The sequence below is a fragment of the Micromonospora sp. WMMC241 genome, assembly GCF_027460165.1.
In the GTDB taxonomy this organism is placed as follows: Bacteria; Actinomycetota; Actinomycetes; order Mycobacteriales; family Micromonosporaceae; genus Micromonospora; species Micromonospora humi.
This window is the reverse complement of record NZ_JAPZBF010000001.1, coordinates 6,260,813-6,316,468: the sequence shown is the minus strand read 5'-3', so window position 1 is coordinate 6,316,468 and position 55,656 is coordinate 6,260,813. Positions and strand designations below refer to the sequence as shown.

The following is a 55,656-nucleotide window of genomic DNA, read 5'->3' as shown; positions in this document are numbered from 1 at the left end:
GGACCAGTTGAGCTGGTCGCGGGCCGCCTTCTCGGCGGCCTTCCGGCCGTCGGCGCCGGTCCGGGCGAGCGAGGCGGCCCGGGCGGCGTCGTGCGCGGCCGACTCCACCGCCTCGTCGGCGACGGCGGTCCGGCCGGCCACCCCGGCGAGCACCATCAGCGCGATGAAGGCGGGGGCGAGCACCGCCACCTCGATCGAGACGGAACCCCGGTCCCGTGGCACCGGCCTCACCCCGTGGTCCAGCGTTCGGCGGGGCCGTGCGCGGTCTGCACGACCTCGAAGTCGACACCCGGGATGACCGAGAGGGAGCGGCCGCGCACCGTGCAGGTGACGTCGGTGGCGGTCTCCACGCAGGTCGGCCCGGTACGGTCCCAGCCGACCAGCCAGTCCCCGGAGCGGCGCAGGAAGCTGGTCGCCCGGTCCCGGCCGGCGTCGGGACCGGCGTCGAACGTGCGTTGCGCGTTCACCCCGGTCTGCGCCGCGTTCAACGCGGTGGACCGGGCCACGAACCAGACGCCGACCTGGATCGAGCCGAAGAGCAGCACCAGGATCACCGGCATCATCACGGCCAGTTCGACCGGGTTGGCGCCCCGTTCGCGCCCGCCCGCGTCGAGGCGGACGCGAACGGCGGCGGCGATCCGCCCCGGACCGCGCGGACCGGCGGGCCGGCCGGCGGGCACCGACCGGCTCCGGGCCGTACGGGCGGGGCCGGGCATCACGGAGCCTTCGGCGCCGTGTTGTTCGGGATGGCGTTCATCCAGTTGTTGGCCCGGGCCAGGGCCAGGCCGGTGACCGCCATGGCCACCGCGACCAGGCCGAAGATGATCACCGCGGTCGGCACCGGGCTGTCGCCGCGCTCGCCGTCGCGGCGCAGCTCGGCGAGGCGGTTGCTCACCGCCGCGTACAGGTAGGTGTAGAGGTACATGGTCGTCTCCTTCTCGGGGGTGGGTGTCACAGGCGGGCGATGAACGGGTAGACGGCGAAGCCGAGCAGGACGAAGACCAGCAGCGAGCCGGGGATGTCCAACTTGCTGGTCACCCCCTCGGCCCGGGCCAGGTTGTCGGTGCGGATCTGGTCGCGCAGCGAGTCGGCACGGGACCGCAACGTCTCGTGCACCTGGGCGCCCTCGCTGCCGGAGGACCGCATGATGGCGCCCACGTCGCCCAGCTCCGGGATGCCGATCCGGTCGGCCAGCTCCTGCAACTCGTCCCACGGCGAGTGCATCTGGAGTTGGGCGAGCCGCAACGCCTCCCGGATCCGGTCGAAGACCCAGCCGTCGCAGACCGCCGCCGCGCGTTCCAGCGACTGCACCGGGCCGTGCGCGGCGGAGAGCTGCAAGGCCACCAGGTCGAGGTAGGTGCAGACCGCCGCCCGGAACTCGTCCCGGGCGGCGTCCGCCTTGGCCAGCACCGACCGGTGCGCCACCAGGCCGGCGACCAGCGCCAGACCCAGGCTGGCCAGCACCGGCGCGACCACCGGCATGGCCACCCCGCCGACGAAGAGCACGGCCGAGGCGACCGCCGGGGTGGCGAAGCCGATCAGCGCGGAGAGCAGCACCGACAGGGCGTACTGCTCGGGGGTGCGGTCGAGCAGGGCGAGCTGCCGGGTCGGCGGGCGCAGCCAGCGGGCGAAGCCGCCGAGCCAGTCCGGACCGGCGCCGGCCACCGGGGTCTGGCCGGGCGGCTGGTGCAGCCGGCGCAGGGCCGGGCCGAGCGCCGGGGTGGCCGGCAGCGCCTCCCGCACCACCAGGAAGAGGCCCAGCCCGATGGCCGATCCGCCCAGCACGGCGATGACGAGCTGCCAATTGATGATCATCAGGCGATCGCCTCCTCCGGGTCGGGGGCCGGCAGGAAGCGCGCCGGGCGGGGCGGCTGGCTCATCGACCGCACCCAGACCAGCAGCCCGATGAACGCCGCACCGAGCATCGCCATCACGAGCTGCCCGGTCACCGTCCCGTAGGGACGGATGTAGTCACTGTTCACCAGCCCGTACGCGAGCGTCGCCAGGGTCATGCCGGTGAGGAACCGGACCGCGAAGCGGGGCTGCGTCCGCTTCGCCTCGACCTCGCGCCGGGTGGCCACCTCGGCCGAGGCGGCGCCGGCGATCGAGCCGAGCACGTCGCCGAGGCGCTCGCCGCGGTCGGTGAGGTGCAGGATCAGCGCGGCCACCACCTGATCGGCGACCGGGTCGGCGATCTCGTCGGCGAAGGCGAGCAGCGCCGACCTGGCCAGCCAGCCGGCCTGGAGGCGGGCGGCCAGCGTGCGTACCTCCTCCTGGATCTCCTCCGGCGCGGTGGCGATGGTGCCGACGATGGCCTGCTGGAGCCCCTGCCCGGTGGCGGAGATGTCCTTGAGCCGCCGGGTCCACTCGCCGACCGCCTCGACCCGGGCGATGGCCCGCTGCTCGGCCCGGCCGACCGCGAACAGCCACGGCACGCCGGGCACCGCGAGCGCCACCAGCAGGCCCACCACCGGCAGCCCGGTGAGCAGGAACGCCAGCGCCCCGACGACCACCGCGGCGACCAGCAGGATCTGGTGCCGCCGCTGGTCGGCGCGGCTGGCGCCGGAGCCGGTCCAGAGCCGGCCCAGGCCAGGCCCGGCGTCGCCCGGCGTCGACCTCGGCGGCCGGCGGGTGCCGACCAGCGCGACCACGGTCAGCACCAGCCCGGCCACGCAGGCCGCGCCGGAGACCAGGGCGATCAGTTCGATCTGCGTCATGCCCGCCCCCCGCTCGGCCGCCGCCCGAGGCGGGTGTGCCGGGGACGCCGCCAGGCGCCCACCCCGGCCTCCACGAACCGGGTGAGCAGCCGGGCGTCGTAGCCGACCCGTAGCAGCTGGTCGCGGATCCGCTCGGGCAGGTGGCGGGGGACCGCCCGGCCGTCCGGCCCCGGCCCGAAGACCGTGGTGGTGGTGATCCGGTTGCCCTCGCCGACGCCGATGACCTCCTCGACGTGCGAGACGAAGCGGTGCTTGCGGCCGCCGATCGCGGTCTCGTCCTCGACCGTGACGTAGACGATCAGGTCGAGCGCGTTGCCGGCCATCCGGCGGGCCTGGTCGACGGTCATCTCCCGGCCGTGGGAGAGCGCCAGCTCGATGATCCGTTCGCTCACCCCCGCCGGGGTACGGGCGTGGATGGTGCACATCGACCCGCGGCTGGTGGTCATCGCCTGGAGCATCGGCACGATCTCCCGGGACCGCACCTCGCCGACGATGATCCGCAGCACACCCATCCGCAGCGACACCGGGATCAGGTCGGCGATGCTCACCTCGCCGGCGGGTCGACCGTCCGCGCCGCGCTCACCGTGCCCCTCCCGGGACTCGAAGCTCATCACCGCCCGGTGCTTCTGGCCGCGCCGCGCCGGCAGCAACTCCCGGCTCTCCTCCAGCAGCACGTACGGCTCGTCGGCCGGGATGTCGTCCATCAGCGCCCGGATGACAGTGGTCTTCCCGGCCCCGGCCAGCCCGGCCACCATGATGTTCAGCCCGGCCCGCATGGACGCGCGGAGGAAGTCGCGCAGCAGCGGGTCGATCATCTCGTCCAGGTCGGGCCGGCCGCCGGCGATGTCCTCCAGGCTCACATCGAGCGTGTTGTGCTTCCGGATCACCGCGTAGGGGCGGTGGCTGACCAGGAAGACCGCGGCGAGCCGGCTGCCGTCGGGCAGTTGCAGGTCGAGCGTGGGCTTGCTGGTGGAGAGCGACCGCTCGGTGGCGCCGGCGCGGCGGGCGGCGGCCTGGAGGATCTCCACCAGCTCGTCGTCGGTCTCGGCGATCGGCTCGGCCCAGTCGACGCCGCCGCCGTGCCGGGTGATGCGCACCTGGTCGCAGCCGAGGATGTGCACCTCCTCGATGGTCTCGTCGACCAGCAGCGTCTGGAGGCGGCCCAGCCCGACCAGCTCGGCGGTGACCTGGTCGAGCAGCAGCCGCTCCTCGTCGGCGGGCATCGGCGTGCCGCCCCGGCGCACCGAGTCGGCGTACGCGGAGACCACCGCGACCGCCAGCCGGGCCCGCTCGACCTCCTCGGCGTCGGCGTCGAACTCCCGGCCGCGCTGCCAGTGGGTGAGCCGCTCGCTGAGTTCCCGGCGCAGCTCGCGGACCACCGCGAAGTCGACCCGGGGGCGGGGTGGTGCGGCCGGCGGCGCGGCGGGCAGCGCCGGGCCGGCGACGTGGTGCCGCCCGTTCGGCGGGGCCAGCGGCGGGACCGTGGAGACGACGCCGGGCTGCTGGGCGCGCGGGTCGTGCGAGACCGGTTCAAACCGCACCGGACACCCCCGGCGCGGTCGGCGCGCTCACCGGTCGGGCCGGCGTCGCCCCCGGCCAGGCCAGCCGGGCCCGCCGACGGTCCAGCAGCGCCCGGACCGGCACCTCCAGCGCGCCGGCCGCGCGCATGAGCGGCCGGTTGGCCCGCACGGTGCCGCCGTGGGCGAGCACCTCGGCGGTACGCGGGTCGTGCGGCAGCCGGGCGATCACGGGCAGCCGCAGCACCTTGCTGATCTCGCTGGTGCCGTGACCGTCGCCGACCACCAGCAGGCGCAGGTTGCCCGGGGGGACGCGGTGTTCGGTGAGGTCCCGCTCGACGGCCCGGACCGTGGCCCGGGTGGCGGAGAGGTCGGGCAGGTGCGCCCGGGTGACCAGCAGCACCACCGCGGCGGCGCGCAGCAGCGGCCACGGTGGACCACCCACCGCCAGCCGCCCGCAGTCGACGAGCACGTCGTACGGGGGCACGCCCCGCTCCAGGCCGGTGAAGTAGTCGGCGAAGCGTTGCCAGAGCGGGACCAGGCTGCCGGCCTGGGCCGGGTCGACCACACCGGGCAGCAGCAGCCGTTCGCGGCGGGGCGCGTCCAGGTCGACCAGCTGCGACCAGAACGTGCTCTCCAGGCTGCCGTCGCGCAGCTCGCCGACGGCCAGCTCGCCGATGCCGCGCGGGCCGTCGAGCGCCCCGCCCAGGTAGCCGGCGAGGATGGAGCCGCCCGCCGGGTCGCACTCGGCCAGCACGAGCCGGCGGTGCCAGCTCAGCGCGGCGGCCAGCGCGGTGGTGGTGACGCCCGGCGAACCCTTCGCCGAGACCAGGGCGATGATCGCCATCAGGCGGCCTCGGTGAGCACGAGCGCGATCCGGTCGTCGGCGGCCAGCACCACCACCGCCGGCACGTCCCGGACGGCGAGCGCCAGGTAGACCACCACGTCGTCGTTCTCCGGCGTGGCGGTGTCGATCACGGTGGCCTCGAACCGGGTGCCGCCGCCACGCGTCGCCTCGGTGCCGTTGGCGCCGCTGTCCGGCGTGCTGACCAGCAGCACCTTGTCGCCGGGGTGCAGTTCGCGGGCCGGCACCCGGGCGGACTCCAGCCCCAGCGCGATCTGCTGCTGGCCGGGGCCGAGCAGCGGGGCGTCGGTGAGCTGGGTCGGGGTGAGCAGCGTGCCGGGGGTGAGCCGGACGGCGGCGCGCAGGCCGAGCAGCTCCTTCATCCGATTCGCCGGGACCGGCCGCAGCTCGCGTCCGCCGGAGACGCGTACCGGCACCAGGTCGTCGGCGGTGATCTGCTGGCCCACCTCGACCGGCCGGGCCACCGCCAGGTAGCTGCCGGTGGATCGCACCGAGGTGACCGCGAACGCCGCCCCGAGCCCGCCGAGCGCGATCAGCAGGACCGCCAGGCCGAGCAGGCCGGGTCGGATCCGTCGCTGCCGGACCACCTTGGGCGGCGCGACGGGCGCCTCCACCGGGGTCCCGTTCCGGGCTGCCACCACACTCATCGGGTCACCACCTGAAGCTCGTTGATCTGCACCGGGACCACACCGCTGACCCGGCTCTGGGCGATCTCGCCGCTCTCCCCGCCGCTGGACGTCCACTCGACGGTCCAGAACGTGGTGGCGTGGACCTGGTAGGTGCCCGCCGTGGCGTAGCCGTGGGGGAGGCCGCAGTCCGGCGAGGGGGACCCGGCGTACGGCCCGTCCGCCTGGTAGGGGGTGCCCGGTCCGGTGCAGGTGACGTCGAGGCCGGGGGCCATGTGCCAGACGATCCGGGTCACCGTCGCGGTGATGGTGACCCTCAGCCCACGGTCCTCGGCCGAGGCGGACAGCGGCCCGAAGTACGAGGCGCCGGGGCTGGCCCACATCCACACCGGCAGGCCGACCAGCCCGGGGCCCTTGCTGCGCCGGGGCGCGACCGCGGCCCGGGGGCGCAGCAGCGAGATCGAGGCCAGCGCGCGCCGGGCCAGCTCCTCCGGGTCGGGCGGCGTCCCGTAGCCGGGCGGCGGGGCGGCGCGCAGCTCCTGCCGCAGGCTCCCCAGGTCGCCACCGTTGCAGGCGAGCTGGTACCACTGCTGCCCGGGCGGCGCCTCCTTCTGCGGGACCGCGAGCTTGTAGTAGCAGCCGTCGCCGTTGTTGAACCAGCCGAGGTCCGGGTCGTAGCAGGGGATGACCCGGCCGTTCCACTGGCACTTCGCGGTGCCGCCGCCGTTGCCGCCTCCGTTGTCTCCACCGCCGCCCGGCCCGCCGGGGTCGCCCGGGATGGGCGGGTCGTCGTCCCAGACGTCGCAGTCGGTCTGTTCCGGCGGGCAGGAGCCACCCGGGTCGGCGGCCCGCGCGGGTGCGCCGGTCAGCACGAGCAGCGTGGCCAGGCCGACGGCGAACCAGCGCCGGCGGGGCGTCCCGGCCCTGCTGCGGCGGGCCGGGACGCTCCCTCCTCCCCAGGTCAGCACGGCTGGTCCTGGTGCGCGTCGCCGGTGGTGATCAACCACCGGCCGTCCGGGTAGCGGGCCGCGGTCGCGGTGGCGAGGTAGCGCCCGCCACGGGTGCCGGGCACGGTCTTGCGGTCCTTGGCGTAGACCAGCCGGTAGCCGCGCGCGTCCAGGCAGTCCTGGATCTCGACGGTGGGCGGGTCGGCGGTCAGGTCGACCGAGACGACGGTGGGGTCGGAAACCAGTTTTCCGGTACGCATCGCGCCGTGCTCCTTCGCGTCACGAATTGCCACTCGCACCCGGGTCAGCAGTGGATCGGCCAGAAAGCGGTTCAGTGCCGGATGGTCGGGATCGCTGCGTACGCTCGCCGTCCGGGAGGCAGCGAGATATCCGGAATAGGCGGCGAGTGCCGCCTTTTCGGCGGCGCTCTCCTCGGCCGGGGAATGGGCGGCGGGTGCGGCGGCGCGCCCGGCCAGCGGGCCGGCGGCCACCTCGGACCCGCTGCCGCAGCCGGCGACGCCGACCGTCAGTGCGAGGCTGAGCAGGCAGATTTCCCATCGGCGGGATTGCCATACGCGCAACGCCGAGCCCTCCTCGGTGCCGGCCCGGTGCGGTCGTGTCGACCCGCTCCGGGCATGCGGAAGCGCGCCCGGATCTGTCCGACCGGGCCTCGACCGCCACCGCTTGCATTTACCTGTGCTGATCTTTGTCGAATGTGGAGCTGATGTCCTCGGTCGGCCTCCGACGCCATATTGATCGGGGGTTGCGTCGTACCCAAGGGGCGAGCATAGGCTGACGTCCGCCGATGCAACAGAGGCAATTCACGTGAACACGGTGAGTGAAGAAGGGTGGTGAGGGCGGGTGCGTGTCCGGACCGTGACCAGCGGGTGCACCACGGGCGACCCGGCGGCAGGCGTGCGCCCACCCGCACCCCGCCACCCGCCCTCGGTGACCCGCCTCCACGGCAGCAATATGGGCGGGGACCACCCAAGTCGTCCGATCCGTCCCACCGGCCGCCCGCAGCGCGCCCGCGCCGGCCGAGCCGGTGCCGCCGACGCCCCACCGGACGCCGCTTTCCGCGCCATCCGTCACACGCCGATCGAAGATCTGTCACTCTGCGTGCTCCGAAGTGGAGGGCGTGACGGCCGGACGGGGGAGCCGGCGTGACCACCGAACGGGCCCGCCACCCCCACCCACCGGCGCTGACGCGTCGCCCGGTCGTCCGACTGCTGGCCACCCTCGCGGTCGTGCCACCGGTACGACTGGCGGTGGCCCGCTACGCCGTACCGTCGGACCGGCCGGACCGGACCGGCTGCGACGCCTGCGGCACCCCGATCGGGCTGGACCGGCCGCTGCCGGCGCTCGGTCCGGCGGCCCGCTGCCCCGGTTGCCGGGCGCGCGTCGGCGCGCCGCCCGCGATGGCGGAGGTGGCGCTGCTGGTCGCCGCGGCCGTGCTGATGCTGTCCGGCGGGCCGCCCGGCGTCCGCCTGGCGCTGGCCTGGTGGCTCGCCTGGGCGGTGCCGATGGCCCTGGTGGACGCCGCGTCGCACCGGCTGCCCGACCGGCTGACCTGGCCGGCGGCGGCCGGCACCGGGGCGCTGCTCGGTGCGGCCGCGCTGGCCGGGCCCGGCCCGGCACCCTGGCTGCGGGCGGTCGTGGCCGGGTTGGCCCTCGCCGCCGGCTTCGCGGCCACCACGCTGCTGTTCGGGCGGCGCGGGTTCGGCCTCGGCGACGCCAAGCTGGCGCTGGGCGCCGGTGCGCTGCTCGGCTGGCACGGCTGGCCGGTGCTCCTCGCCGGGCTGGTGCTCGCGCTCACCCTCGCCGGGGTGGCCGGCCTGGCGTTGCTCGCCGGCCGCCGGCTCCGTTGGTCGAGCGACCTGCCCTTCGGCCCCTTCCTCATCCTGGGCACCGCCGCCACGCTCGTGCTCACCACCTGAACGTGTGCTCGGCCACCCTCGGGTGCCGCTCCCCGCGCTCGGGACACCGGAATCCCAGCCATCTCCCAGCCGGGTCTGGTTCGGTGGCCGTCCAGGCACCGGGACTCGGGAGGGCACGTGGCGCACGGCGACGACGGTTGGCGGATCCGGCGCACCACGGCGGACGTGGACCGGCTCGACGAGACCGAATCGATCTTCGCGTTGTCCAACGGGTGGGTCGGCTGGCGCGGCACCCTCGACGAGGGCACGCCGTGCGGCATGCCGGGCAGCTACCTCAACGGGTTCCACGAGCAGCACGAGCTGACCTACCCCGAGGGCGGGTACGCCTTCCCGGAGCGCAGCGACACCGTGATCAGCGCCCCGAACGCGGCGCTGGTCCGGCTCTGGGTCGACGGCGAGCCGCTGGACCTGCGTACCGGCACCACCCGCCACCACCACCGGGAACTCGACCTGCGCGCCGGGGCGGTCCGCCGGGAGACCGAATGGGTGTCGCCGGCCGGCCGGGGCGTCCGGATCCGCAGCACCCGGCTGGTCTCGCTGCCCCGCCGGCCGGTCGCCGCCGTCGACTGGGAGGTCGAGCCGCTGGACGGTCCGGTGCGGGTGCGGGTCTGCGCCGACCTGCTCGCCAACGAGCGGGTGCCGGAACGCGTCGACGACCCCCGGGCCGCCTCGATCATCCACGACCCGCTCACCGCCGAGACCGGGCGGCAGGACGGCGTCGACGGCGTGCTGGTGCACCGGACCGGGCGCAGCGGCCAGCGGGTCGCCGTCGCGGTGGCGCACCGGAGCGAGGCGCCCGACGAGGCGGTCACCGACACCGAACTGACCGACGACCGGTTCCGGCTCGCGCTCACCGGGGCACTGCGCCCCGGCGAGCGGATCCGGGTCACCACGTTCGCCGCGTACGAGTGCGCGCCCGTGGACGGCACCCCGGCCGGGGAGTTGGCCGACGTGGTCGTCGCGGCGGCGGAGGCGGCCCGGGCGGACGGGTTCGACGCCCTGCTCGACGCGCAGCGCGCCGCGCTGGACGCGGCGTGGGCCACCGCCGACGTCGAACTGGACGGCGACCCGGAACTCGAACAGGCCGTGCGGTTCGCGGTGTTCCACCTGCTCCAGGCCGGCCGGGCGGACGCCGACCACACCATCCCGGCGAAGGGGTTGACCGGCAACGGCTACGACGGGCACGTGCTCTGGGACACCGAGGGCTACGTGCTGCCGGTGCTCACCTACCTGGCGCCGGAACTGGCCCGGTCCGCGCTGCGCTGGCGGCACGCCCACCTGCCCGAGGCCCGGGAACGCGCGACCGAGCTGCGGCTGACCGGCGCGACGTTCCCCTGGCGGACGCTCGGCGGCCGGGAGTGCTCCGGCTACTGGCCGGCCGGCAGCGCCGGCCTGCACGTCAACGCGGACATCGCGGACGCGGTGCTGCGGTACGTGGCGGCCACCGGGGACACCGGGTTCCGCGCCGAGTGCGGCGCGGAACTGCTGATCGAGACCGCCCGGCTGTGGCACGGCCACGGCCACTGGGACGACCGCGCCGCGTTCCACCTGACCGGCGTCACCGGGCCGGACGAGTACTCGGCGCTCGTCGACGACAACGTCTTCACCAACCTGATGGCCCGGCGCAACCTGCGCGGCGCGGCCGACGCGGCGGAGTCCTGCCCGGAGGTCGCCGACCGGCTCGGCGTCCAGCCGTCCGAAGTGGCCGGTTGGCGCGCCGCCGCCGACGCGGTCCACATCCCGTACGACCACAAGCGCGGGGTGCACGAGCAGTCGGCCGGCTTCACCGAGCAGCCGGAGTGGGACTTCGCCGCCACCGGCGAGGACGACTACCCGCTGCTGCTGCACTTCCCCTACCAGGAGCTGTACCGCAAGCAGGTGGTCAAGCAGGCCGACCTGGTGCTGGCCATGCTGCGCTGCCCGGGTGACTTCACCGCCGACGAGAAGGCACGCAACGTCGCCTACTACGAGGCCCGTACCGTCCGGGACTCGTCGCTGTCGGCGTCCGCGCAGGCGATCCTCGCCGCCGAGGTCGGCCACCTCGACCTGGCGTACGACCTGTTCGCCGAGACGGCGTTCCAGGACCTCGCCGACCTGGGCGACAAGACGGCCGACGGGCTGCACCTGGCGTCCCTGGCCGGCGCGTGGCTGGTGGTGGCGCAGGGCTTCGGCGGGCTGCGCGACGACCGCGGCGTGCTCTCGTTCGAGCCGCGACTGCCGCGCCGCCTCAGCCGGCTCGCGTTCCACCTGCGCTGGCGCGGGCAGCGGCTGCGGGTGACGCTCACCCCGGACACGGCCCGCTACGAGCTGTCCGACGCCGGCGCCGGCGACACGGTCGAGCTGTGGCACCACGGCGACCAACTCCACCTCACCGGCACCACGCCGGTGAGCCGGCCGATGCCGCCGGTGCCCACACCGGGCCCCACCCCCACCTCCCCGCGGGGCCGCCGCCCCGCCCGGAGGTAAGGCCGGGCCCCCTGTTAACGCCTGCGGTATAGCAGGGGCCCCCTGCTAACAGACCGGCGAAGCGCTCGCGCCACGGCGGGTCAGCGGGGGGTCGCGCAGGGTGCTAGACATCAGGGCGTGACGGACGCTGAGACGCGACCCAACGTCGCCCGCATGTACGACTACTACCTGGGCGGCTGCCACAACTTCGCCGCCGACCGGGCCGCCGCCGAGGAGATCCTGAAGATCTTCCCGGACACGTCGGTGGCGGCCCAGACCAACCGCGCCTTCCTGCGCCGCGCCGTGCGCTGGGCCGCCGAGCGGGGCGTACGCCAGTTCCTCGACGTCGGCGCCGGGCTGCCCACCCAGGGCAACGTGCACGAGGTGGTCCGCGCGGTCGACCCCGACGCCCGGGTGGTCTACGTCGACCACGACGAGGTGGCCGTCGCGTACGCCCGGCGGTTGCTGCCCACCGACGGCCGCACCGTGGTCCTCCGGGGTGACCTGCGGCGGCCCGACGAGTGGCTGGCCGACCCGACGCTGCGGGCCACGATCGACCTGGCCGAGCCGGTGGCGCTGCTGCTGGTCGCGGTGCTGCACTTCGTGCCCGACGCGGACGACCCGTGGGCGGCGGTGGCCCGGTTGCGCGACGCCACCGCCCCGGGCAGCCTGCTCGCGCTCTCCCACCTGACCCTGGACGGCGCGCCGCCGCTGCCGGCCCGGGCGGGCACCGAGGTCTACCGGCGCAGCAGCGCGCCGTTGGTGCCCCGCACCCACGCCGAGGTGGCCCGCTTCCTCGACGGCTACGACCTGGTCGAGCCCGACCTGGTGCGGCTGGCCGACTGGCGGCCCGACGGCGAGCCGCGGGCGGCGGTGTCGCACGGCTACGGCGGGGTGGGTGTGCGCCGCTGACCTTCCGACGCTATCCAAGTTAGCAACTATCGGGCATCTGCGGTATCGGTCAACGAACCGATCGAACCCGGTGGGAAATCCCCGCTAGATTCGCCGAGCTGATCTGACGGGGAGGTCGCCGGTGTCCACTGTGCCCATCATCGACGAGAAGAAAGTGCCGTCGCCGCTTGTGCGGCGAGGGCTCGTTCCCCGGACGCGTTCCCAGCGCGTTCTCGCGCTCGCGACGTTCGTCAACATGATCGGCAGCGGCGTCTTCATGGTCACCGCCGCGCTCTTCTTCACCCGCGTGGTCGGTCTGCCACTGGCCCAGGTCGGTCTCGGGATGGGCGTGGCCGCCGGCGCCGGCCTGCTCGCGGGCGTACCGGTCGGGCATCTCGCCGATCGGCGCGGGCCGCGGGAGGTCTATCTCTGGATGCTCGTGGCCCAGGGGGCGGCGATGGGCGCCCTCCTGGTCGTCCGCGACTTCTGGCTGGTCCTGGTGGTGCTCTGCGCGAGCGAGCTGGCCCGGTCCGCGGGCGGCGCGGCACGCGGTCCACTCGTGCGCGGAATCGGCGGCGCCGACCTGGCCAGATATCGCGCCTACCTGCGTTCGGTGGCCAATCTGGCCGGCAGTTGCGCCGCGATCGCGACCGGCTTCGCCGTGCAGTTCGACAGCCGGCCGGCCTACCTGGCGCTGGTCCTGGCGAACGCGCTCAGCTTCGTGGCGAGCGCCGTCGTGGTCGCGGCGCTGCCGAAGATGCCGCCCCTGCCCGCGCCGCCGCGCGCCGGTCGCTGGGCGGTGACGCGCGACCGGGGATACCTCGCCGTCACCGTGCTCGACGGCGTCATGTCGATCCACCACCAGGTGCTGCTCTTCGCGCTGCCCCTGTGGATCGTCGGGTACACCGACGCGCCGCGCTGGCTGGTCGGCGCCACGGCCCTGGTCAACACCGCGCTGGTGGTGCTTCTTCAGGTCCCGGCGAGCCGGGGGGTGGACAGCAGCGCCGCGGCCGGCCGGGCCGTACGCCGGGCCGGTGTCGCGTTCCTCGCCGGCATGGCCGTCGTCGCCGCGGCGGCCGGTCTGCCCACCTGGCTCGCCGTCGCCGGCATCGGGGTCGGCATCTGCGTGCACACCGTGGGCGAACTGTGGCACACCGCCGGCTCGATGGAGTTGCGTTTCAGCCTCGCCCCGGAGCACGCCCAGGGCCAGTACATGGGCATGTTCGGGTTCGGCGCGGGCCTGGCGAACGTGGTGGCGCCGACCGTGCTGGCATTGTGCTGCCTCACCTGGGGCGTGCCGGGCTGGCTGCTCCTCGGCGGGGTGTTCCTGGCGGTGGGGCTGGTGACGCCGCACGTGGTGCGCTGGGCGGAGCGGAACCGCCCGGCGTGAGGCTCAGCCGAGGCCGCGGTGGGCGGCCCAGAGCGCGCCGGCCCGGTCGGCCGCCGCCGCCACCAGCGCGGCCAGCTCCGGCCGGTCGGGCACCCGGAACGACACGTACGCGCCGCGGCCACCCGCGGTGGGCCGACCGTACGCCTTGGCGGCGAGTCGCCCGTCCGGCAGCAGCCGGACGTTGAGCGTGGTCAGGGTGAACTCCTCGCCGCGCCGGGTGTCGGTCCAGCGCAACGCCTCCGGCACGGTCACGTTGACGGCGAGGGCGGTGACGTCGGGCGAGGCGTCGGTGCTCATCCCGGCATCGTCGCACGGCGGCTCAGCGTCGTCTGCCGGCTCATGCGGGACAGCTTCTCCGGGTTGCGCACCGCGTAGAGCCCGCTGATCCGGCCGTCGTCGAGGCGTACCGCCACGACCGTGTCCAGCTCGCCGTCGAGCCGCACGACAAGCGCCGGATAGCCGTTGACCTGCGCCGGTTCCATCGACGCCAGCCCGGCGACGCGCCCCCACCCGCCGGCCAGCAGCCGGGCCACCTTGTCGGCGCCGGCGATCGGGCGCGGGACGGCCTGCTTGATCCCGCCGCCGTCGCCGACCAGCACGACGTCCGCGGCGAGCACGGCGAGCAGCGACCGGAGGTCGCCCGTCTCCACCGCCCGCCGGAACGCGTCCAGCGCGTCGCGGGTCTCGGCCGCCGAGACGGTACGACGGGGCCGGCGCGCCGCCACGTGGGCCCGGGCCCGGTGCGCGATCTGGCGTACCGTGGTCGGGCTCTTGTCGACCGTCTCGGCGATCTCCTCGTAGTCGACGTCGAACACCTCGCGCAGCACGAACACGGCCCGCTCGGTCGGCGCGAGCGTCTCCAGCACCAGCAGCATGGCCATCGAGACGCTGTCGGCCAGCGCCACGTCGTCGGCCACGTCGGGCGCGGTGAGCAGCGGCTCGGGCAGCCACGACCCGACGTACGACTCCTTGCGCCGGCCGAGGGTGCGCAGCCGGGTCAGGGCCTGGCGGGTGGTGATGCGCACCAGGTAGGCGCGCCGGTCGCGGACCTCGTCGAGGTCGACGCCGGCCCACCGCAGCCAGGTCTCCTGGAGCACGTCCTCGGCGTCGGCGGCCGAGCCGAGCAGCTCGTACGCGACCGTGAAGAGCAGGTTCCGGTGGGCGACGTACTCCTCGGTGGCCCGGTCCGCCATGACGTGCTCCCTGTCCGCTCGGGTGCGTTCCCCACCAGACGCCGGCGGCCGGCGCGGTGTGACACCTCGCCGCTGTGGCGGTCGTCACCGGGCCACGGTGTCACGCCGGCCGGGCCGCCGGCATCTCGTGTTCGTCCGAACGACATGCCACCGGAGAGGGCGGAATCATGGAGACCCGACTCAACCTGTTCGAGAACGAGATCTCGGCGAAGTTCTTCAAGCGGTTCGCCAACGCGGGCCTGGTGATCCAGCAGTCGTCGCTGCCGCACTCCACCCAGGAACTGGTGTCGTTGCGGGCCAGCCAGATCAACGGCTGCGGCTGGTGCATCGACATGCACACCAAGGAGGCGACGGCGGCCGGGGAGACCGCGGTCCGGCTGCACCTGGTCGCCGCCTGGCGGGAGGCGAGCGTCTTCACCGAGGCGGAGCGCGCCGCGCTGGCGTTCGCCGAGGAGGGCACCCGGCTGGCCGACGCCCACCAGGGGGTGTCCGACGAGACGTGGGCGCAGGTGCGCAAGCACTACGACGACGACCAGATCGCCGCGCTGGTCTGCCTGGTCGGGCTGATCAACGCGGCGAACCGGGTCGCGGTGATCGTGCACCAGCAGGGCGGCTCGTACGAGGCGGGGATGTTCGCCGCCGCCCTCGGCTGATCCGACGGGGGAGCGGCCCGGTCCGGGAGAGCGTCCCGTCCCGGGCCGGGCCGCTACCGGTCGCCGTAGTGGTAGCGGCAGGCGACGATCTCGACGTCTTCCTTGGAGATCCGGTAGACCAACCGGTGCTCACGGTCGATTCGGCGGGACCAGAATCCGGACAGCTCCCCCCGCAGGGGCTCCGGCTTGCCGATGCCCTCGTAGCCGTTTCGCATGATGTCCGCGATCAGATCGTTGACGCGTTTGACCAGCTTGCGGTCGGTGTGGCTGACGTACTGCTGCCAGGCGGTCGGCGTGAAGACCAGCCTCACGCGACGTCCCGGACGTCGGCGGGGTCGATCAGCTCCCGCTCCGCACCGTCGCCCTGCTCCAGTTCGGCGATGGACCGGCGCAGGGCGGCGGCGTTGCTCGGACTGCGGAGCAGGTATTCGGTCTCCTTCATCGCCTCGTACTCGGCGAGCGGCACGATGACGACCGGCTCGTGCCCGGACCGGGTCACCACGACCTCTTCCGCGTCGTCGATGACGCTGTCCAGCTCGGCGGCCAGGTTCTGGCGGAGCTGGGTGAAGTTCACCGTACGCACAATGATCACCTCCAACGCGTACAGAAAACTGTACCTACTTGGTGGCGAGTGTGCCAGTCAGTCGTCCGAAGAACGCGCGGACGTCGGCGGCGAACAGGTCGGGTGCCTCCAGCGCGGCGAAGTGACCGCCCCGGTCGAACTCGCTCCAGTGCCGGATCGGGTAAGTCCGCTCGGCGAGCGAACGGATCGGCCGGGTGATGTCGTGGGCGAAAACGGCGACGCCGACCGGCGGCGGGCAGGGTGGCGGTGGTCCGCCGGCCGCGCTCTCCTTGATGAGCCGGGCCGAGGACGCGGTGGTGCGGGTGAGCCAGTAGACCGAGACGTCGGTGAGGATCCGGTCGACGGCGATGGTGGACGCCGGGTCGGCCCACTCGGTGAACTTCTCGGCGATCCAGGCGAGTTGGCCGGCGGGTGAGTCGTTCAGCGCGTACGAGACGGTCTGCGGGCGGGCGGCGTAGAGGATCTGGTGCGGGTGCCGCTGCGCCATGAGCTGCCTGATCCGGGCCAGCCGGGCCCGGTCCGGCTCGGGCAGGTCGGCCTCCCCGGTCCAGCCGGGCGGCGGCGGGGTGGGCAGGTAGTTGAGGTGCACGCCGACGACGTGCTCGCTGTCGATCCCGCCCAGCCGGGTGGAGATCACCGAGCCCCAGTCGCCGCCCTGGGCGCCGTAGCGGCGGTAGCCGAGCCGGCGCATCAGCTCGGCCCAGGCGTGGGCGACGCGGTCGACGTTCCAGCCGCGTTCCCGGGTCGGGCCGGAGAAGCCGAACCCGGGGATCGACGGGACGACCAGGTGGAACCGCTCGGACAGCGGTTCGAGCACGTCGAGGAACTCGACGACCGAGCCGGGCCAGCCGTGGGTGAGGATCAGCGGCAGCGCGTCCGGGTCGGCGGAGCGGACGTGCAGGAAGTGGATGTTCTGCCCGTCGATCTCGGTGGTGAACTGCGGGTAGCTGTTGAGTTCCGCCTCGTGCGCGCGCCAGTCGTAGCCGGTGCGCCAGTGCTCGGCCAGCTCGCGTACCCGGTCCAGGGGGATGCCGTGGTCCCATCCGACGTCGGGCAGTTCGTCGGGCCAGCGGGTGCGGGCCAGGCGGTCGGCGAGGTCGTCGAGGTCGGCCTGGGGGATCGCCACCCGGAACGGCTTGATCATGGCTCGCGCCTTTCGTTGGTCACCCTAACGTTTGCCACACCAATGTAACGCCCATTCGTTGGTCATACCAATAAATTTGTTAGGCTTGCCCCGTGGACACTCCGGACCCGGACGCCGTGCCGGCCCGCCTGGCGGCCCTGCCGAGCTGGCTGATCACCCAGACCGCCCTGCGCGCCGGCCGGCTGGTGAGCGACGGCCTCGCCGCGGTCGACGCCCGCGGCTACCACTTCCGGCTGCTGGCGACGCTCGACGAGTTCGGGCCCGCCAGCCAGGCGACGCTCGGCCGCCGCAGCGGCATCCACGTCAGCGACGTGGTCGCGGCGCTCAACGAACTCGCCGAGCGGGACCTCGTCGACCGCGCCCCGGACCCGGCCGACCGGCGGCGCAACGTCGTCACCGTCACACCGGCCGGGCGCCGACAGCTCCGGCGGCTGGAGAAACAGCTCACCGCCGTGCAGGACGAGTTGCTCGCGCCGCTGTCGCCGACGGAGCGGGCCCAGCTCACCGGCCTGCTCAGTCGGGTGCTCACCCACCACACCCGACGGTCCGGCTGACTGTCGGGCACCGTACGGACCGTAGTCACCCGCGTGGATGCGGTGTTAGCCTCCTCCCGCCAGGCGTGATCATGGACGGTATCGGGGGAGACATGGGGGCCGGCTTCGCGAGTTCGGGTGGCCTGCTGGATCCGGACGGCGCCGTCGAGCGGTTGGCGGCCTGGAAGGGACGCATCGACCAGCTCGCCGCCGACACCAGGGCGATGAGCGACCGGCTCCAGGAGCTGCGGGTCACCGCCGCCGACGGCAACGGCCTCTGCGAGGTGACCGTCGACTCCACCGGGGCGCTGTGCGACCTGCGCCTGGGCCCGCGCAGCCAGCGGGTCGCCCCCGACGTGGTGGCCCGGACCGTGATGGACACGATCCGCGAGGCGAAGCGGCAGCTGGCCGACCGGACGCAGGAGATCATCGCCGACACGGTGGGCGCCGACTCGGCCGCCGGCCGGGCGATCGCCGAGCGGGTCGGGCAGCAGTTGCGCGACCCCGACGGCACCGGGAGTGGCGCCGACGACCAGCCCGGCCGGTGGTGAGCGGGATGGCCGACGGATTCGCGGTCGACGCGGACCAGATCCGCGCGCACGCCCGCAACGTTGACGCCGTACGGGCCCGCTTCGACGCGGTGAAGACCGCCAGCGCGCACATCGCCCAGGACGACTCCGCCTACGGACTGTTGTGCAGTTGGCTGCCCGCGATCCTGGAGGGCCGGCACACGCGGCAGGACGAGCTGATCGCGTACGTCGAGGAGAACCTGTCGTTGGTCGCCGCCGGGCTGCGTACCACCGCCGACAACTACGACGGCGCCGACGCGGACGCGGACGCCGTGGTCCGCAAGGCGGGTGGCGGGCTGACCGGGGCCACGCCGTGACCGACACCTCGCTGGTCGCCGGTGTCGTGTCGACCCGCAAGCCGTGGACCGGGGCGGCGCTGGCCGACAGCTGCCAAGGGCTGGTCGACGCCATCCACAGCCAGGGTTGGGTCGACGACCTGATCGCCGGCGCGGCGTTCGGCGTCGAGGTCGCCGCGACCGTGATGGACCCGCTCAGCGCGTTGCTGGCCAACGGGTTGGGCTGGGCGATGGAATACTTCGAGCCGCTGCGCCAGGTCCTCGACGAGCTGACCGGGATGCCTGATGTCGTCGCCTCGCACGCCGCCACCTGGGACAACATGGCCGCCGCCCTGCAGGGCATGGCCACCGACCTGAAGTCCTTCGTGGACGGCGACACCCCGCACTGGCAGGGGCGCGCCGCCGACGCCTACCACAACCTGATGGAACACAACGTCGAGGCGATCAACGGGCTCGGCGGGGTGTCCGCCGCCATGGCCGCCGCCACCCAGGCCGCCGGCAACCTGGTGATGTTCACCCGCGACATCGTCCGGGACCTCATCGCCGACCTGGTGGCACGCGTGATCGTGTGGGCCGTCGAGGCCATCTTCGTGGTCACCATCCCGGTGATCGCGTCGCAGATCGCCGCCGCGGTCGTGAAGTGGGCCGGCCGCATCCTGACCTACGTCATGGCGCTGATCAGCAGCCTGACCAACCTCTCCGCACTCCTGGACGGCTAGCCCTCACCATGGCCAGACCCCACACTCCCGGCGGCGGGAGCCCGTCCCACCCGCACGGCGACGGCGGCGACGGCCCGTCCGGGCGCCCGCACGGCGCGAACGTGCCGAGGAACGCCAGCGCCGAGCAGAACGCCGTCGCGTCCCAGGCGCAGCAGGGCCGCCCCGGCGGTGGTCCCGCCCCCGGCGCCCCCAGGCGGCCCAACCGGCCCGACAGGTCCACCGCGCCGAACACCCCGCCCGGTGCCGGCGACATCCGCCACACCGACGCGTCCCGGCAGCACATCCTCGACGGCGACGGCGGCAAACAGGGCGGTCACCGCGCGGGCACCGGTCTGTCCAAGAAGACCGAGTTCCCGAAGGACTGGGACGACGCGAAGGTTCTCGACGCCGCCCACCAGGTGACCCAGCAGGGGCCGCCGGCGAACGGGCCGTACCCGGCCAGGGACGCCGACGGAAACCCGACCTGGGCGTACGACTACACCGGTCGGGTCGACGGCGTCGAGGTCAAGACGATCGTGCTGGCCAACGGCGAGATCCGTACCGCCTTCCCGAACAACCCGGCCGACGCGGGCGTCATCACCAATCCGGCCGCGCCGAACCCGGCGCCCAGGGGCACGCCCGTCGGCGTCGCGCCGCACTACGCGCACCCGGACGTCGGTGGCGACGGCAGCTGGACGTGGGAAGGTCCGAAGGGCAATAAGATCGTGCGGGTGGTGCAGGACGCCCAGGGCAACGTGACCACTACAGAGATCGGCGACTACAAGAAGTGAGCGCCATGGACGCAAAGATCTACGCGGCGATCACCGAGATGTCCGCCCGGCTCGCCGGTCGACTGCCCGACGATGCCCTCGGCGCCCTCCGCGACCAGTACGCCGCCGGCGAGTGGGCCATCGGGGACGACACGCTCCTGCTGAGCCTGGCCTTCCAGCACGTCGGCATCACCGTCGAGGAGCAGGCCCTGATCCGCTCCTTCCTCAGCGACCCGGACAATCCCGACCTGCTCGACGCGCCGGTCGTGGACGAGGTGCCGGCGCCGGCGTACCGCTTCACGCCGACGGGTCCGGCGGGCGCCGCCGACCCGTCCGCGGCGGACCGGCTGCTGGCCGGCGAGTCCCCCCGGCACGGCGGCCGCCGCCTGCACCGGGCGTGGCGGAGCCCGCTCGACCACGCGCCCGACGGCCCGACCTGGGTGTACGTGCTGCGGGTGGTCGAGGGTGCGGACGAGCTGAAGGCGCGCTCGGGCCTGACCGCCCGGCTGTGGACCACGCTGCGGGAGAAGTGGCCGGTGGAGGTGGTTGCCGAAGGCAGCACACCGGCGCCCTACCAGGCCGCCGCGCTGGCCGCGGCGCAGCCGGTCTGGTCCGCCTGACCGAATGTCCCGCCGCGCCGACCTGACCGGCGCCTACCTGTTCGGTGCCGGCCTGAACGGCGTCCGGCTGGAGGGCGCCGACCTCGGCGGCGCCAATCTCGGCAACGCGGAACTGGCCGACGCCGACCTGAGCTTCGCCGATCTGACCAAGGCGGAACTGGTCGGCTGCGTGGCCCCGAACATCCGACTCCGGGGAGCGCGCCTGTTCGCGGCGGTGCTCGACGACGCCGTCCTGACCGGTGCCGACCTCAGTCATGCGATCCTCAACTCGGCCAAGCTCTACCGGACCGACCTGTGCGGGGCCAACCTGACGTTCGCGAGCCTGCGATGGGCCAGGCTCGGCAACGACAGCATGCCCACGGCGTTGACTGGCGCGGCCATGGTGGGCTGCGAGTTCGAAGGCGCGAAGGGGGCCGTGGTGGGCCCGGTCCTGGTCGACGAGGACCGGAGCCGGTCGCTCGACGGCGCCGACCTGGAGGCGTGGTTCGCGGAGCGGGGCGCGGAACACGTGCGCGTGCTCCGGCCGGCGGGCTGAGCTGAAATGGCGAGCGGTCCTGATCTTGGTGCGCCATACTCGCATTCATGAAACTTGCTGAGGCCCTTGCGCTGCGGGCGGATGCGGCGCGGCGAGTCGAGCAGCTCCGGTCCCGCATCACCGCCAGCGCCCGTTACCAGGAGGGCGAGGCGCCCGCCGAGGACGCGCCGGCCCTCCTCACGGAGGTGGGCGCCGCACTCGGCGAGCTGGAGTCGCTGATCCGGCGGATCAACCGCACCAACGCCGTCACCGAGGTGGACGGCGGCACCCTCACCGATGCGCTGGCCCGTCGCGACGTGCTGCGGATGCGGCACAGCGTGGTCACCTCGGCGGCGGACGCCGCCGCCGGGGAGGGTCAGCGCGGCTACCGGCAGCTCCGGTCGGAACTGAAGATGATCCCGGCGCTACCGGTTGCGGAGCTGCGCCGGCAGGCCGACGACCTGGCTCGACAGGTACGCGAGGTGGACACGCTGATCCAGCGGACGAACTGGGAGATCGAGTTGCTCGACTGACAGGACGCGGAGCAGGTAGCCGACGTGGAGGCGTGCACGCCCCCGAGGGCCGGCGGGTAATCCGGCCCCTCCTTGGCGCGCCGTGGGCAGGCGTGGGGTTCGATTCCCCGCAACACATCGCACGCCCAGCACCGCACACAGGTGACGGCGCACGGGGCACGGCACACTACCGAGTGCAGATCCACGACGGCGAGGGTGGGACAGGGGACCTCCGCATCCAGGTGACCGGCTTGTTGCTGACGGTCACCGAACGCACATGCAAATTGCCGATCAATCGGCTCCGAAAACCCTTGGCGCAGCGTTCCTCAGGCATGACTTTCTGCTGTATGCGCAGCTGGAAGCGCTGATCATCGATCTTAGAAAACATTGTGGACGGATGGCCGTCTACATTCGCCCCTCGCCACGGATAGTAATTGGCAATCCAAGGGGGCCGAGGGGGAGCGATGAACACAGCACTGGCGGTGGCCGTGGCCGTGGCCGGCGTGGTCGGTGGCTTGGTGCGGGGATACGTGGCATACCGGGCACGCATACAGGAGGAGCGGGAGGCGACAACACGTACCGCGGCTCGGGTGACCTGGCTCATCCGGCTCGCGGAGGCCGACCACGACCTGGTGCGGATCGTGGAGCGGGACCGCGACGGACACCGCGAGGTGGAACTGGGCGGTCGCGGCCTGCCGAAGTCCGAGGTCACCGAGGAGGCGGCGTGAGCGACGTCGACGGCACCGCCGCCCGGACACCGGATCCAACCGTCGACGAGGCCGCGTGCGAGGCGCAGGCCGTACGCCGGAAGGCCGAGCACGACCAGGAGTTCGCCGCCTTCGTCGAGGAGTCGTACCACACGGTGGAGCGGGTGCTCCGGTCGGTGTGGTGGGACCGCGAGGTGGTGGAGGACGCCCTGCACGAGGCGTACCTGCACGCGCGGGTGGAGTGGTCCAAGGTCCGCGACCACGACCGGCGGATCGGCTGGATCATCCGGACCGCCCGGTTCAAGATCCTGAAGGACCGTCATCGGCGGCACCGGGAAGCCGCGGTGGCACCGGAGGACCTGCCGCCGGCGCCCCACTCCGACATCGCCGACGTCTGGGAGGCGCAGGAGACGCTCCGGGCCTGGCTGCGGCAGCTTCCCGCCCGGCATGCCGAGGTGTTCCAGATGTCGCGGGAGGGCTTCTCCAACCGGGAGATCTCCCGCATCCTCGGGCTGGCCGAGACCAGCGTCCGCTCCTACAAGGCCGCCGCCCGCAAAGGGCTGGGCGAGCTGGCCGAACGGGCCGGTTTCACCCGCTCGGTGGACCGCCGGCGTCAGGGGGAGCGCCGTGGATCTCGATGACATCCTGGCGCTGGCCGAGACCGCACCAAGCCCGCTGGAACTGGCCCGGGCGCGCCGGGTCGCGCGCACCGTGCAGAGCCAGTACGACCTCTCCGTCGCCGAGGGCTACGAGATACTGGTCGACGCCGATCTGACGGACCCGTTGACCGGGGACGTCGACGAGGCGACCAGGATCGCGCGCGCCGCCCAGCTGTCGAAACTGGGAACGATCACCTGGGTGGCCGGCCCGGACCGGACCCGGTCCACGGGTCGGCTCTCCTGGTCGGACGAGATGGCGATGATCTTCGGGCACGCCCCGGGAACGCTGCGCCTTACGCCCGAGACGTTCTTCGACCTGGTCCATCCCGCCGATGCCCGGCGGGTCCGCACGGCGGTCCGGACGGTCTGGGCGCGGAACTGCCCCGACGAGGTGGTCTTCCGGGTAGTCCAGCCGGGCGGTCGCATCCGCCACGTGCACTGCCATCTCGAGATACTCCTCGACGCGGGCGAGCCGTCCGGGATCATCGCGACCGGTGAGGACGTCACCGTTCTCGAACTGGCCCGGCAGGAGCGCCGCCGGCTCGCCGTCCGCAGTCGGATGCTCGGCCCCGACCTGGCCGTGCGGGACGTCCTCACCGGCATGCCGACCCGGGGCTTCGTGATCGACGAGGTCGACCGGGCGCGCCGCACCACCGGGGGCGCCCTCGTCGTGGTGGCTACCGAGCCCGCCAACCGACTGCCCGAGGCGCTCACCGACGAGGACCGGGACCAGGTGACGGCGGAGGTCGCCGGCCTGCTCCGTGCCGTCGTCGGCGAGGAGGTGACCTGTGGTCTACTCGGCTCCGGCTCGTGGGGGGTGCTCCTCGCGCGGAGGGCCGCGGGCGCGGAGGACCTGGCGGCCCGGATCGTCGACACGCTCCGCAACCACCTGTTCCGCGTCCGCCAGCGGCCCCTGCGCCTCAACATCTCTGCCGGGGTGGTGCACTTCGACAGTGATGTCGCCACGACCGGATTCGACCTGATCATCGACGGGGAGCACGCGGCCCGCGACGCGCGCCGCGCCAACGCCGCGGTGGAGGTCCTCGATCAGCCGGTCGAGGAGCGGACGCGGACGGACCGATGCCGGTCCCGGATCCACCGGGCCGTCGCGGCCAGTCGGTTCGCCCTCTACGCCCAGCCCATCGTCGATCTCCAGCTCAACCAGGTCACCCGGCACGAGATCCTGCTGCGGGTGCGGAGCGACACGGGTGAGCCGGTCGCGCCGTGGGCCTTCCTCGACATGGCCGAGCGGGTCGGCGAGATCCTCACGGTCGACCGGTGGGTCGTCGACCACGCCCTGGAGCTTATCGGTCGTGGTGCCCAGACCTCCCATTACCAGGTCAACATCTCCGGCAAGTCGCTTGCCGACCCGGGGCTGCTCGCCCACGTGACCGAGGCGATACGCCGGCACGGGGTCAACCCGGAGTGCCTGACGTTCGAGATCACCGAGACCGCCCTGATCGAGAACCGTAACGAGGCGCTGGCGTTCGCCACCGGCATCCGGGAGATCGGATGCCACCTGGCGCTCGACGACTTCGGCACCGGATACGGCGCCCTCACCCACCTGAAGTACCTGCCGGTGGACCTGGTCAAGATCGACGGCACTTTCATCGTCGACCTCTGCCGATCGCCGGCCGACCAGGCCGTGGTGTCGACGCTGGTCGAGTTGTGCCACACGCTCGGCATCCGGGTCGCCGCCGAGTACGTCCAGGACCAGGAGACCATCGACCTGCTGCGCCGGTGCGAGGTCGACTTCGCCCAGGGCTACTGGACCGGCCGCCCGGAGCCGATCACGGTCAGCCAGGAGAAGGTGCAGATCGAACTGGAGCTGCGGTTGCCGCCGCAGTGCACCGCCCTCGGCTGAGAAGGGAGAGGCGGCGCTCACTGGAAATTTCCGGAACGCGTCCGGTCCGGACTCACCTGACCCTCGCAGTGAACTGCGAGGTCATCGACATTGACCAATGACGGTCCATCGAAGTATCTTGCCCTGGAGTTACCGGTACGTTTCCGAAAGTTTCAGGGCCGGTGACCCGGAACGCGTACCGCCCGGTGGCGCCTCCGCGCCAGGTACGCGAACCGTGTCGACAACCCTGCGCATCACCCGTCCGATATGCAGAGGAGTGTCATGGAACGTCCACTGAGGCGGCACCGCTACCGCATGCTGGCGGCCGCTGCCGCCGGATCGCTGGCGCTGGCCGCCACCGCGCTGATGGTGCCCGGCTCGGCCCAGGCGGCCACCACCCTGGGCGCCGCGGCGGCGCAGTCCGGCCGCTACTTCGGCACCGCCATCGCGGCGAGCCGGCTGAACGACTCCACCTACAGCACGATCGCGGCGCGTGAGTTCAACATGATCACGGCCGAGAACGAGATGAAGCCGGACGCGACGGAGCCGAACCAGAACCAGTTCAACTTCAACTCCGGCGACCAGATCTACAACTGGGCGACCCAGCGGGGCCTGAAGGTCCGCGGTCACACCCTGGCCTGGCACGCCCAGCAGCCCGGCTGGATGCAGAACATGCAGGGCAGCACGCTGCGCAACGCGATGATCAACCACATCAACGGTGTGATGGCCCACTACAAGGGCAAGCTCGCGGCGTGGGACGTGGTCAACGAGGCGTTCAACGAGGACGGCAGTCGCCGTAACTCGAACCTGCAGGGCACCGGCAACGACTGGATCGAGGTGGCGTTCCGCACCGCGCGGGCGGCCGACCCGTCGGTCAAGCTCTGCTACAACGACTACAACATCGAGAACTGGTCGTACGGCAAGACGCAGGGCGTCTACCGGATGATCCAGGACTTCAAGTCCCGGGGCGTGCCGATCGACTGCGTCGGTCTGCAGACCCACTTCACCGGCGGCAGTTCGCTGCCGAGCAACTTCCAGACCACGCTGTCCAGCTTCGCCGCCCTCGGCGTCGACGTGGCGCTCACCGAGGTCGACGTCACCAACTCGTCCACCAGCCAGTACCAGGGCCTGACCCAGGCGTGCCTGAACGTCCCGCGTTGCATCGGCATCACCGTGTGGGGTGTCCGCGACAGCGACTCGTGGCGCTCCAACGAGAGCCCGCTGCTGTTCGACGGCGGCGGCAACAAGAAGGCCGCGTACACCTCGGTTCTCAACGCCCTCAACGCCGCCGGCCCGGCGCCGACCGGCACCCCGACGGCGACGCCGACCGCCACCCCGACCTCCGGGCCGACCACGCCGCCGCCGTCCGGCGGAGCCAGCCGGATCCTCGGCAACCAGTCGGGCCGGTGCGTCGACGTGCCCAACTCGTCGCAGACCAACGGCACCCGGGTGCAGCTCTACGACTGCCACGGGCAGACCAACCAGCAGTGGACGTACACCGGGAGCAAGCAACTGACGATCTACGGCGGCAGCCGCTGCCTGGACGCCGCCGGCTCCGGCAACGGCGCGGCCGTCCAGATCTACGGCTGCAACGGCCAGGCCAACCAGCAGTGGAACGTCAACTCCAACGGCACCATCACCGGTGCCCAGTCCGGCCGCTGCCTCGACGTCTGGGGCACCGGCAACGGGCAGCAGATCCAGCTGTACGACTGCAACGGGCAGGCCAACCAGCGGTTCCAGCTCGTCGCCAACTGACGACCCGTGGTGGCTCACCGCTCCGGCGGTGGGCCACCACAGTCGTCGGGCAGATCGTCGTCGTCCTCGCAGGTGCGGCCGTGCGCCATCAGGTCGCGGAAGTCCGCCATCTTGTGCCGCATCACCCGCAGGTCCTCGTCCAGCTCGGCGCGACGCCGGTGCAGCCGCTCCTCCTGCTCCTGGAGGATCCGAAGCCGCTGCGCGGAGTGCTCCGGGGTGCCGGGGCCGAGCACCACGAAGTGGCGGATCTCGGCGATCGGCATGCCGGTACGGCGCAACGCCTGCACCAGCCGGACGAAACGGACGGCCGCCGGCCCGTACCGGCGGCGGCCGTCCGAGGACCGCTTCACCAGCGGAATCAGGCCCTCCCGCTCATACCAGCGCAGGGTGTCGAGGGTCAGGCCGGTCAGCTCCGACACCTCGCGGATGCCGAGCGCGGTGGCAGGCGCGTTCACCCGCCAACCGTACGTCGGTCACCCCAGGTCGGAGAGATCCAGCACGAACCGCCAGCGCACGTCGTTGCGGGCCAGCCGGTCGAGCGCGTCACCCACCGCACGCGCCGGCACCCGCTCCACGTCGGCGACGATGCCGTGCCGCGCCGCGAACTCCAACATCTCCCGGGTACGCGGGCGGCCGGCGCTGCCCGACGCCGCCAGCCGCTTGTAGCCCAGCAGCAGCGCCAGCGCCTCCGGTTCGTACCGATCCGGGATGCCCAACATGCAGAGCGTGCCGTCCATCCGCAGCGCCCGCAGGTAGGGCGACGGGTCGTGCTTGGCCGACGCCGTGTCGAGGATGAAGTCGAACCGGCCGGCCTGTGCCGCCATCGCCTCCGCGTCACCGGAGACGACCACCTCGTCGGCGCCGAGCGTACGCGCCCCCGCCTCCTTGCCCGGCGACGTGGTAAACACCGCGACGCGCGCTCCCAGCGCCTTGGCGAACTTCACCGCCAGGTGGCCGAGACCACCCAGCCCCACCACTCCGACCAACTGGCCTGCGGCGACGCCCCAGCGGCGCAGCGGCTCGAACACGGTCGCCCCGGCGCACATCAACGGCGCCACGCCCGCCGGGTCCAGCCCGCCCGGCAACGGGTACGCGAACGACTCCCGCACCACGTAGTCCCGCGCGTACGCGCCGAGCGTCACACTGCCGTCGATCCGGTCCTGACCGCCGTAGGTGAGCGTGGGGAAGTCCACGCAGAACTGCTCCTCGCCGGCCCGGCACGCGCCGCACGTACCGCAGGAGTCGACGATGTTGCCCACCGCGACCGCGTCGCCGACCGCGAAACCGGTGACGTCGCCGCCCACGGCCGTGACCTCGCCGACGAACTCGTGCCCCGGCACCAGCCGCGCGGACCCGGCGGTCAGGGCCTCGGCCGCGTGCAGGTCGGTGTGACAGACCCCGCACCAGGTGACGCGGACCGCGACGTCGTCCGGGCGCAGGGCCCGGCGCTCGAAGGTGTACGGCTCCCAGCTGCCACCGGGTGCCGTCAGTGCCATGCCTGTCGTCTGTGCCATGGCGGCGACGCTAGGCGCTGGAGTTCACTCCACCGCAAGCTTTCACGGCCGCCGGCGAGCGGTCCGGCCCGGCCATGCAGGCCGGGCCGGGCCGGACTCAGTCGGCGACCACGGTCAGGACCAGCGGGCCGTTCGGGATCGGGTTGCCGGCGTTCGGGTAGCCCCAGTGGCTGGTGTTCCCGGCCTCGTCGGTCAGCGAGAAGCCGATCGTGTAGCGCCCGGGCGCCAGCCGACCGGTCGACACGGCCAGGTGGAAGACCCCGGTGCCGTCGTCGTGCTCACCGCCGTACATGCCGCCCTGGGAGACGCCCTCGCTGTCGTAGATCGTCGCGCTGGTGCCGTTGATCGGGGCGAAGTCGTCGACCTCGACCGTGACGTCGAAGCCGAGCCCCCACGCGTCCTCGGTCTCCTGCGACGTCCAGGTCGCCTTGGGCAGCGTCGCCGAGAGCACCACCGGCGCCTTCTCGTCCGGCACCCGGGTGATGGTGAGCCCGAGGTCGGGGGCGCCGTACGTGGTGCCGTAGAGCGCCACGTTGCCCGCCCCGTCGGTCAGCTTGACCCCGTTGATCTCGCAGGAACTCGCCCAGCTCCACGGCACGACGATCTCCACCGAGACCGAACCGTCGTCACGCACCACCGGCGTGTGCGACGGCTGCGAGCACCGGGACAGGTCCAGGTCGACCGAGGCCAGGCCGCGGACCGCGCCCTGCGGCCTGAAGGTCAGCGTCGTCGACGCCGGCTTGCGCCAGTTGTTCACCTGCGACTCGGTGAGCGCGAAGTCGGATGCGCTGACCACGTCGTTGCGGGTCACCTGCACCGGCGCCGGCCCCTCGGGCGAAGTGAGCGTGCGGGTGTTGCCCCAGACGTCGGTCAGGTCGACCCGCGCCACCCGCCAGGTGCCGGACGCCGAACCGGCCGGCACGGCGATCGCCACCGTGCACCCCACCCAGGTCGGGTCGTAGGACACGTCGCCGTTGCACGACCACTGCGAACCGTTCTGGACGAGCTGGAAGGTCGAGCTGAGTCGCACGCCACCCGGGCCGGCGAGGGTGAGCTTGCCCCGCTTGAAGCCGCTCTCGTCGGTGAGCTGCGTCCGGTAGCGCAACGTCACCCCCGAACCGTCGTCGTAGACCTCGCGCGGCTGACCGAAGTCGAGGTAGAGCTGCTCGGCCACCGGCCCCTCGGTGTCGACGAGTTGCGTCACGGCCAGCGCCGCCGGACCCGGGTCACGCACCGTACGGGCGTGGGCGACGTCGTCGGCGATGGTCACCTTGGTGACCCGCCAGACCGTCTCCGCCGTCGAGGCGTAGCGCGGGACGGCGAAGTCGTAGCTGTAGGTGGACTCCTGCGCCGTCCCCGAACCGCGGACCTGTGCGCCCCAGTCGAGGTCGTAGCTGACCGTCCGGGGCTGACCGACCTGCTGGTCGCCGGCGAACTGGCGCAGCTCGACCGCGCCGTTGATCTTCCGGGCCTTGGTGGACCGGTCGGTGATCGTCCAGTTCAGAGCGACGCTGGCGTAGTCCTGCGTGACGTCGACCTGGGTGCGGTCGAAGGCGATCGACGTGATCTCCAGAACCGGGGTGGCCGCCGTGGCGGCACCGGCCGGAGCCGTGATCGAGAGAACGACCGCGGCGGTGGCCACGGTCGTGACAAGCGCGCGAAGGCGCCAAGGCTTCATCTGCACTCCCCGTGCATCAAGGCCCCTCGATAGGGGTCGTGCGCTGAGATTAAGGCACGGGCGCGACAGATTTTCGCCCGGGAACCCCGCCGTGACACCGAATCGTTGTCGGCGGTTCCGTCGGTCCTCCTGGCTAGGGTGCTGCCGTGAAAGACGACGGTCGTACCCTGCCACCCCCGCTGTCCGAAGCTCAGGAGTCCGGCTTCGACCATCGGGACGGCGCCGGCGTTGACTTCGAGCCGTACCCGCACTTCCTCGACGCCAGTGAGACCGCCGAGTGGTGGCGGGCGTGGACGGGAAACGCGGAGCTGGACGGGTCCGAGTTCCGGGTCTTCGGGCAGGACGGCACCGGTGGTCTCGCCGCCTTCTGGCTGGTTCGCCCGGACGAGCCGATCGAACAGCAGCCGGTGGTGTTTCTCGGCTCGGAGGGCGAGACGGGAGTCGTAGCGCAGAACCTCTGGGCCTACCTGTGGCTTCTGGCCGACGGCTTCGGGCCGTGGGAAGCAACGGCATACCCGGATCACGAACATGAGCCCCGAGCCGACGCCCGTCTCGCGGAGGTCGCCCAGCGCTGGGCACCGTCGCATCGGAACTCGGCAGATGATGTCATAGCCGCAGCGCGGAAAGAGTTTCCCGGCTTCGAGGAGTTGATCGGCTCGCTCTGCCGATAGCCGAATCGCGCCACCACCACGATTGGCGAGGAGCGGACCATCGACAACGCCGACACGATCACCCTGTGGCGGCCCGCCGGGCGGGCCGAACTCGACCTCGTAGCGGCGTCCGGTTGGCAGGCCTGGCCACCACGCCTGCCGGACCAGCCGATCTTCTACCCGGTGCTCAACCGCTGGTACGCCACGAAGATCGCCCGCGAGTGGAACGTCCCCGCCGAGGGTGTCGGCCACGTGACCCGGTTCGACGTCCAGCGTTCCTACCTGGACCGCTACGAGGTTCACCAGGTCGGTGGCCGCGACGTGCTGGAGTACTGGATCCCTGCCGAGGAGCTTGCCGACCTCAACGCCCACATCGTCGGCGCGATCAGGGAGGAAGCCGAGTACCGCGGCCCGGTGGACGACCAGGAGTTCACCGACGCCGAGAACGCCCTGGCGCGAACTCTACCCGCCGCCTGGCGGACCTACCTCCAAGGTGAGTCGTGGTTCCACCGAGGCTGGATGGCCGGCGGCGCCTACGTGTGGCTCAATTCGCCCCACGAGATGCTCCAGCTGCATGACGCGTGGGACGAGGCCGACGACGGGCACCCCGGCATCGCGATCATCGGCGGCGACGGCTCCCGTGAACAGCTCGTGCTCGATCTACGCAGCGATCCCGCACCGGTGCTGCTGGCCGACATCACGAGCAGTGGGTGGGACAGCGCCATCAGGCAGGCCGACAACGTCGGTGACCTCATCGACCGCATCGAGGCGGGCACCTTCGCCTTCCACTTCGAGGAATAGTGGCAGTTGTGGATCTCCGAACGGCCGTCAACCTCATGATCACCCGGACTCGACGGGCGCGGGCGGGCTTGAGACACCCATGGCGTTCCACCCACGGGCGGCAGGGCCGACTTGCTTGGCCACTGGAGGCGAATGAGCGCCACGACGCCGGGGTGACGTGGAGGGTGCCGCCGTCGCGGTCCTTGGTGTCGCGGACCAGCACCACGCCCCGCAGGTTGTCGGAGACCTCGCCGCATTCGCCGCCGCTCATTCCACTGCGGGTGGATTTCCTCCAGATCGCGTCACCCTGATGCCGAAAACGGCCGCCCGTCCACGGTCATCACGCGATGCGCCTGGCTACCTTGCGAGGATGGATCAAGGGAGCAGCGAAGGACTGGTTGCCCAGTACGTCGTACCGTTCTACCTCGACATGATGGGAACCAACGCCCTCAGATACGGACTTCCTCTGCTCTCGGCCGTGGCGGAGGCTAACCGAGCCACAACCGCAAGCGATGTAGTCGCCCTCCTGGGAGACGGCTGGCGGACCCGTGTCATGGGCGCTTGGTACTCGGTCAGAGTCGGCGGCGCAGACGTCACCGCCGCGGTTCTCCATGCTCTGGCCACATCGCGGGGTTCCCTCGATGCGCCACCGCTCGCGACCGCCGCAGTTGTTCTGGCCGGCCCCGATGCCGCCGAAGCCCTACGGCAGTACTTCACCGCGGATCAGGCCTGTGGCTGGGGGGCAGGTGGAGTGATCGCTGCTGCGGCAGACCACCTCCGTCGTCACCACCGGACCGCGACGCCGCTTCCACGCCCGACCGACGAAGACCGAGACACCTTCGCCGCTCTCATCGACATCGCGCGACGGCTGCAAGCGGCCTGACCGGCCTGTCGTTGACGACTCGCCGACAAGTTCTGGGCGTTGTGTTCGGCACGCCGCCTTCGCCTCCGCGCACCGGCTCTCCTTGCCTACTCGAACCGCCCGGGTTCTCTGGCAGTCGACCCATGCAGCTCTGGGGCGAGCAGCAGGATACGAGCCAGCGGGGGCACAGTCGGGTCAGCGGCCGCCGTCATCCGTGCAGCACGGCGCCACTCTGCCCGCCTGCGCGCAGGTAAAGCACCTCTGATTGCCTGAGTGAGTCGTCGCATGACCCGAGATTGGTAGCTCAAGCATGCTTGAGGTCAAGCCTGCCCCAGTGAGCCCCGGGTAGACGTCGTCGCCAGTGGTCGTCGTTGGTCGCTACGAGCGGCCTGACGGCCTGGTGACGGCTTGGACGTGGTCCTCGTAGACCCGCCCGACGCCGGCACGGCGCGGAACTGCTCGGACGCTCCAGCGGGTTCGAATTCGATTGGCAGGATGATCGAGCTGGTTCTATGGTCGCGCCGTGCGCCCGGGAGAAATCGTCGTCGCGGTCGAGCAGGTCCGCGCCCTGATCGACGAGCAGTTCCCCGAATGGTCGGGCCTACCGATCGTCGCGCAGCCGTTGACCGGGACCGACAACGCGCTGTTCCGGCTGGGTGATGCCCTGACCGCGCGGCTGCCAAGGGCCCAGTGGGCGGTCGACCAGGTGGCGAGCGACGCGACCTGGCTGCCGCGGCTGGCGCCGCACCTTCCGGTGCCGGTCCCGGTGCCGATCGCGGTCGGCCGGCCGGGCCGGGACTATCCGTGGCCGTGGACGATCGTCCCGTGGCTGGACGGGCGCAACCCGGAAGCCGGGCAGGACCACGTCGACCTCGCCGTCGACCTCGCTGGCTTCGTGCGCGCGATGATGGCCATCGACCCGATGGACGGGCCGGTCAAGGAGGGGATCCAGCGCGGCGTACCGCTGGCGCGGCGGAACGAGTTGACCCGCCGGTCGATCGCGGCGCTGGGCGACCGCATCGACGGGCCGGCGGTGACCGCGGCGTGGGACGAGGCGATGGCGGCCGACGAGTGGCCGGGGCCGCCGGTGTGGCTGCACGGTGATCTCCTGGCCGGCAACCTGCTGGTCGACCGGGGCAGGCTCACCGGCGTGATCGACTTCGGCGGTCTCGGGCGCGGCGACCCGGCGGTCGAGGTGCGGCCGGGCTGGAGCCTGTTCGACGGCCGTGCGCGTGCCGCTTACCGGGAGGCGCTCGGCTTCGACGAGGCGACCTGGGTACGCGGCTGGGCCTGGATGCTGTCGGGCTCGCTCTACTGGCTGGCGGACCTGTGGGACTCGATCAGCGAGGACGACCGCGAGGACACGATCCGCCACCTCCACCACATCGTCCGTCACCGCCATGACTGACCTGGTTTCGCAAACCCGGCGAGCGACTCTGGCCACTCCGTCTGTCATCGACCCGCCCTCCCGGGCGGCGTAGGCCGCCGCCCGGTCCGCTCACGTCAAGCGTGCCCTGACGTCCGCGCGGACGCTGTTGGCGCCGACCTCGTGCAGCGTTCCGTCCGGCCCCATGCGGTACGTCCGGGGCGGCCCCATGGTCTGTAGTGCCTCCGCGTAGGCGGCCTCGCGGACGGCCTGTTCCTCGCCGGACGGGTCGATCGTGCGGAAGCCGTGCAGGTGAACGGAGTCGGCGTCGATGTCGTCGGGGCAAGGAGAGCCCTCGATGATGAAGCCGAACAGCGCACGCAACGCTTCCTCGCCGAGATCGAGGGGATGGAACGGCAGCGGGTAGGGGTCCTGATTGTGCCAGCCTGGTACTGGCTCGACGGGATGCTCACCGGCCCAGTACGGCAACTCGAAGTCGTACGGCTTGCCGATGTTCTCCTGGATGCCCCCGTCGGGCGACAGGCTCAGCGATCTGATCAGCACACCGTCCTCCCAAACTGCGAAGCCGAGCCAGTCCACGACCGAGTGCATCCCGTGCACGATGATTCGCCGGCCTGCTCCGGCTCGGCGCAGGTGTTCCGGTAGCTCAGACGGGCGATCGAGCATGAGCCGCCGGTCGCAGTACAGTTCTGCCCCGGCCAGCACGGTTGCGTACGTGAAGTCGTCCGGCGGGTAGGTGCCGTCGAGCAACGTGTTGTCATCGGCGGGTTCGACGACGTAGCCGGGGTGGACCTGACGTACCGACGCCTCGGTCTCGGATCGCTCCGACCGCGTGGCGCCACGCAGCGCCGGACGGATGTCGCCGTCGGTGAATGCCAGTAGGGCTGTCTTCGCTCCCACGTCGCTCCTTCCAGTTCTGCGGCAGGCACGCCAGCCGGCGGACATGATCGTCCAACCGACAGAGGCCGCTGAGCTGGAACGGAGTGGGCCGCCAGGGACTCGAACCCTGAACCTATGGATTGCCGGCGGCCGGGCTTCTTGCGGTGTGGTTCGAGGTCAGCAGGCCTGCTGCCGTGCTTCTCGGCCCGGTTCGGCTGGCACGGTTGCTGTACTTCGCTGCTGTACTGCTGGCATCAGACAAGGCGCTGGACGCGGACCTTCGGGCGCTCGTTCTTGAGGTGGCCTTGCTTGTGCTGGCGGATCTGCTCGTCCCAGACCTCCTGGTCGTAGTCCGGGTCCGGTGGGATCCATTTGTGGGAGCCGTCGCTGTAGTGGAACTTCTCGTCGCCGGGTCGCAGGATGCTCATCCTCTTGTCCAGCCGAGGAACCGGTGGTGCAGGTGGCCGGCGGGGACGTGGGTCAGGTCCTGGGCGGCGTCGACGAGCTGGGTCGCCAGGTAGAGGGCTAGCGAGATCGGGGCGCGGTAGTACTCGGCTCGCAGCTCTCCTCGGCGCGTCTGGCAGGGCCAGTCGGCACCGCAGCCGCCGCAGATCCAAGCTGGCGTGACTGGCAGGTGAGTAGTCATCTCGGCGTCTCCCGCGCGGCCGGCTGGCCCGTTGGCAGGGCACCTCGCGGGTCATCCTGTGAAGGCCAGTGGCCTCGATTGATCGGGATCCGATGCGTTGTACGGCAGGGCAGCTCGCTTCCGCATCGGCAGACCCTCCGCCATCGCTCCCATGACCAGACCGGCCGGTGCCGTCTGGCCAGAGTGAGCGCGACAGCGATCAGGTACTCCTCGTATGAGACACGAGGCATCGGGCCTCCCCTCGGCTCTCGATCGAGGTTGCAGGTATCCCCGCAGGCCGGCTCACGGCGCGATGCCGCAGCTCACATCACCGTAACGACGTAGGACTGTAGATACAATAAGATGTAGAGCTGTTGGACACGTAGCGTCACTTTCGTGATCGACCCCAGTGCGGATCGTGCCGTGTTTCGGCAGCTCGCAGACCTCCTGCGAGACCGGATCACGTCTGGCGACCTCGCGCCTGGGGCTTCACTGCCCAGCGAGCTGCGGTTGGCTCAGGAGTACGGGCTGAGCCGCACGAGCGTCCGACAAGCGGTAGCACTGCTCCGGTCGGAAGGGCTCGTGATCGTGGAACCGCCGCGCGGCACGTTCGTTCGCGCTGTCGAACCGACCGAAACGGTGACTCTACTCAAGGGCGACACCGCGACCGCTCGGATGCCTACCCCGGCCGAGCGGCGCGAGCTGGAGATCGGCGAGGGCATCCCGGTCATCGTGATCTTCCGCGCCGACGGCTCCCGCGAGCTGTACGCCGCTGACCGCATCCGCGTAGGTCGCTGACCCGTCCCCGCCGCCACCAGTGGCCCCCGCTGGGGGCCTGGTCCGCGTTGTCAATCAGTGTCGGCGTCTATCGTTCTCCCTGGTCCTGCCTTCATCAGCCTTCGACCGTGACCATCGGCGCCGATCAGGTATCACCACACTCGCTGACTTTCTGCTGACTTGTAGGACGACTGCACCGGTAAGCGGCCCCTGGCCGCCGCGCCTCGGTTGCCGCCGCTGCAGCCACGGGGCTGCCGAGGGCCGCGGCCATCGACTAGCCTCAACGGTGGAGGCGGTGCCATGTCGCTGTATGGCCGAGATGACGCAACGTGGGAGCGGCTGACCTCGGTCGGGCTGGACTTTCTCGTTGAACGTGCGCGGATCGAGAACGTCACTACCTACACGGAACTCAACGCCACGTTGGTGCGCCGGACAGGGTTTCCAGGTTTCGACTTTGACCGCGAAGATGAGCGCGCTGCGATGGGACGGCTACTCGGCTTGATCGTGGAGCGGAACTATCCCGCGACGGGTCTCATGATCTCAGCGCTAGTGCGGTACCTCGACGCCAACGATGCAGGTCCTGGCTTCTACGACCTTGCGACGCGAATGGGACTGCTCGGACGGAATCCATCGAAGTCGGCGAAGATGGAATTTTGGGTAGGCCAGGTCAGGTCGTTGCATCGGCACTATTCGCGTTTCCCGAACCCGTTGACGTCCTGACCCGTCTGATGCCTCGCTTACAAGCTCTGTGCGGATCGTCCGGCGTCGTCTGTCTGTGTTCGCGACCTCGGGCGAATGTCCGCACGCACCGGTCGACGGGCGGCCTCGTCCACGCCGGTTGCTGTCGCCGTTGCTGTCGACAGCTCACCCCATCCACGCTGTCGTTCCAAGTCCATGATCCGTTGGGGTGCCGGGTTCGTGCAGTTCCGCCGGAAGTGCGAGCCCCGGCTTCCTGGCCTCCGACGCCGCCCCGACGTGCCTCTTGACCTGCCGAAACGCCTTCCATCGGTTTCCGGCATCTTCCGCCGTTACTCGTGGCCGGTTGTGCCGGATCGGTGCCGGGTGATCACGAGGAACTGCCGGGCTACCAAGCAGGGCCAACGGGCCGACCCGGGGCGGCAGGAGTCGCTCCACCCATCTTCACAAATGCACAGTGAATGGTAAATCGGGGCTACCCCGCGGCGCAGACAGCATAATGGCCGGCGCCGCTCCTCAATCTTCTGTTAGCCAAGCCTCGTGCCTTCATACGTGTCCCATTCTTCGTCGGCCAGCGGCGCATCGTTAAGTTCGTTCCTACGTGCACGCCAGTCGGGGAGGAACTTGTCCATGAGCTTGGAGAAGCGCTCGCCGTGGTTCCGCTCCAGCAGATGCGTCATCTCGTGGACAATGATGTACTCCAGGCAGTGGGGGTGTTTCTTGGCAAGTTCCAGATTAAACCAGATATGCCGTGTCTCGCGGTTGCACGAGCCCCATTTGGTCTTCATCCGGCGGATGCTCCAGCGCACAACCTTCCGCCCTATGACGGTCTCCCATTGGCCGATTAGCTCAGGTATGCGCGCGCGGAGTTGCTCACGCTGCCAGCCCTGTAGGACAGCCAGACGGGCAGTGCTGTCGGTGGCCGGCGGGACATACAGCAGAAGACGCTCGTTATTGACCTCGACGTGGGCACGACCTGGACGCTCGACAACCTTGAGCCGGTGGCGGATCCCCCAAACATAGTGGGACTCGCCGGTCACCATCTCACGGGCGGACTGGCGCTCGGCTGAGCGCAGTTGCTCGCGCTGCTTCTTGATCCACGGCAGGCGTTGAATGACGGCCATGCGCACGTGGTCGTCATCGAGCTTCAGCGGCGCCGCCACTCGCACCCGGCCCAGGGGCGGGTAAACGCCGATGTGGAGGTTCTTGATGTCCTTGTAGACGATGTCAATCTCGATGCCGCGAACGGTCATGTAGGCGTTAGCGGTACTCATGACGCGCCTTCACAAGGTCAAAGAGTTCATCGAGCCGACCGAAGTCAGCCGGGAGCGCCTGGGCAAGCGCTCGCCTAACCTTCTTCTCCTTGATCGGGTTGCCTACCCAGGAGTCCGGCTTAGTGAGGCGGATGGTTGTGTCGATCTCGACAGCAGTCTCTGCGGACGGGTAGAAGAAGTCGACGAGGGCGCGGCGGGCGCCGTTGTCGGCCCACTCCGGGTACTCGGCGTCCGAGTCGCCTCGTCCGAGCTTGGTGGCGTGCTCAAGGAGCCTGGCGAGGTACTCCTTGTAGTCCACGGCTCCCTGTCGGCGCTGTTCGAGGATGGCATCGAGCAACTCGGACATCTTGTCGTAGTACTTCGGATTCATGGCGTGCTCATCGATGATCAACTTGCGCATGTTGTTGGTGATCGTTTCGGCGACCGCATCGGGGTCCTTCTTGATGCCGTCGGGCAACCTGTCGATCGCGTCGGCGCCCAACCGGACGATGAGCTGGATGAGTCCCGTGTCCTTGAAGTCGGACACGACCTCGGACGGCTTGGCACTGATGTAGGTGTCGAGCAGGTGCCGCATGCCAGCCTCGTACTGCTTGAAGTCGACGTCTTCGCCGGCCCCAAGTTTCACCTCGTCCCGCACATTCGCGTAGTGGGCAATCTCCGCCTTGATGGCTGCGGCTTCCGTATCGCTGTACCCTGCCTCGCCCATCTCGTTGGCGAGGCTGCCAAAGGCGCGGGTGACGGCGGCGATCGCCTTGTACAGCTCGACTCGCTTGGGCTCATTGGCCTTGAGTTGCTCGGCGTCGCCCTGCTCCCGCGCGCAGAAGTACTGCTGATACTGCAACGTGTTCTTCGGTGGCTTTACCGGTTCGCACAGGGCCCGGATGGCTTCGAGGGCATCATCGAGATCTTCCCTGGCCTTCTCGATCCGGTCGGAGAGCAGTCCCTCGATGTCCCCTTTTTCGTAACCGTCCAGCGCCCCGCTCGTGTAGTCGGTGATGGCACTCTCAAGTGAGTTAAACAAATCGCGGTAGTCGACGATGTAGCCGTAGTCCTTGTCCTCGCCGTCGAGGCGGTTGACTCGGCAGATGGCCTGAAACAGACCGTGGTCGCGCATTGGCTTATCGATGTAAAGGTAAGTGGCGCTTGGAGCGTCAAAGCCGGTCAGGAGCTTGTCGACCACGATGAGCAGCCGCATCTGGCCCGGGTGCTTGAGAAAGCGTTCCTTGACCTCTCGTTCGAACTGCTCGACCTTGGTCATGGCCTGGTCGGCGGGCTCATCGAAGTAGTCGGCTAGCATTCGGCGGTAGATGTCGTATTGGCGCAGCTTCTCGGTGGCACCCGCGCCGGAGTCCTCCTTGGAGATGTCCCCGACCTGCGGAGCGTAGGACGTGACGATGGCGCATTTGCCGTCAAATCCGGATTGGCAGAAGAGTTCGTAGAACTTACAAGCTTGGTAGATGCTCTGTCCCACGAGCATGGCGTTGCCACGGCCGTCGGACAAGCGGGGCTTGGTCTCCATGTCCAGCAGGATGTCGTCGACGATTTGCCGGGCGCGCGGTTCCGACGAAACAACCTTTTGCATCGTGCCCCAGCGCTTCTTCAGCTCGGCGCGCGACAGGTCAGTCATGCCCCTGGTCTTGGCCTCGAACCATTTGTCGACCTTCTCCGGCGAGGTGAGATCCTGGTCGATACTCCGGGCTTCGTAGCGCAGGTCGAGCACCACGCCGTCGTCGACTGCCTCGTCGAACTTATAGGTGTGGATGAAGGTGCCAAAGGTTTCGATGCTCATGGCCTTGTCCGCCTTGAGCAGCGGGGTGCCGGTGAAACCGATGAACATGGCGCCAGGAAGCAGCTGCTTCATGGCGTCGTGCATCTTGCCTGACTGGGTGCGGTGGGCCTCGTCGACGAAGACGAAGATGTTGCCTTTGGCGCTGAAGTCGCGCGGGACGTTAGTGTTCAGTTCTCGGATGAAGTCGCCTTCGGCATCCTCGCGGCCGGCCTCGTCATCCGAGCCACGGAACTTGTGCACGAGCGAGCAGATAAGCCATTCCTCGGAGGTATTGAGCGTGGCAAGCGTGTCTGCGCCGCTCTTCGTCCGGTAGATGGACTCGTCGACGCCACCGAACACCTTTTCGATCTGTTCGTCGAGCTCGGTACGGTCCGTGATCAGCAGGACCCTTGCGTCATTCTGGCGCTCCCGGATCCACTTGGCTAGCCACACCATCGTGAGTGACTTACCGGACCCCTGAGTGTGCCAGATGATTCCGCCCTCGCGCCTGGCGATGCGCTCTTGGGCGGCCTTGACGCCGAAGTACTGATTATGGCGGCAGGTCTTCTTAACCCCCGCGTCGAACACCATGAAGTCGTGGATCAGCTCAAGCAGGCGCTTCTTGGAACACAACTGTGATAGCGCGCGATCCAGCGGATCCGCGATCTCAGACGGCTCGCGCCACAACAGCCAGTATTTCTCCGGAGTATCGATGACGCCGTAACGGAGCCCCTCCACGTCGTTGCCGGCCATGACCAGCTGAACAGTCGTGAAGAACGGCCGGATGAATTCCGGTCTCTGATTGCCGATCGTCTGGCGGATACCCTCGGAGACCGCCACCTTCGAGCGCTTGAGCTCCAGCGTCACTAGCGCGATGCCATTGATGTACAGCACAACGTCCGGACGCTTCGTGTGTTGACCCAGGACAGTGACCTCTTCGGCCACCGTGAAGTGGTTTGCCTCAGGTTGAACCCAATCGATGAGCCAAACAGTCTCGGTCTGCTCGCCCACACCGGGCCTGACCTTCACGCCGTAACGGAGCAGCCCGTAGACGTCTCGGTTCGCCTCGTACAGGTCGCGGCCCCCACCAAGGGAGGCGTCGCTCTTCAGCTTTTCGATCGCCTTGTTGATCAGTACCTCGCCGTAGCCGCGTGCACGCAGGTTCTGCGCGAGCAACTCAACCTCGACGTTCGAGTTGCCCTCGCGATTCTCCCAGTTCCCGAGGTACTCGTAGCCGAGCGAGTCGCGGAGGAGGTCCTTGACCACGCGATCCTGCGCTAGCCTCTCGGTCTGACCCACGTTGCTCAAGCTGCACGCTCCTCGACGGGCAGGCGAGTCCGCCCGGTCAGCAGCGCTTGCATCATGCCCTGTCTGACGGCCTTCTTCTTGGCGAGGTCCTTCTCTAGAGTGAGAACCTGTGTATCTATCTGATCCAGGGCTGCGGAGATTGCTTGTTGTTCCGAAAGATCAGGCACCGTCAGAGTGAATTCCGCCAGCTCTGCCCTGTTGACTTTGGGAATCCCACTTCGCGCCGAGACGCTGGTGACGAATTTCGTGAATTGCTCACTCAAAAGCGTATGCAACACGAATCCTCCGTCCACCTTGGCCTTCGGTGTGAGGGGATACATGTCGGCGCTACACAGCACCGGGAAGTTCACCCGAACTGCCTTCTGAAGGTAGGGGCGAATTTTGCTGTAGATGATGTCGCCGGGAGCGGCAAGATACTTCCCGCTGATCGCTCCCTGGGCCTTGGCTGTTTCCACCTTTAGTAGGCGGCCCGTACCGGACCCTACATGGTCAGGAGCGATAAGAGGCAGGTCTCGATATTCGGGCCGTCTCGGATCAACCTGACCGTTCTTGATCGAGACCAGATCCAGCAGTTGAAGGGTCTTCCATGGAGCAGCATCGAACCCGGGGAGGCGTGTCCTGCCTGTAAGCAACTGCTGCCTCATGCCCTGGTAGATTGCCTGCTTCTTCCCAATGAGGCGTTCAAGTGTTGCGACGAGGCTGTTGATCCCGTCCAGGACCTCACGGAGTCGGTTTTGCTCCACCCGAGGAATCAGCGGGAGGGGCATCTGAATAAACTTTTCACGTGGAAGGTGCGCAATGCTCGTCTGGGTCACGACATCCGCGAAAGCGTTCGTCGATGCCCAATACTCAAGCAACCCAAGCATGACGATGGGGTCGTAGCCTGATTTGGGCCGAAGCCGGTGGAGTGCCTTCTGGTAGTAACACTCGGGCAGGTTCTCACGCCAAACAGCTGCTCGCCCAACTTCACCGCCTTCGCAGACCAGAAGATCATTGGCCTTTAGTCGAAAGCGGATCTGGTCCCGACGCGTCATAGGTACAACTCCGGCAGCCGATAGGTCGATTCGGCCCCACTGAACCGCCTTATTGCCGAGGTACGGCTTTGGTTCACCGACATTTCGCGCGGAGTCCAGCATCTTGCCGAGCTGCACCTCGAACTGCGCTCCGACCGCCGAAAGCGGCCAGGGTGAGACAACATGAGCAGTCATTTGACCCCCATGTCTGCGAGATGCGCGGAGACGCGTTGGCTGAGCTCCGAGAGCTCGGCCTCGATGTCACCCGTCGTCTCGGCGTAGCGCTCGCCCAACTGCTGGATGCGTCCGACTAGATCGAGCGTCAGCGAGGTGACCTCGCCCGCTACTCGGGCCGCGATCGTGCCATGCCATTTGTCATCGAGCACCAGTCGCTTGATCTCAGGCTCATCGAGCTCGCCATACTTCTTGAGCGTTGCAAGGTCGAGCGCCGTCTGTGCGTCTTTGGCGTGCTTTCTTGCGGTCGCCTCATCGGCGTAGAGCTTAATCAGACGCTGGAGCGCCTTAACTTCGTCCGGGTCCGAGCCCTCCCGCTTTGCGTTCTTTAGTCGGGCCGCAGCCAGCGCCTTGGTGATCTTGCCGTCCTCCATGGCCTCGGCAAGGAGGCCGTCCTCGACGGCGTGCTCTTCTAAGTACTCGTCTACAAGTCTGGTGGCTTCGTCAGCGGTGGCGATCAGTTCTTCAACCTTCGCCTGTTCGTCAGCGAGGAATCGCGCAACGATGAGCGCCGGCGGGATCAAGTCCATCTTGTACTTGGTGGCACCACGTCCGGAACCAATCACGAGATCTGGAGTCTCGGAGAGTTTGCGTTCCTTCTCCTCGATTGTCTTGCGCGGCTTGGCAGCGTTCATCCAGCCTTCGTTCATCACAAGGAAGACGTCATCGTGCATGATGCTGTGCCAGTAGGTCATGAGCTGCTCGTAGACGTCGTATTCGTCAAGCAGCGCGGTGTACTTGAATCGCGCTATGAGGTCGTCGCCGATCCGGGCGATCAAGTCCTTGGGGACAGTCTGCTCATCGATGCCTTGCAGGATCGGGCGGTGTGTTGTGAACCAGTCGTCGACCTTGCTCTGGATAGCGCCGGCGAACTTGGTGAACTCCTCAGAATCCAGGACATTCTGTTGGACGTCATTGACGTTCAATCTGAGGTCGCTGTAGCCGGGCCGGTTGGGCCTGAACAAGGCGGCGCGCAGGCTCGGAAAGGCGTCCCAGTAACCGGCGAGCGCGTCGAGGTCGCGGTCCGGTATGCCGCCGTGAAGGTGGGCGTCCAGGTCTTGGAGGTCCTCGGGCTCCGAGGAGTCGATGTAGCGCGGGATGTTGAGGTTGTAGTCGTTTTTCGGGTCGGCGATCTCCGCCAGTGGCACCATGCGTGAAAAGCGCTCCACCTCGGCCTGCTTGTTAAAGACGTCCACGATCTTGTGGATGTCCTGAGAGCGGAGGCGGTTCTTGTTGCCGTCCTTGACGAAGCCCTTGGAGGCGTCAACCACAAAGACGCCAGTTCGTGCCTGGGCGTTCTCCTTGTCCAGCACGATGATGCACGCTGGGATGCCGGTGCCGTAAAAGAGGTTGGCTGGCAGGCCGATGATGCCCTTGATGTAGCCATGACGGAGCAACTGCTTGCGGATTGTGGCCTCGGCGTTGCCTCGGAAGAGCACTCCGTGCGGCAGGATGACAGAAGCCTTCCCGGTGCTCTTGAGGGACTTCAAGATGTGAAGCAAGAAGGCATAGTCGCCGTTCTTCTCTGGAGGCCGGCCGAAATCGAAGCGGCCGAAATCGTTCTCCAGGCCGTTGCTCCAAGACTTCACGGAGAAAGGTGGGTTGGCCACCGCGAAGTCGAAGGTGCGCAGATCGCTGCCACGAGTGAACTGCGGGCTGGTGATCGTGTCGCCCTTCCGAATGTCCGCGTCCTCGTTGCCATGGAGGATCATGTTCATCTTGGACAGCGCCCAGGTGGCGTTGTCCTTCTCCTGGCCGTAGATGGTGAGGCCACGCGGCGCCTCGTCGGCTACCTTCAGGAGCAGCGAACCGGAACCACAGGTCGGGTCGTACACGGTCTCGTCCTGACGGGTGTCTGGGCCGATGCCGACCACCTTGGCTAGGATCCGAGAGACTTCAGCAGGCGTGTAAAACTGCCCCTTACTCTTCCCGGACTCGGTCGCGAAGTGCCGCATGAGGTACTCGTAGGCGTCGCCCAGCAGGTCGTCGCCCTCTGCGCGGGAGCCGCGGAAGTCGAGGTCCGCGAAGATCGTGACAAGCTTGGAGAGCCGATCCTGCATCTCCTTGCCCTTGCCCAGCTTCTCCTCGTCGTTGAAGTCGGCAAGGTCGATGACCTTCTCCAGGCCGTTGGCCTCGGCGAGCTTGCCGATGATCTTGTTGATCTTGTCGCCGATTTCCTTGTCGCCCTTGAGCGCGATCATGTCATCGAACGAACCACCGGCCGGGACGTCGATCAGGCTGTTCGGGTCGGTCTTGGCCTTGTCCGTCACGTACTTCACGAACAGCAGCGTCAGGATGTAGTCCTTGTACTGGCTGGCGTCCATGCCGCCGCGCAACTCGTCACAGCTTCGCCACAAGGAGCTGTACAGATCCGACTTCTTGAGTGCCACTATTGGGCCCCCCTTGTCGCGCTCAGTGACCAGGGGATAGGCAGGCCGCCGTCGGCGAGTGACCCCACGGCACGCAGCTGACTCATAGAGTGACCGTCCTTACGCGCAGAGCGCCGTGGCATCTTGATCAGCCACCACGTACGCAGGCATTCACCCTAGAGCTCAGCGCCGATATGGCTCTAGAGGCCCCAGCCGGTCCGAACGGCTATCGCGCAACCCAGTGCCGGTCCTCTCGTCCGGAACGATGGACGTGGATGATCACATCGGGTACGCCTTAACGCAGAGGCCAAGCCGTGCTGTCATCCCGTCTGCCGTCGACCCGCCCTGCTGGGGAGCGGGCCGCCGTCCGGCCCGCCACGTCAAGCGGACCTTGACGGCTCGTACGGACGCTGGCGGGTCGGGCGGCGGTCTGCTCGGCTTGCCCGGGTCGGTGGCAGGCGGGATGGCCTGCGCAACCACCCACGGACCGCGAGCCGCCGGCGCAGCCCCGGCCATCCTGGAGCCGGAGCGCCCCCGCCGGAGGCTCAGTAACCGCAACCCCTCGACCGCCGCCAGATCGCCGACGCGGCCGGCGTGCACTCCCCTACGCCGCGCGGGCTCGTGGCCGCGCGGCCCGGCCGGCTGCCGGCCCAATCTCTCACCGGTAAACAATCCTGTCGTTCTGCGGCGGTCCTCTGGGCTTCTCGCTTCCGCGCCAGCCGACGGGCGTGTTGCGTGGCCGGAGTCGAAGCGCCAGCGGAGCGACGGGCGCGCGCCCAGGCGGCGGCGCGTGCGGCCCGTTCAGGGCCGCCTTGATAGACGTACAGAAAGTCCTCCCACACCGGCTGGCAGCCGGCCGTCCCGCCCAGGCGCGAGGGGTCACGGCAGGTTGACGTGTCGGTACCCGGTGCTACTCTGGCGCTCGTCGAGGACGCCAGCGCGGCCTTCCTGTCGGATCGCTGGTCTCGAACTCGGAGATGTCGAGCGGCCTTCTAGCCGCTGATGCGGGGCCGCATCCCCCCGGCTCTCGATCGCATCGGCCGCTGCGCCGGCCTCCCCGAATCCGCTGAGCGGCCCAGCACGGTCTTCCCTGCCGTCCACGATGGCCCGGATTCGCGCACCTCCACGGGTGGCGGCAGCCTGCGGCAATCCGCCGGACGCCGAGATCCAGGCTTCCCACCCGTGCCGGCCCTCATCACCGAGTTCACGAGCGTGAAAGGACATGACCCATCGGCGGGAAGTGGCACGACCACGATCCCGCCCTCCGGCGTCAGCCGCCCTCTCGGCGGTGCCAGGAGACACGACGAACACCACCAGCGGACGCACGTCCACGGCTGGTGGTGCTTCGTCTCCCGTCCCTGCCACCCCCTGAAGAGGAGACAGTCGTGTCCACCCCGCTCACCACCTACCACCCTGGTCTGGCCGTCGGCCGTGACGCCCAGGTCCTGCACCGCGCCGCCACGCCGGAGTTCTCCGGCTGGCTGGAGCACACACGCCCCGCCGGCGGCTGCTCGCGCCCGATCCGCCTCACCGGCACCATCGCCGCCGTCGACCGGAACACCGGCCGCATCACCGGCCAGCTGCACACCGACGAGCTGCCCGACCGCACGCTCTACAAGGCGTGCGGAAACCGCCGCGAATCGGTGTGTCCGGCCTGCGCCTGGGTTTACCAGGGCGACGCCTACCAAGTCGTCTGTCGCGGTCTGACCGGCGGCAAGGGCGTCCCGGACTCGGTCGGCCGGCACCCGGTCGTCTTCGCCACCTTCACCGCCCCGTCCTTCGGCCCGGTCCACCACCGCCACGTCCCCCGCCACACCTGCCGCAACCGGCAACGCTGCGACTGCCGACCCGCACCCTGCCGCGCCCGCAGCAACGCCGGCACCTGCCCCCATGGGTAGCCCGCGGCGTGCTTCACCCGCCACCACGCCGACGACCCACGGCTCGGCCAGCCGCTGTGCCTCGACTGCTACGACCACGCCCACCAGGTCGTCTGGAACTACTTCTCCGGTGAGCTGTGGCGGCGCACCAAGCAGGCCGCCGATCGCCACCTCGCCGCAACGTGCCGTCAACGTGGCATCCCCAAGGTCGGCGTCGTCACCGCCTCCGGCAAGGTCCGGTGGGTGCCGCCCGTGCGGGTGTCCCACGGCAAGGTCGCCGAGATGCAACGCCGGGCCGCCGTGCACTTCCACGTCCTGCTGCGCCTCGACGGCGTCGACACCGACGACCCGAACGCCCTCGTGCCGCCACCGGCCGGCATCACCCTCGACGACCTGGAAGGCGCGATCCACGCCGCCGCCCGGCAGATCACCGTCACCACGCCACCGCACCCCGACCAGCCCGAAGGATGGCTGATCACCTGGGGCGAGCAGGTCGACGTCCGCCGAATCAACACCACGAGCGGCGAGCTGACCGACGGCAAGGTCGCCGCCTACCTCGCCAAGTACGCCACCAAGGCCACCGAAGCCACCGGGCACTCCTCCAACCGCCTCACCCCGGCCACCATCGACGACTACGCCGACCCCGAAGGCGACCACACCGCCCGCCTCATCGACGCCTGCTGGCACCTCGGCCGCCCCACCCGCACCGACCTCACCGGCGGCGCCGCAAGCGCCGACGACCGTCAAGACAGCCTTGACGCTCAAGCCAACGTCTACGGCGGCTTGCGCCGCTGGGCGCACATGCTCGGCTTCGGCGGCCACTTCCTCACCAAAGCCCGCAGCTACTCCGTCACCTTCAGACTGCTCCGCGACACCCGCGCCACGTACCGACGCGAAGAGGACGACGAACCAACAGACACCATCACGGTTGGCACTCTCACCTACGTCGGGTCCGGCTGGCTTTCCGAAGGCGACGCCCTGCTCGCCAACACCGCCGCAAGACAGCGGCGCGAGAGCAGACGCGTCGGCCGGGAAGAGCTCGCCCATGAAGCCTGGCTGGCCGGGGCCGCCGCATGACCCACGACCTCCGCCCCCGCTGGTACTCGCCGGCCGAGGTCGCCGTGTTGCTCGGCTTCGGCATCTCCAAGGTCAAGATGAAGATCGCCACCGGCGAGCTGCGTTCCATCAAGGACGGCAAGTACCGCCGCATCCTCCCCGAATGGGTCGACGACTACATCCGCGAGCAGGTCGAGCGGCAGGAGGCGGCCTGATGCCCGGACGTGCACGCGCCAACGGCGAAGGGTCGATCTTCCCGTACCGGAACGGCTTCGCCGCGTACGTCTGGGTGGAGAAGCCCGACGGCAAGCGGGGTCGGAAGTGGGTCTACGGCAAGACCCGCGAGGAGGTCCACGACAAGTGGATCAAGCTGCACGGGCAGGCCAAGACCGGGCCGGTGGCCACCCGCTCCCCGACGGTAGGGGAGTACGCCGGCTACTGGCTGCGGGAGATCGTCAAGCCGAACCTCGCCCCGGGCAGCTACGTCACCTACGAGGTGGTGGTCCGGCTCTACCTCGCGCCAGGGCTGGGCCGGAAGCGCCTCGACAAGCTCCGGGTCAGCGACGTGCAGACTTGGATCAACGAGGTAGGGCGGACCTGCCAGTGCTGCGCCCAGGGCAAGGACGAGCGGCGGAAGCCCGCCCAGCGTCGCTGCTGTGCCGTTGGCCGCTGCTGCCGGGATCTGCCCTCGGCTACCAGCGTCACCCACCTGCGGACCGTGCTCCGGACGCTGCTCTCCCAAGCGATCACCGAAGGGCTGATCTCCCGCAACGTCGCCTCCCTGGTGAAGCTGCCGCCGGTACGGAAGCGCAAGCGGAAGGCGTGGACGAGCGACGAGGCGCGGCGTTTCCTGGAGTCGGCCCGCGCCGACGACGACCCGCTCTACGCCGCGTACGTCCTGGTCCTGGTGCTCGGTCTGCGCAAGGGCGAGATGCTGGGGCTCACCTGGGCTGACGTTGATCTCGACGCGGGGGAGTTGACGATCGATCGGCAGCTCCAGCGGGTCGGTGCCGAACTGCTGCACCGGGAGACGAAGACGGCCGCCTCGGACGCCACCCTGCCGCTGCCGGACATCTGCACCGTGGCCCTCGACCGCCGCCGCGTCGCGCAGGCCGCCGCCCGCGACGCCGCCGGACCCGCCTGGCAGCCGTCGGACCTGATCTTCACCACCCGGTACGGCCGGCCGGTCGAGCCGCGCAACTTCAACCGCTTCTGGGACCGCCGCTGTGACGCGGCAGGAGTCCGGCGGATCACCGTCCGGGATGCCCGGCGTACCTGCGCATCGCTCCTGGCCGACCTGGACGTGCACCCCCGGGTGGCGATGCAGATCCTCCGGCACGCGCAGTTCGCCATCACCATGGAGATCTACACGGTGGTCTCCTCGGCGGCCACCCGCGACGCCCTCAAGCGGCTCGGCAGCGCGCTGGACCGGTGAGGCGCTACTGCTGTACTTCGCTGCTGTACCGGCCCTCAGCACAACAAAAGCGGCCGCGGAAAGGGTCGCTGAGCTGGAACGGAGTGGGCCGCCAGGGACTCGAACCCTGAACCTATGGATTAAAAGTCCACAGCTCTGCCATTGAGCTAGCGGCCCGCAGAGCACAGGCTACCCGAACCCGCTCAGCCGGGCCGGCATCGTACGCCGAGGGCTCTGGATCTTGCCGACGCGCCCGGAAGCGGGCCGTCCCGTCGGTGCGCGGGCCGCTACGCTTCGGCCATGTCGAGCTGGCGCGACCGGGTGGCGGCGACGGCCCTGGTGCCGGCGGTCGGCCTGGTGGCGCTCGTCGGCCTGCTGGTGCAGGCGGACGGCGTCGACACCGCCGCGGAGTCGGTGGCGCTGCTGGTCGTGCTGCTGTCGACTGCCGCGCTCTACGCCCGCCGGCGGTATCCGGTGGTGGTGGGCGTGGTGGCGCTGGCGGCGGTCAGCGCCTACGGGGTGCTGCTGCACCGGCCCGGGCCGGTCATGCTGGTGTTCGTCGTGGCGCTCTACACGGTGGTCGACGAGGGGCACCTCGCCGTCGCGGTGGGGCTCGGCGTCGCCTCGGTGGTCTCGTTCGCCGTTGCGGACGGCTACGACCGGGCGGCCGCCGGCGGGAACGGCGCGACGCTGTTGCACGCCGGGTGGCTGGTCGCGGTGATCGTCGGGGTGACCCGGAACCGGCGGGCCTACCTGGCCGAGGTGCGGGCCCGGGTGCTCGCCGCGGAGCAGGGCCGGGACGAGGAGGCCCGGCGTCGGGCCACCGAGGAACGGCTGCGCATCGCCCGCGAGCTGCACGACCTGCTCGGTCACCACCTGTCGTCGATCAACGTGCAGGCGAGCGCCGCGCTGCATCGCCCCGATCCGGAACGGTCCGCGGCGGCGCTCGCCGCGATCAAGCAGACGAGCCGGGAGACACTGCGGGAACTGCGGGCGACGCTCGGCATCCTGCGCCGCGACGGCGACGCGCCGACCGCGCCCGCACCCGGGCTGGACCGCCTGGGCGAGCTGGTCGAGACGGCGGGGTGGGGCGGCGTACGGATCCGCACCGAGGTGGCCGCGACCGGGCCGCTGCCGGCGGAGGTGGACCTGGCGGCGTACCGGATCGTCCAGGAGGCGCTCACGAACGTCTCCCGGCACGCGGCCGCGACCAGCGCGGTGGTCCGGGTCCGGCCGGACCGCGACGGCCTGCTGGTGGAGGTGGTGGACGACGGCGCCGGCACCTCGTGCCCGCCCGGGAACGGGATCCTCGGCATGCGGGAGCGGGCCCGGGCGCTGGGCGGCTCGCTGAGCGCCGGGCCCGGGCCGGACGGCGGGTTCCTGGTCCGCGCCCACCTGCCGGTGCGGTCCGACCCGCTGCCGGCCGGCGCGGCGGTGCCGGCGCCGCGACCGGAGCCGGGGTCGGCCACATGATCCGGGTGCTGGTCGCCGACGACCAGACGTTGGTACGCGCCGGCTTCCGCTCCATTCTCGACGGTGAGGACGGCATCGAGGTGGTCGGTGAGGCCGCCGACGGCGCCGAGGCGGTGCGGCTGGCCCGGCGGCTGCGGCCGGATGTCGTCCTCATGGACGTCCGGATGCCGCGGATGGACGGTCTGGCCGCCACCCGCGAGATCGCCGCCCACGCCGACGCGCGGGTGATCATCCTGACCACGTTCGACCTGGACGACTACGTCTACGGCGCGTTGCGGGCCGGCGCCAGCGGCTTCCTGGTCAAGGACACCGATCCGGCCGAGCTGATCCACGGGGTACGGGTGGTGGCGCGGGGCGACGCGCTCATCGCCCCGGCCATCACCCGCCGGCTGATCGCCGAGTTCGCCGCCCGGGTCCGGCACCCCGAGCCGGGGCCCCGGCTGAACGGGCTCACCGACCGGGAACGGGAGGTGCTCGCGCTCGTCGCCGCCGGCCTGTCGAACGACGAGATCGCGGCCCGGCTGGTGCTCAGCCCGGCCACCGCGAAGACGCACGTCAGCCGGATCATGACCAAGACCCGGGCGCGGGACCGCGCCCAGCTGGTGATCCTGGCGTACGAGTCGGGGCTCACCGTGCCCGGTTGGCTCACACCCTCCTGATCAGGCGGTACGCCGGGCGCGGGCCAGCGCCAGCCCGCCCAGGCCGACGCCGACGACCCCCAGCACCACGCCCACGATGGCCCCGGCCCGACCCTGACCGGTGCCGAACCCGCCGGTGGTCGTCGCCAGGTGTAACGCGCTGAGGACCAGCCCCACCGCCCCGGTCGCCAGGGCCAGCAGGGTGCGGCGGTGACCGGTGCCCGGCCGGCTCACCGCCAGCCCTCCGATGATCACGCTGGCCAGGCTCAACAGGGCGAACGCGGTCGCGCCGAACCGTCCGGAGCCGCCGACCCCACCGGCGGCGAGCAGATCGTTGAATGACATCGGAACTCCCTGAAGGTCGTGAGCTGCGGGTACGAGCGGCAGCGTATGGACGGGCCTCGCCGGAGCGCGTCGTGCCGGAGTTGCCGGTCGGGCTACCACCCGGGATGTACGCGCCGGGATCCCGTACTCCCGTGGTGGTGTCTCGACCCGGGGCGGTTGCTGTCCGATTCAGCGGGTACCGCACCGGACATGCGCATCGTGATCGTGGGGGCCACCGGCAACGTCGGCACCGCCGTACTCCGCCGGTTGCGGCAGGAGTCGGCGGCCGAACTGGTCGGCGTGGCCCGCCGGCTGCCCGGGCCGGACGCCGGCGAACCGTACGACGACGTCCAGTGGCACTCCTGCGACATCGGTGCGCCCGGCGCGGCCGACGAGCTGGTGCGGATCTTCGCCGGGGCGCGGGCGGTCGTGCACCTGGCCTGGCAGATCCAGCCCAGCCACGACCGGCGCACGCTCTACCGGACCAACGTCGGCGGCAGCCGCGCGGTCGTCGAGGCCACCGTCCGGGCCGGCGTTCCCGCCCTGGTGTACGCCTCGTCGGTCGGCACCTACGCGCCCGGCCCGAAGGACCACCCGGTCAGCGAGAACTGGCCGGCGACCGGGGTGGAGACGTCCTCGTACAGCCGGGACAAGGCGGAGGTGGAGGCGCTGCTGGACGACGTGCGGCGGGAGCACCCGAAGCTGCGGATCGTGCGGCTGCGGCCGGGGCTGATCTTCCAGCGCGAGGCCGGTACGGAGATCAGCCGCTACTTCCTCGGCCCGCTGGTGCCGGTGCGGCTGCTGCGTTACGGCCGGATCCCGCTGGTGCCGTCGCACCGGCGGCTACGCATGCAGGCGGTGCACGCCGACGACGTGGCCGACGCGTACGCCCGGGCGGTCCTCGGCGACGCGCGCGGCGCGTTCAACGTGGCGACCGACCCGGTGCTCACGCCGGAGCTGGTGGCGCGGCACTTCCACGGCTGGACGGTCCCGGTGGCGGTGCCGGTGCTGCGCGGTGCGGCGGCGGTGACCTGGCGGGCCCGCCTGCAACCGGTGGACACGGGCTGGGTCGACCTGGCGTTGAACGTCCCGCTGATGTCCACCCACCGGGCCGAGACGGAACTCGGCTGGGAGCCCCGCGTCGACACGGTGATCGCCCTGCGGGACCTCATCGCCGGCATGGCGACGATGGCCGGCACCAACGCCCCGCCGCTGTCCACCGACCCCACCCTCCCCGGCCGTCCCGCGGCCCTGACGAAGGGCGCCCTCCCCGGCCACCCCAACCCCTACTGACCCGCGCTGGGGCGGTGAGAAGGTGCCCCTTCTCTACCGGAGGCGTTAAGAAGGGGCCCCCGCCTTACCGGGTCAGGCGGGCGCCGAGGAAGAAGATGCCGGGGAAGCCCTTCGTCTCGAAACCCTTGCTCGGGTTCCGCCGCAGGGTCGAACCGGAGATCGTCATGGTGCCGGTGCGGTTGTTGCTGACGAAGAACACCGCCCCGCCGCCCTCGTTGGCGCTGTTGTCCTCGATGATCGTGCCGGCGAGCTTCACGGTGAACTCGTTGCCGTCGCAGTAGATCGCGCCGCCGCTGCCGCCGCCCGGCGTACCGCCCCGGGCCGGGTTCGCGCCGGTGCCGACCGCCCGGTTGTCGCGGAAGACGCTGTTCAGCACCGTCCAGGAGACGCCGATGCTGCTCAGCGCCCCGCCGTTGGCGCACACCCCGCCGGTGAAGGTGCTGCCCACCACGTACACCGGCTTGTTCTCGAACTGGCTGAGCACCCGCAGCGCCGCGCCCCCCAGGTCGGGGCCGGTGCGGTCGCAGCGGTTGTCGACGAAGCGCGAGTTGACCACCTTGACCCGCCCACCCCGGACGAAGATCGCGCCGCCCCCGCCGCCCTCGGTCCTCTCGCCCGTCGAGTTGCCGCCGGTGAACGTCAGGTTCTGCACGGTGAGCTGCGGGTGGTCCTGGTTCTGGCAGTGCGAGGTGGTGAAGCCCTGCGCCTGGTCGCAGGTGTTCATGTAGAGGATCCGCCGGCTGCCGCCGCCGCTCAGCGTGACCTTGCCGCCGCCGTCCAGCACGATGCGCGGGCCGTGCGCGTTCACCACCTTGGCGGTGGCCTTCATGGTGATGGTCACCGGCGCCGGGCCGCAGTCGAACGTGATGACGCCGCCGGCCGCGACCGCCTTCACCACCGCCGCCGAGGTGCAGCTCGCGGGCGTTCCGGTCCCGACGGTACGGGTCGGGCGCGACGTGTCCACCGCGCGCGCCTCGGCCGGCACGGTGGCCCGCCCGGCGGGGTTGCCGGCGCGCAACGCGGGCGTGGTCGGGGAGGGGCTGGGCTTGGCGCTGCCGAAGCCGGCGCGGGCACTCGGCGAGGCCGCCGGCGCGTCGGCCGCCGGGCCGGCCGGTGTGCCGGCCGGGGTGCCGGTGGCGGCGGCCGGGGCGGGCCGGTCGGACGGGTCGTCGCCGCCACCGCACCCGGGCAGCGTGGCGGTGGCCAGGGCGAGGACGAGCAGGGAGACAGCGGACTTCACGCGCACCCGCCCGATGCTAGGAGGGCGGGTCGCTCCGGCACGACTCCACCGGCGATCCTTAACCCGCCGCTAAGCCACCCGCCGGGGCGTCACATGTGGGAGAGGGCGAACGCGACCAGGAAGCCGAGCACGGTGATCAGGCCGACCAGCAGGTGCGCGTCCTCGAACGCCTCCGGGACCATGGTGTCGGTGATCATGGCGAGGATCGCGCCGGCCGCGAGCGCGGTGATGGTGGCGAGCACCTCGGGTGGGGCGCCGCCGAGCAGGGTGTACCCGGCCAGCGACGCGGCGCCGGAGATCAACGCGATGGCGATCCAGAGCCCGAAGACGTAGCGCCGGGTCCGCCCGGCCTGCCGCATGCCGGCCGCGCTGGACAGCCCTTCCGGCACGTTGCTGAGGAAGACCGCGATCACCGTGACGAAGCTGACCGGGCCGCCGGCCAGCAGGCTCGTGCCGATCACCACCGACTCCGGTACGCCGTCGAGCAGTGCGCCGACCGCGATCGCGTTACCCGAACCGGGCTGCTCCTGCTCGGAGGGCTGCTCGTCGCCGGAGCGCTTGCGGTGCCGCGCCCCGCGCCGGGCCAGCAGCACGTTCGCCCCGGTGTACGCGAGCGCGCCGGCCGCCGCGCCGATCGCCACCGGCAACAGGCCGCCCTGCTCGTGCGCCTCGTCGATCAGCTCGAACGAGACGGCGGAGAGCAGCACGCCGGCCCCGAACGCCATCACCGACGCGGTGGCCCGGCGTGGCACCCGCACGAAGAACCCGACGGCCGCCCCGATCAACAGGGCGGAACCGGCGAGCAGACCCCAGAATCCCGCTTCCAACCATCCCGGCACCCGCAGGAACCTACCCCGCGCGGCCGCCGGCAACCCGGTCAGAAATCGGCGAACAGGTAGGGCAGCTCACGGGGGAAGAGTCGACGCAGCTCGGTGGCCGCCTCCACCGGCACCTCACCCAGCCCGCGCACGGCCACCTCGGCCGGGTCGAGCACCCCGTACGCGAGGGCGGAGAGCCCGGCGGCGGTGAGCCGCGCGCACGGCACGCTGCCCTCGGCGGCGTTGCCGGCCGGCAGCACCGCCAGCTTGCCGGTGGTGCCGTCGAGCAGGTGCCGGCCGGCGAGCCAACGGTCGCCGACCAGCTCGACGAGCACCCGGCCCACCCCGACCGGCTGGTCGGCGAGCGCCTCCAGGCTGAGCAGCCGGGCCATCGGCGCGGGGGAGTGCGGCCGGGACACCTCCGCCTCGACCCGCACGTCCAGGTCGGTGAGCCACAGCTCGGGCAGCTCCTCGGGCGACACCTGGACGCTGATCCGGACCACCTGGTCGACGTGCCGGGCGAAGAACTGGAGCAGCGACGCCCGCGCGTACGGGTCGTCGAAGAGCAGGTCGTCGGCGATCAACGTGCCGGCGTGGTCGTCGATCCGGTAGGTGACCGCGCCGACCGTCTCGCCGCCGCGCACCACGCTGACCAGCCAGCGGTCGTCCCGCTCGCGCAACCCGACCGCGCGGAAGTCGGGGAAGACCGCGAAGCCGTGCCGCTCGCGCAGGCACCGGTCGGTGTAGGCGCGCCACCGCGGGTAACCCGCGCCGATCCGCTCCCACACCAGCTCGTCGGGCAGCTCGGCCCGCAGCAACGGCGCCAGGTCCGCCGGGGCGAAGACCGCGGTACGCCGCCGGGGCAGCCCGACGTAGCCGAAGCGCTCGTAGAACGAGGCGCGGAACGGGTACAGCGCGCTGAGCTGGTGACCCTCGTCGCGCATCCCGTCGAGGAGCTGGTGCATCAGCGTCCGCACGTGCCCGCGCCGGCGGGCCAACGGGTGGGTGGCCACCCCGGCGACGCCGGCCATCGGCAGCACCGCGCCGCGCAGGTTCTGCCGCATCGGGATCGCCGAGGCCGCCGCCGTGGTGACGCCGTCCTCCTCGACCACGAGCGTGGTGTTCCCCGCGTTGTACGGCAGGTAGGCCCGGAACTCGTCGGTCCGGGCCGCCGTCATCGGCGATGTCTCGAACGCGTACGCCTGTAGCGGAAAGCTGGTGGTCAGGCGGTCCTCGGCGGCCAGCCGGCGAATGTGCATCCGTTCATCCCAACGTGCCCGGGCGGGGGTCGCAACCCGAATGGGGCCCGGCTCAGGCCTCGGTGA

57 protein-coding genes, 1 tRNA gene and 3 pseudogenes (2 of these 61 only partly in view) are annotated in these 55,656 nt (G+C 70.6%); 29 read left to right on the top strand and 32 right to left on the bottom strand.

All coding sequences use genetic code 11. The features are described from left to right. The 10 genes in view from O7598_RS28725 to O7598_RS28680 are tightly spaced (at most 26 nt apart) and all read right to left on the bottom strand, a layout consistent with a single transcriptional unit that may run on beyond the window. Window positions 1-231, bottom strand: the 5' portion of a protein-coding gene (locus O7598_RS28725) for a TadE/TadG family type IV pilus assembly protein (protein ID WP_091062288.1). It extends 240 nt beyond the left edge of the window; the window shows 231 of its 471 coding nt (coding positions 1-231); its start codon is at window positions 229-231; its stop codon lies beyond the left edge, outside the window. Continuing rightward, entirely contained in the window at window positions 228-716 is a 489-nt protein-coding gene (locus O7598_RS28720; RefSeq protein WP_269694322.1) for a TadE family protein, read from the bottom strand. The genes O7598_RS28725 and O7598_RS28720 overlap by 4 nt, the downstream gene beginning before the upstream one ends. Beyond that, window positions 716-925, bottom strand: a complete 210-nt coding sequence (locus O7598_RS28715; RefSeq protein WP_269694321.1) for a hypothetical protein — start codon at window positions 923-925, stop codon at window positions 716-718. Before O7598_RS28715 ends, O7598_RS28720 begins: the two co-directional genes overlap by 1 nt. A 26-nt stretch (window positions 926-951) precedes the next feature. Beyond that, window positions 952-1,812, bottom strand: a complete 861-nt coding sequence (locus tag O7598_RS28710; protein ID WP_442929943.1) for a type II secretion system F family protein — start codon at window positions 1,810-1,812, stop codon at window positions 952-954. Between the two features lie 2 nt (window positions 1,813-1,814). Further along, on the bottom strand, window positions 1,815-2,771 hold the full coding sequence (locus O7598_RS28705; RefSeq protein WP_442929942.1) for a type II secretion system F family protein: 957 nt from the start codon (window positions 2,769-2,771) through the stop codon (window positions 1,815-1,817). Beyond that, window positions 2,714-4,258, bottom strand: a complete 1,545-nt coding sequence (locus O7598_RS28700; protein WP_269694318.1) for a CpaF family protein — start codon at window positions 4,256-4,258, stop codon at window positions 2,714-2,716. Before O7598_RS28700 ends, O7598_RS28705 begins: the two co-directional genes overlap by 58 nt. Next, entirely contained in the window at window positions 4,248-5,081 is an 834-nt protein-coding gene (locus O7598_RS28695; protein ID WP_269694317.1) for a ParA family protein, read from the bottom strand. Before O7598_RS28695 ends, O7598_RS28700 begins: the two co-directional genes overlap by 11 nt. After that, a complete protein-coding gene (locus tag O7598_RS28690; RefSeq protein WP_091062300.1) occupies window positions 5,081-5,746 on the bottom strand; it encodes an SAF domain-containing protein in 666 nt (221 codons plus the stop codon). The genes O7598_RS28695 and O7598_RS28690 overlap by 1 nt, the downstream gene beginning before the upstream one ends. Further along, window positions 5,743-6,693 carry a hypothetical protein gene (locus O7598_RS28685; protein WP_442929901.1) on the bottom strand — a complete coding sequence of 317 codons (951 nt, stop codon included), beginning with the start codon at window positions 6,691-6,693 and terminating at the stop codon, window positions 5,743-5,745. Before O7598_RS28685 ends, O7598_RS28690 begins: the two co-directional genes overlap by 4 nt. Next, a complete protein-coding gene (locus O7598_RS28680) occupies window positions 6,687-7,148 on the bottom strand; it encodes a hypothetical protein (protein WP_442929941.1) in 462 nt (153 codons plus the stop codon). Before O7598_RS28680 ends, O7598_RS28685 begins: the two co-directional genes overlap by 7 nt. Before the next feature lie 687 nt (window positions 7,149-7,835). Between O7598_RS28680 and O7598_RS28675 the strand changes: the two genes are divergently transcribed. The 4 genes from O7598_RS28675 to O7598_RS28660 all read left to right on the top strand — a co-directional run bounded on the left by O7598_RS28675 (window position 7,836) and on the right by O7598_RS28660 (window position 13,335). Next, window positions 7,836-8,609, top strand: coding sequence for a prepilin peptidase (locus O7598_RS28675; protein WP_332367396.1), 774 nt, complete (start codon window positions 7,836-7,838; stop codon window positions 8,607-8,609). Between the two features lie 117 nt (window positions 8,610-8,726). After that, window positions 8,727-11,075, top strand: coding sequence for a glycoside hydrolase family 65 protein (locus O7598_RS28670; protein WP_269694315.1), 2,349 nt, complete (start codon window positions 8,727-8,729; stop codon window positions 11,073-11,075). A gap of 117 nt (window positions 11,076-11,192) precedes the next feature. Further along, complete coding sequence (locus O7598_RS28665; RefSeq protein WP_269694314.1) at window positions 11,193-11,966, top strand: SAM-dependent methyltransferase; 774 nt, start codon at window positions 11,193-11,195, stop codon at window positions 11,964-11,966. Between the two features lie 121 nt (window positions 11,967-12,087). Further along, window positions 12,088-13,335, top strand: coding sequence for an MFS transporter (locus O7598_RS28660; RefSeq protein ID WP_269694313.1), 1,248 nt, complete (start codon window positions 12,088-12,090; stop codon window positions 13,333-13,335). Window positions 13,336-13,338: 3 nt separating this feature from the next. Here O7598_RS28660 and O7598_RS28655 read toward each other — a convergent pair whose 3' ends face one another. After that, window positions 13,339-13,632 carry a hypothetical protein gene (locus O7598_RS28655; protein WP_269694312.1) on the bottom strand — a complete coding sequence of 98 codons (294 nt, stop codon included), beginning with the start codon at window positions 13,630-13,632 and terminating at the stop codon, window positions 13,339-13,341. After that, entirely contained in the window at window positions 13,629-14,528 is a 900-nt protein-coding gene (locus O7598_RS28650; protein WP_269694311.1) for an RNA polymerase sigma-70 factor, read from the bottom strand. The genes O7598_RS28655 and O7598_RS28650 overlap by 4 nt, the downstream gene beginning before the upstream one ends. Window positions 14,529-14,695: 167 nt before the next feature. On the opposite strand from O7598_RS28650, the gene O7598_RS28645 reads away from it, so the two are divergent. After that, window positions 14,696-15,181: a carboxymuconolactone decarboxylase family protein gene (locus tag O7598_RS28645; RefSeq protein WP_269694310.1), complete on the top strand. Its 486-nt coding sequence runs from the start codon at window positions 14,696-14,698 to the stop codon at window positions 15,179-15,181. A 53-nt stretch (window positions 15,182-15,234) separates the two neighbouring features. Here O7598_RS28645 and O7598_RS28640 read toward each other — a convergent pair whose 3' ends face one another. Genes O7598_RS28640 through O7598_RS28630 form a run of 3 tightly spaced genes read right to left on the bottom strand, consistent with a single transcriptional unit; the run spans window position 15,235 to window position 16,908 of the window. Then, on the bottom strand, window positions 15,235-15,492 hold the full coding sequence (locus O7598_RS28640; protein WP_269694309.1) for a Txe/YoeB family addiction module toxin: 258 nt from the start codon (window positions 15,490-15,492) through the stop codon (window positions 15,235-15,237). Further along, window positions 15,489-15,764 carry a type II toxin-antitoxin system Phd/YefM family antitoxin gene (locus tag O7598_RS28635; RefSeq protein WP_269694308.1) on the bottom strand — a complete coding sequence of 92 codons (276 nt, stop codon included), beginning with the start codon at window positions 15,762-15,764 and terminating at the stop codon, window positions 15,489-15,491. Before O7598_RS28635 ends, O7598_RS28640 begins: the two co-directional genes overlap by 4 nt. 34 nt (window positions 15,765-15,798) lie before the next feature. Next, window positions 15,799-16,908, bottom strand: coding sequence for an epoxide hydrolase family protein (locus tag O7598_RS28630; protein ID WP_269694307.1), 1,110 nt, complete (start codon window positions 16,906-16,908; stop codon window positions 15,799-15,801). 92 nt (window positions 16,909-17,000) lie between these two features. Here O7598_RS28630 and O7598_RS28625 point away from each other — a divergent pair, with 92 nt between their 5' ends. The 12 genes from O7598_RS28625 to O7598_RS28570 all read left to right on the top strand — a co-directional run bounded on the left by O7598_RS28625 (window position 17,001) and on the right by O7598_RS28570 (window position 26,384). Further along, window positions 17,001-17,462: a MarR family winged helix-turn-helix transcriptional regulator gene (locus O7598_RS28625; RefSeq protein ID WP_269694306.1), complete on the top strand. Its 462-nt coding sequence runs from the start codon at window positions 17,001-17,003 to the stop codon at window positions 17,460-17,462. 71 nt (window positions 17,463-17,533) lie between these two features. Beyond that, the gene (locus O7598_RS28620; RefSeq protein ID WP_269695012.1) at window positions 17,534-17,992 is read left to right on the top strand and encodes a YbaB/EbfC family nucleoid-associated protein; all 459 of its coding nucleotides are present in this window, start codon (window positions 17,534-17,536) and stop codon (window positions 17,990-17,992) included. 5 nt (window positions 17,993-17,997) lie between these two features. Beyond that, window positions 17,998-18,327, top strand: a complete 330-nt coding sequence (locus O7598_RS28615; RefSeq protein ID WP_269694305.1) for a type VII secretion target — start codon at window positions 17,998-18,000, stop codon at window positions 18,325-18,327. Then, window positions 18,324-19,025, top strand: coding sequence for a WXG100 family type VII secretion target (locus O7598_RS28610; protein WP_269694304.1), 702 nt, complete (start codon window positions 18,324-18,326; stop codon window positions 19,023-19,025). Before O7598_RS28615 ends, O7598_RS28610 begins: the two co-directional genes overlap by 4 nt. Before the next feature lie 8 nt (window positions 19,026-19,033). Continuing rightward, on the top strand, window positions 19,034-19,795 hold the full coding sequence (locus O7598_RS28605; protein WP_269694303.1) for an EndoU domain-containing protein: 762 nt from the start codon (window positions 19,034-19,036) through the stop codon (window positions 19,793-19,795). 5 nt (window positions 19,796-19,800) lie between these two features. Then, window positions 19,801-20,394: a hypothetical protein gene (locus tag O7598_RS28600; RefSeq protein ID WP_269694302.1), complete on the top strand. Its 594-nt coding sequence runs from the start codon at window positions 19,801-19,803 to the stop codon at window positions 20,392-20,394. Window positions 20,395-20,398: 4 nt separating this feature from the next. Then, window positions 20,399-20,929 (top strand): pentapeptide repeat-containing protein, encoded by a 531-nt coding sequence (locus tag O7598_RS28595; protein ID WP_269694301.1) that lies wholly within the window; start codon window positions 20,399-20,401, stop codon window positions 20,927-20,929. Window positions 20,930-20,976: 47 nt separating this feature from the next. After that, entirely contained in the window at window positions 20,977-21,441 is a 465-nt protein-coding gene (locus tag O7598_RS28590) for a DIP1984 family protein (RefSeq protein ID WP_269694300.1), read from the top strand. Window positions 21,442-21,884: 443 nt separating this feature from the next. Continuing rightward, window positions 21,885-22,148, top strand: a complete 264-nt coding sequence (locus O7598_RS28585) for a hypothetical protein (protein WP_269694299.1) — start codon at window positions 21,885-21,887, stop codon at window positions 22,146-22,148. Further along, complete coding sequence (locus O7598_RS28580) at window positions 22,145-22,768, top strand: RNA polymerase sigma factor (RefSeq protein ID WP_269694298.1); 624 nt, start codon at window positions 22,145-22,147, stop codon at window positions 22,766-22,768. The genes O7598_RS28585 and O7598_RS28580 overlap by 4 nt, the downstream gene beginning before the upstream one ends. Beyond that, window positions 22,755-24,650 (top strand): EAL domain-containing protein, encoded by a 1,896-nt coding sequence (locus O7598_RS28575; RefSeq protein WP_269694297.1) that lies wholly within the window; start codon window positions 22,755-22,757, stop codon window positions 24,648-24,650. The genes O7598_RS28580 and O7598_RS28575 overlap by 14 nt, the downstream gene beginning before the upstream one ends. Before the next feature lie 261 nt (window positions 24,651-24,911). Beyond that, entirely contained in the window at window positions 24,912-26,384 is a 1,473-nt protein-coding gene (locus O7598_RS28570; protein WP_332367395.1) for an endo-1,4-beta-xylanase, read from the top strand. A gap of 14 nt (window positions 26,385-26,398) precedes the next feature. Here O7598_RS28570 and O7598_RS28565 read toward each other — a convergent pair whose 3' ends face one another. The 3 genes from O7598_RS28565 to O7598_RS28555 form a co-directional block, all read right to left on the bottom strand. Then, the gene (locus O7598_RS28565; RefSeq protein WP_269694296.1) at window positions 26,399-26,839 is read right to left on the bottom strand and encodes a MerR family transcriptional regulator; all 441 of its coding nucleotides are present in this window, start codon (window positions 26,837-26,839) and stop codon (window positions 26,399-26,401) included. Between the two features lie 18 nt (window positions 26,840-26,857). Then, window positions 26,858-27,898 carry an NAD(P)-dependent alcohol dehydrogenase gene (locus tag O7598_RS28560; protein ID WP_269694295.1) on the bottom strand — a complete coding sequence of 347 codons (1,041 nt, stop codon included), beginning with the start codon at window positions 27,896-27,898 and terminating at the stop codon, window positions 26,858-26,860. Window positions 27,899-27,995: 97 nt separating this feature from the next. Beyond that, window positions 27,996-29,576 (bottom strand): Ig-like domain repeat protein, encoded by a 1,581-nt coding sequence (locus O7598_RS28555; protein ID WP_269694294.1) that lies wholly within the window; start codon window positions 29,574-29,576, stop codon window positions 27,996-27,998. A 146-nt stretch (window positions 29,577-29,722) separates the two neighbouring features. Between O7598_RS28555 and O7598_RS28550 the strand changes: the two genes are divergently transcribed. Next, window positions 29,723-30,247, top strand: a complete 525-nt coding sequence (locus O7598_RS28550) for an SMI1/KNR4 family protein (protein ID WP_269694293.1) — start codon at window positions 29,723-29,725, stop codon at window positions 30,245-30,247. Between the two features lie 39 nt (window positions 30,248-30,286). Beyond that, window positions 30,287-30,631 (top strand): annotated as a pseudogene (locus O7598_RS28545) (ADP-ribosylation/crystallin J1); the annotation flags it as partial. 526 nt (window positions 30,632-31,157) lie between these two features. Here O7598_RS28545 and O7598_RS28540 read toward each other — a convergent pair. Continuing rightward, window positions 31,158-31,277, bottom strand: a pseudogene (locus O7598_RS28540) (DUF397 domain-containing protein); the annotation flags it as partial. 99 nt (window positions 31,278-31,376) lie between these two features. Here O7598_RS28540 and O7598_RS28535 point away from each other — a divergent pair. Both O7598_RS28535 and O7598_RS28530 read left to right on the top strand, forming a co-directional pair. Beyond that, window positions 31,377-31,889 carry a DUF6000 family protein gene (locus O7598_RS28535; protein WP_269694292.1) on the top strand — a complete coding sequence of 171 codons (513 nt, stop codon included), beginning with the start codon at window positions 31,377-31,379 and terminating at the stop codon, window positions 31,887-31,889. A gap of 502 nt (window positions 31,890-32,391) precedes the next feature. After that, window positions 32,392-33,276, top strand: coding sequence for an aminoglycoside phosphotransferase family protein (locus O7598_RS28530; protein ID WP_269694291.1), 885 nt, complete (start codon window positions 32,392-32,394; stop codon window positions 33,274-33,276). 90 nt (window positions 33,277-33,366) lie between these two features. Here the strand turns inward: O7598_RS28530 and O7598_RS28525 are convergent, their stop codons facing one another. From O7598_RS28525 to O7598_RS28515, 3 genes are all read right to left on the bottom strand, one after another. Beyond that, window positions 33,367-34,155 carry a DUF6928 family protein gene (locus tag O7598_RS28525; protein ID WP_269694290.1) on the bottom strand — a complete coding sequence of 263 codons (789 nt, stop codon included), beginning with the start codon at window positions 34,153-34,155 and terminating at the stop codon, window positions 33,367-33,369. 233 nt (window positions 34,156-34,388) lie between these two features. Further along, window positions 34,389-34,562: a hypothetical protein gene (locus tag O7598_RS28520; RefSeq protein ID WP_269694289.1), complete on the bottom strand. Its 174-nt coding sequence runs from the start codon at window positions 34,560-34,562 to the stop codon at window positions 34,389-34,391. Then, window positions 34,559-34,780 carry a flavin reductase gene (locus O7598_RS28515; protein WP_269694288.1) on the bottom strand — a complete coding sequence of 74 codons (222 nt, stop codon included), beginning with the start codon at window positions 34,778-34,780 and terminating at the stop codon, window positions 34,559-34,561. The genes O7598_RS28520 and O7598_RS28515 overlap by 4 nt, the downstream gene beginning before the upstream one ends. Window positions 34,781-35,155: 375 nt before the next feature. On the opposite strand from O7598_RS28515, the gene O7598_RS28510 reads away from it, so the two are divergent. Next, window positions 35,156-35,557, top strand: a complete 402-nt coding sequence (locus tag O7598_RS28510) for a GntR family transcriptional regulator (protein WP_269694287.1) — start codon at window positions 35,156-35,158, stop codon at window positions 35,555-35,557. 279 nt (window positions 35,558-35,836) lie between these two features. Continuing rightward, window positions 35,837-36,256, top strand: a complete 420-nt coding sequence (locus O7598_RS28505) for a hypothetical protein (protein ID WP_269694286.1) — start codon at window positions 35,837-35,839, stop codon at window positions 36,254-36,256. A gap of 503 nt (window positions 36,257-36,759) precedes the next feature. Here the strand turns inward: O7598_RS28505 and O7598_RS28500 are convergent. The 4 genes from O7598_RS28500 to O7598_RS28485 are packed head-to-tail and all read right to left on the bottom strand — an operon-like array spanning window position 36,760 to window position 44,186. Further along, the gene (locus tag O7598_RS28500) at window positions 36,760-37,506 is read right to left on the bottom strand and encodes a M48 family metallopeptidase (RefSeq protein ID WP_269694285.1); all 747 of its coding nucleotides are present in this window, start codon (window positions 37,504-37,506) and stop codon (window positions 36,760-36,762) included. Next, window positions 37,493-40,573: a type I restriction endonuclease subunit R gene (locus tag O7598_RS28495; RefSeq protein WP_269694284.1), complete on the bottom strand. Its 3,081-nt coding sequence runs from the start codon at window positions 40,571-40,573 to the stop codon at window positions 37,493-37,495. Before O7598_RS28495 ends, O7598_RS28500 begins: the two co-directional genes overlap by 14 nt. Window positions 40,574-40,578: 5 nt before the next feature. Beyond that, window positions 40,579-41,733 (bottom strand): restriction endonuclease subunit S, encoded by a 1,155-nt coding sequence (locus O7598_RS28490; RefSeq protein ID WP_269694283.1) that lies wholly within the window; start codon window positions 41,731-41,733, stop codon window positions 40,579-40,581. Window positions 41,734-41,786: 53 nt separating this feature from the next. Continuing rightward, window positions 41,787-44,186 (bottom strand): type I restriction-modification system subunit M, encoded by a 2,400-nt coding sequence (locus tag O7598_RS28485; RefSeq protein WP_332367413.1) that lies wholly within the window; start codon window positions 44,184-44,186, stop codon window positions 41,787-41,789. A 1,397-nt stretch (window positions 44,187-45,583) separates the two neighbouring features. Here O7598_RS28485 and O7598_RS28480 point away from each other — a divergent pair. From O7598_RS28480 to O7598_RS28470, 3 genes and pseudogenes are all read left to right on the top strand, one after another. Then, window positions 45,584-47,152 (top strand): annotated as a pseudogene (locus tag O7598_RS28480) (replication initiator). Further along, the gene (locus O7598_RS28475; protein WP_107075187.1) at window positions 47,149-47,346 is read left to right on the top strand and encodes an excisionase family DNA-binding protein; all 198 of its coding nucleotides are present in this window, start codon (window positions 47,149-47,151) and stop codon (window positions 47,344-47,346) included. Before O7598_RS28480 ends, O7598_RS28475 begins: the two are co-directional and overlap by 4 nt. Next, complete coding sequence (locus O7598_RS28470; protein WP_269694281.1) at window positions 47,346-48,566, top strand: tyrosine-type recombinase/integrase; 1,221 nt, start codon at window positions 47,346-47,348, stop codon at window positions 48,564-48,566. Before O7598_RS28475 ends, O7598_RS28470 begins: the two co-directional genes overlap by 1 nt. An 84-nt stretch (window positions 48,567-48,650) precedes the next feature. Here the strand turns inward: O7598_RS28470 and O7598_RS28465 are convergent. Next, window positions 48,651-48,722: transfer RNA gene (locus tag O7598_RS28465), tRNA-Lys, on the bottom strand. Between the two features lie 123 nt (window positions 48,723-48,845). On the opposite strand from O7598_RS28465, the gene O7598_RS28460 reads away from it, so the two are divergent. Further along, window positions 48,846-50,018 carry a sensor histidine kinase gene (locus O7598_RS28460; protein WP_269694280.1) on the top strand — a complete coding sequence of 391 codons (1,173 nt, stop codon included), beginning with the start codon at window positions 48,846-48,848 and terminating at the stop codon, window positions 50,016-50,018. Then, entirely contained in the window at window positions 50,015-50,677 is a 663-nt protein-coding gene (locus tag O7598_RS28455) for a response regulator transcription factor (RefSeq protein ID WP_269694279.1), read from the top strand. Before O7598_RS28460 ends, O7598_RS28455 begins: the two co-directional genes overlap by 4 nt. On the opposite strand, the gene O7598_RS28450 is transcribed toward O7598_RS28455, so the two are convergent. After that, entirely contained in the window at window positions 50,678-51,001 is a 324-nt protein-coding gene (locus O7598_RS28450) for a DUF6223 family protein (RefSeq protein WP_269694278.1), read from the bottom strand. A 189-nt stretch (window positions 51,002-51,190) separates the two neighbouring features. Between O7598_RS28450 and O7598_RS28445 the strand changes: the two genes are divergently transcribed. Further along, window positions 51,191-52,273, top strand: a complete 1,083-nt coding sequence (locus O7598_RS28445) for an NAD-dependent epimerase/dehydratase family protein (RefSeq protein ID WP_269694277.1) — start codon at window positions 51,191-51,193, stop codon at window positions 52,271-52,273. A gap of 64 nt (window positions 52,274-52,337) precedes the next feature. Here O7598_RS28445 and O7598_RS28440 read toward each other — a convergent pair whose 3' ends face one another. The 4 genes from O7598_RS28440 to O7598_RS28425 form a co-directional block, all read right to left on the bottom strand. After that, window positions 52,338-53,519: a hypothetical protein gene (locus tag O7598_RS28440; protein ID WP_269694276.1), complete on the bottom strand. Its 1,182-nt coding sequence runs from the start codon at window positions 53,517-53,519 to the stop codon at window positions 52,338-52,340. Window positions 53,520-53,602: 83 nt separating this feature from the next. Further along, window positions 53,603-54,352 (bottom strand): ZIP family metal transporter, encoded by a 750-nt coding sequence (locus tag O7598_RS28435; RefSeq protein WP_269694275.1) that lies wholly within the window; start codon window positions 54,350-54,352, stop codon window positions 53,603-53,605. Window positions 54,353-54,390: 38 nt separating this feature from the next. Then, window positions 54,391-55,590 (bottom strand): GNAT family N-acetyltransferase, encoded by a 1,200-nt coding sequence (locus O7598_RS28430; protein ID WP_269694274.1) that lies wholly within the window; start codon window positions 55,588-55,590, stop codon window positions 54,391-54,393. A 52-nt stretch (window positions 55,591-55,642) separates the two neighbouring features. Next, window positions 55,643-55,656: the end of a PP2C family protein-serine/threonine phosphatase gene (locus O7598_RS28425; protein ID WP_091063003.1), read on the bottom strand. Its footprint extends 706 nt past the window's final position; 14 of the gene's 720 nt are visible here — the last part of the coding sequence; the start codon falls outside the window, past its right edge; the stop codon is at window positions 55,643-55,645.

Excerpts from the sequence above, each read along its gene's own strand:
- O7598_RS28715 (WP_269694321.1), bottom strand. The coding sequence starts at position 925 with ATGTACCTCTACACCTACCTGTACGCGGCGGTGAGCAACCGCCTCGCC.
- O7598_RS28570 (WP_332367395.1), top strand. The coding sequence starts at position 24,912 with ATGGAACGTCCACTGAGGCGGCACCGCTACCGCATGCTGGCGGCCGCT.
- O7598_RS28475 (WP_107075187.1), top strand. The coding sequence starts at position 47,149 with ATGACCCACGACCTCCGCCCCCGCTGGTACTCGCCGGCCGAGGTCGCC.
- O7598_RS28615 (WP_269694305.1), top strand. The coding sequence starts at position 17,998 with ATGGCCGACGGATTCGCGGTCGACGCGGACCAGATCCGCGCGCACGCC.
- O7598_RS28555 (WP_269694294.1), bottom strand. The coding sequence starts at position 29,576 with ATGAAGCCTTGGCGCCTTCGCGCGCTTGTCACGACCGTGGCCACCGCC.
- O7598_RS28430 (WP_269694274.1), bottom strand. The coding sequence starts at position 55,590 with ATGCACATTCGCCGGCTGGCCGCCGAGGACCGCCTGACCACCAGCTTT.
- O7598_RS28695 (WP_269694317.1), bottom strand. The coding sequence starts at position 5,081 with ATGGCGATCATCGCCCTGGTCTCGGCGAAGGGTTCGCCGGGCGTCACC.
- O7598_RS28655 (WP_269694312.1), bottom strand. The coding sequence starts at position 13,632 with ATGAGCACCGACGCCTCGCCCGACGTCACCGCCCTCGCCGTCAACGTG.
- O7598_RS28505 (WP_269694286.1), top strand. The coding sequence starts at position 35,837 with ATGTCGCTGTATGGCCGAGATGACGCAACGTGGGAGCGGCTGACCTCG.
- O7598_RS28470 (WP_269694281.1), top strand. The coding sequence starts at position 47,346 with ATGCCCGGACGTGCACGCGCCAACGGCGAAGGGTCGATCTTCCCGTAC.
- O7598_RS28455 (WP_269694279.1), top strand. The coding sequence starts at position 50,015 with ATGATCCGGGTGCTGGTCGCCGACGACCAGACGTTGGTACGCGCCGGC.
- O7598_RS28500 (WP_269694285.1), bottom strand. The coding sequence starts at position 37,506 with ATGAGTACCGCTAACGCCTACATGACCGTTCGCGGCATCGAGATTGAC.
- O7598_RS28445 (WP_269694277.1), top strand. The coding sequence starts at position 51,191 with ATGCGCATCGTGATCGTGGGGGCCACCGGCAACGTCGGCACCGCCGTA.
- O7598_RS28590 (WP_269694300.1), top strand. The coding sequence starts at position 20,977 with ATGAAACTTGCTGAGGCCCTTGCGCTGCGGGCGGATGCGGCGCGGCGA.
- O7598_RS28595 (WP_269694301.1), top strand. The coding sequence starts at position 20,399 with ATGTCCCGCCGCGCCGACCTGACCGGCGCCTACCTGTTCGGTGCCGGC.
- O7598_RS28630 (WP_269694307.1), bottom strand. The coding sequence starts at position 16,908 with ATGATCAAGCCGTTCCGGGTGGCGATCCCCCAGGCCGACCTCGACGAC.
- O7598_RS28720 (WP_269694322.1), bottom strand. The coding sequence starts at position 716 with ATGCCCGGCCCCGCCCGTACGGCCCGGAGCCGGTCGGTGCCCGCCGGC.
- O7598_RS28605 (WP_269694303.1), top strand. The coding sequence starts at position 19,034 with ATGGCCAGACCCCACACTCCCGGCGGCGGGAGCCCGTCCCACCCGCAC.
- O7598_RS28560 (WP_269694295.1), bottom strand. The coding sequence starts at position 27,898 with ATGGCACAGACGACAGGCATGGCACTGACGGCACCCGGTGGCAGCTGG.
- O7598_RS28535 (WP_269694292.1), top strand. The coding sequence starts at position 31,377 with ATGGATCAAGGGAGCAGCGAAGGACTGGTTGCCCAGTACGTCGTACCG.
- O7598_RS28620 (WP_269695012.1), top strand. The coding sequence starts at position 17,534 with ATGGACGGTATCGGGGGAGACATGGGGGCCGGCTTCGCGAGTTCGGGT.
- O7598_RS28600 (WP_269694302.1), top strand. The coding sequence starts at position 19,801 with ATGGACGCAAAGATCTACGCGGCGATCACCGAGATGTCCGCCCGGCTC.
- O7598_RS28450 (WP_269694278.1), bottom strand. The coding sequence starts at position 51,001 with ATGTCATTCAACGATCTGCTCGCCGCCGGTGGGGTCGGCGGCTCCGGA.
- O7598_RS28650 (WP_269694311.1), bottom strand. The coding sequence starts at position 14,528 with ATGGCGGACCGGGCCACCGAGGAGTACGTCGCCCACCGGAACCTGCTC.
- O7598_RS28520 (WP_269694289.1), bottom strand. The coding sequence starts at position 34,562 with ATGAGCATCCTGCGACCCGGCGACGAGAAGTTCCACTACAGCGACGGC.
- O7598_RS28690 (WP_091062300.1), bottom strand. The coding sequence starts at position 5,746 with ATGAGTGTGGTGGCAGCCCGGAACGGGACCCCGGTGGAGGCGCCCGTC.
- O7598_RS28515 (WP_269694288.1), bottom strand. The coding sequence starts at position 34,780 with ATGACTACTCACCTGCCAGTCACGCCAGCTTGGATCTGCGGCGGCTGC.
- O7598_RS28585 (WP_269694299.1), top strand. The coding sequence starts at position 21,885 with ATGAACACAGCACTGGCGGTGGCCGTGGCCGTGGCCGGCGTGGTCGGT.
- O7598_RS28460 (WP_269694280.1), top strand. The coding sequence starts at position 48,846 with ATGTCGAGCTGGCGCGACCGGGTGGCGGCGACGGCCCTGGTGCCGGCG.
- O7598_RS28645 (WP_269694310.1), top strand. The coding sequence starts at position 14,696 with ATGGAGACCCGACTCAACCTGTTCGAGAACGAGATCTCGGCGAAGTTC.